A 57,671-nucleotide genomic window follows, 5' to 3' on the forward strand; every position below is an offset into this window, starting at 1 on the left:
GATCTCGTTTGTTCGTTGGCGTACAAAAAATGGCTTTTCTATGGGATTGGTCTAGCGCGGGAGGCGGGTAACAAGGAGGAAAGGTACCCGATATTCGGGGTGAATATCCGTGACAGACATCAATAATTTGCGATACTCTGCAGCAAATTGAGTAAGTTCACGGCGAAAATGAATGCGAAATCTAAATACTATCTTTGTCATCCCTAGGCTTAAATAAATCTTCCAGCGCTGAACGGCTGATAGAAGAAGCAGTGCGCGCTACACCACGCTGACCATGAAATTCTTCTTCGATATTGTCGCGATAAAAACTCCAGGCGGTACTGGAAGAAGCCGTCGACAAGCGCCGCCATACTTCTTGTCCGACGCCGGTATAGTCTATCGCTGTGCCGTCATCTAGCTCCACCCGCAGCCGACGCTCGCTGACGTCATAACCGATAGCGCGCAGTTTGCCTGCGTTGATGCGTTTCATGTCCATGCGGATCCTCCTTTAGCTATCATTGCAATGGATTTTAATTGATTGCGATGATAACTAGAAGAGGGTGTTAACAAACAGACGTAATGCGTTTCTGCATGACCACATCGCGTAAACTTGCCTGTCCCAGAACTATATCAATCAAGGCGCACGGTTCATATGACCATTTTTCATAAAAGCGCTGCGCTCGTTGATTGTGCTCCCATACCGTGAGATAAATGCCATCGTGTTTTCTGCTTGCCGCTTCCAGCACGCATCTTTCCATCAAGCTGGCACCGACCCCTAACCCTAAATAGTCTTGCTTGCAATACAGTCGTCTGAGTTTGATAGGATTATTCAGTTGCACACCGGTCGTACTTTGATGGACTTCCATTTTCGCATAACCGACCGCCAGGCCTGCGTGTTCTGCTAACAGAAAAAAAGCCTGCTCATCGGCTAATTGGGCAGCCAAGTTGGAGACTGTAAACTCTGCTTTCAAATAGCTGGCGAGATCGTCAGCGGGCATTTGCGGATACACAGAAAACGCATCGTGAAAAGTTTCTTTACCGAGCAGCGCGAGTAGCTCAGCATCATCCGCACTGGCGAAGCGTATTTGAATCCCGGCGCTCTTCTCATGCGCCATGTTGGCTAGTTTTTTTTCAAAGCAAACACTGTTTGTCACGCCTTCATATTGACCATAATTGGGGATAATGTGGTAGCCACTTCTTTGATATAGGCGTATCGCTTCTAATTGTTTGACACCAGTCTCAAGCAGGCATTTTTTGTGGCCTAATTGTGCCGCCCAATTTTCTAATTCCTTCAATATAGTCGAGGCGACGCCTTGCCCACGCGCACTTGGCGCGACATACATACGCTTTACTTCCATCACCTCGGCCGTATAATTCTTGAGCGCACCGCAGCCAATAGCTGTATCGCCATCGTAAGCCACGACTACATATTTCAAGCCATCCGATTTGTTATATTGAGCGTAAAACGCATGTTCATCACCATCCGTGATGGCCAGATAGCGATCTAGCTCTACCACCAGTTGTTGAAAGTCGGTATTGTTTGAATCGCTGCGTTTTAAAGTAATCATGTCTTTTTCTCTCATCTCAAATTGCTCAATTCAGTTCACTTAATTCAATTCACCTAACTACGTTCGTGCAACAAGCGCCAGTACCGTCATGAATAAATAAACGCCATTCAAAAACGTATTCGCAAACGCTTGTTTTTTATAGGTGTAATAAATCAGGCAGCAACACCCAACTACATTCATCAACAAAAATGGCAGAGAAGTGCTGGCTAAGAGTTGTTGCGTATTTAGGCCATAAGCAATCAAGCACACTATCCCACCGCCCCAGCCTAAGCTATTCAAGTATTTATCTTGTGTTGTCTGATGTGTTTCCATACTCATTCCTCTATTCCAGATTCGGCAGTAATTTGTGTCGCCGTCGAAGACGTAATTTACGCTTCTGTTTAATGCGTAAAAATGCTAAATTCGAGTTAATTAATGCGAAAAATGAGTTAATTAATCAAATTTGGCGGGCAGCGCAGCGATGAACCTTCAACAAATCCAATACTTTCTAGCCTTGGCCGATGAATTACATTTTTGGAAAACCTCCGAAAAAGTCTTCATCACTCAATCGGCGCTGAGCCGGCATATCAAGAGCATGGAGCAGGAGCTCGGTTTTGATTTGTTTGAACGTGATAAGCGCAATGTCAAACTCACCCCAGCCGGTGAATTTTTACGCGATCAATATGCCAAACTGCTAGCCGACTATGAGAGCGTGACACGCCGCGCCAGTCTGATCGCGTCAGGAGAAGTCGGCGCGATACGCATAGGATTTCCGGCCTCAATTACCTTTTCAGTATTACCCGATCTGCTGCTGGCCTTACATCAAAAGCATCCCCATATCGTGGCGCAAATGATAGAAGTTGATGCCAATGATGTTGATCCATTCTTGTTGGCGCATCGCATCGATATCGCTTTTAATCGTGAATCGGCAAAAGCTAAAGATTTAACATCGAGTCATCTGATGACAGAAAATTTTGCGCTGGTAGTGCCTGCTGATCACCGTTTTGCCAACAAACGCGAACTCAAACTGCAGGACCTATACAAACTCAAAGGCGAAGAATTTGTGTTACCTGCACTGGCGGGTAAAAGTGAACATGCTTCACAATTGCGTGCAATTTTTCAAGAAGCGGGCTTCGATCCTATCATTCATGTCGAATCTGATTTTGGCGTCGCCTTATTGGGTCTGGTCGCCAAAGGCTTAGGCATCTCTATCATGCCGATCTCTTACTCACACCATTTGAAGCACGAAGTCCATTTCATCAAAATTCCACCGACCTCCGATCTCTTAGCACTCTGGCGCGAGGGTGACGCAAATCCAGCTTTGCAGATTTTTTTGGAAGTGATCGCGGAGTTTGATTTTGAGCTGAAACCTTAAGCAATTGATTTAAAACGCACTGCCATCAATTAAGGGCTTGATCGCTAGAGTCACTGCATCTGTACTTAATTTTGTGTCGTTTAATTTCTGCATAGCTTGGGCAATTCTTGGCTGTTCATGAGCATCGACTAGAGCTGGCCAAGTCAAAGCCAATTGTCGCAAAATTTGTGTGGTGAGTTGATCTAATTGTGGGCGAATCACGGCATCTAAGTTTGGCACATGATCGAACTTGCCTTGGTGCTGAGATTGCCAGCGCACAAAGTGTTCGCGCTGAATTTGTTTAGCCGCTTCAATTTGGGCACGGAAGAAATGCTCCGCCCATGTCGCTGGTATGCCTAGGGATAAAGCTTGTTGCTGCAAAGACGCGATAATTTTTTGTTCTCGTGGAAGATCTTCAATCGCACTTTGTTGATTCCATTTATGTCGTGCCACATCTTCCATCATGGACAGACGTCGCGCCATCAGATCACGTAGTTCATTAACTTGTATCGCACTCGGGCTTGCTTGCGGCCATGGATGGCGCAACCATTTTTCTAGCTTGTCAGTGAGTTTGCTTTGCCCTAAGTAAGACTGCAACCAACGATCAACGTAGGCTTTCCATACCGCGTCTTGCGGTAGCAGATAGGCTTTTTCCGATACGTTAAACGGCGCCTCGGGATGCACAGCACACAAGTTAGTTTTGAGTTGCTGTTGCAAACGTGCTTCGACCGCATCGGTGATCATTAAATCCACTTTACCCTCGACGATCTGATCGAAGATGTGATTGTTATCGGGATAAACAATAATCTGCGCTCGCTGCAAATTTGCCCGCGCAAAAGTCTCATTGGTGCCACCCGGATTTACCACCACCCGCACATCTGGCTGATCGATCTGCGCCAAGCTTTGAAAACGCGCTTGATTCATGCACAAAGTTATCGGTGTCTTCCCATCTTGCAAATAGGCGACTGAGAACATCGCCAATTTCTGGCGCGCAACTGAGATCGACACCCCACTCATGGCTACATCAAAACGATCCTGCGTCAGATCACTCATCAGGGTAGGCCAGGAGGTCGGTACCAGTTCTAACTTCACTCCAAGTTCATTCGCCAAAGCCTGCGCCATTTCTATATCAAAGCCTATGTAGGGACTATTCGCATTAGTGCGGTAACTGAAAGGTTTGTAGTCGCCGGTAGTGCCAACGCGCAGAGTGTTACGGGTTTGGATTTGTTCGAGCCGGGTCGATGCGTTTCCAGTCGTTTGTGCTTTGGATATGGCTCCATACAATAGTGTGAGACTCAATACAAGTACGATGTAAACAATTCGCATGGGATTAGTTGCGTGAAGGAGTTAGTGAAATAGGCCAGGCAATTTAGAGACTTCAGCACATCCTATTGCGCGACCGAATTTTGAGTCTGCTATTTGCAAATGCGTCGCTGTGCGCTGGGTCAACAGGCCCTAGCACAGATGCGCTTTTCGGCTCAAACTTCGACCGCTCGCTACGGTTGTGTAGAGGCCTCATTGTAATCCGTTTGACATAAAAAAAGCCCAACTGAATGTCGGGCTTTTATCCGGTAAAAGTGCATTAGCGCCTACGTCTTACATCCCCAAAGATCGCAATAGTTCATCGCTATCATCATCGCCAGCAGGAGGAGCAGCTGGTGCAGGCGCGCCCTTGGCCTGATCTGCCTGTTCCATGTCCAGAAGTGCGTCGGGATCTAACACTTCGCTAGTATCGAAGTCATGCAGTTTGATGAATTCGGTGCGGTCTATGGCCAGTTCGAGGTAGAAGATGTTGTTACTTTCGGTGAAGAAGGAGACGCGGCGGATTTCTGGGCGATCCAGTGGGGTGTCCACGCTGAGCATAACTTGCTTGTTGAGCACCAGCATTTTAGGTTGATTTTGCGTGATGTTGGTTTGCAGCTCGCGGCGGATTTTGCCTGTGAAGTCGCCGACGATCTGATTCATCAGTTCACCCAAAATATTTGAGACTTCATCAGAAGTGAAGGCGGAGGCGAGCTCGGATTTTGGCATACCCATGCTGAGCATGTATTTCTCGTAGATTTCCAGCGCGGCAGAACCAGAGAAATTTAATACCACCAAGCCCGAGAAACCGCCGTCAAATAAGACGAAGCAGCCTATGTCCGGCTTCAGGCCAATTTTGGTAATGCGCTGTACCATCGCGGAATAGTGGATTTTCGTTTGCGTCGCTACGTGTAATACGCGTGTGACCGAATTGCATAAACCCGTCAACAGGTCTTCGGTTCCATATACGACACCGTTTTCGTCCTTGCCCATAACCAACTCCTAAAAAATTCTTTAAAAAATGACGCTGATCTTCGCCATAGTTGGCGTGATATTTTGTCTATTGATGATTTGTTTGGCAAGCCTTGTCGCTGAATTGAGCATTTGTTCAACAATTTGCCCAATTGCTTACTCATTAAGCAAGCTGCATACCGAATAAGAATAGACATCAGAGGGAATAGTGAAAGAATATTCCTTTGGGGCACTTGCCGTCTAGTTGTTTCATGTTTTCTGTGCGGTTTGTCGCGTGCTGGCGCAAAGTTGGCTTTGTTCTGTTGTTCAAACGATCCTAGGGCTGCTCAAGCATGAGTCAATCTTAGCTTATTGAGCTGAAGAGAAAATTGTTGAAAAACCGGTACGATGAAGAATTAATAGGACTTACGCAAAATTGCGCTGGCTAGGCGGAGAGCCGAAGACAGTACAATTGTGCGGCGAGGCGAATCCAACGACGCCAGAGTCTGTTTTGCGTAAGTCCTAATTAAGGAGGAGGGGCAGAGTAACCCCCCCAGCAAGGATAAAGAGGAGGGGGTTATTTGCTTAAATGATATTTACTTGCTTAGGCAGCTTGTTTTGCTTTTGCCATTTTGAACTCTGCCAACAACTTCGCTTCTTTTTCCTTCGCTGCTTTGAAGTGACGTTCTTTCACATGGCCATAGCCGCGGATATCTTCAGGGATGCTGGCGATAGCGACCAGCGTAGCTAAATTATCTGCGTTCAATTGCGCTAACAACTGGCTGATGGTTTGTTTGTACTCAACTGGCAAAGCGCGTTCCATGCGACGTTCTTCGGTATAACCGAAGATGTCGAAAGTACCGCCGCGCAGAGACTTGAAGCTGGCTAACAAGCCAAATGCCTTCATCATCCATGGGCCAAATTGCTGCTTGATCAAGTGACCTTTGTCATCACGCTTGGCAAATAGTGGTGGCGCTAAGTGGAAGTTGATGGCGTAGTCGCCTTCAAACATGTCGGCAATTTTCTTTTGGAATTTGCCATCGGTGTACAGGCGGGCGACTTCATACTCGTCCTTGTAGGCCATTAGCTTAAACAAATACTTAGCGACGGCTTCGGTCAGACGTAAGGCTTTACCATCGACCACTTTGTTTTCGGCTGCTTTGACCTGAGCGACAAAATCGCTATAGGTTTGTGCATAGGCAGCGTTTTGGTAGTCCGTCAAAAATGCCACGCGTTTGGCAATCGTGTCTTCCAAACTTGGTGCGCGTTTTAATTCGATGACGGTGGCCGGTGTAGTCAAGCGTTGTACGGCGGCTAAATCATTGGCTGCAACGCGCCCCCAGTTGAAGGCTTGTTTGTTGAAGTCAATTTGTACGCCATTTAATTCTATGGCGCGCATCAGCGCCGCTTCAGACAAAGGCACCCAGCCTTTTTGCCATGAATAACCGAGCATGAACATATTGGCGGCGATACTGTCGCCCATCAATGCCGTGGCGATAGTAGTTGCGTCCACCATATCAACTCGGTCGTTGCCGCAGGCTTTACGGATTTCTGCTTCGGCAGAACCCGCCGGGAATTGCCAGTTTGGATTCTTGATGAAAGTCGCGGTCGGGCTGCTGCTGGCATTGATCGCGCCTTGGGTGCGGCCTTCGCCCATACGAGACACGGCATCTTTGCCCGCGGTGACGATCAAATCGCAACCGATGACCAAATCCGCCATGCCGGTACCAACACGGGTTGATTGTATGTCTTCAGCCTTGTCCGCCAAACGCACGTGTGACATCACCGCGCCGCCTTTTTGCGCCAAACCTGTCATGTCGAGCACCGAGCAGGATTTACCTTGCAGATGCGCAGCCATAGCCATGATTTGGCCGATGGTGATGACGCCAGTACCGCCGACGCCAGTGACGATGACGCCGTACGGTGTTGTCGTACTTGGTAATACTGGCGCTGGTAAACTCGTCACGTCAAAAGCACCGCCTGCTTCGATTTTCGCTTTGGCAGGCTTCTTCAATTTGCCGCCTTCAACGGTGACAAAGCTAGGGCAGAAACCATTCACGCAGGAATAATCCTTATTGCATGAAGATTGATTAATCTGACGCTTGCGACCAAATTCGGTTTCCAAAGGCTCTACCGACAAGCAATTAGATTGCACACTGCAATCGCCACAACCTTCGCAGACCGCTTCGTTGATAACGGCGCGTTTGGCAGGATCAGGGAAACCTGGCTTGCCGTCCTTGCCGATTTTTTTCCGGCGGCGACGTTTTTCTGATGCACAGGTTTGGTCGTAGATCATGGCGGAAACGCCTTTGCATTCGCGCAATTCGCGTTGCACCGCATCGAGTTCACTGCGGTGGCGTACGGTAACGCCCTCGGCCCACGGATAGCCTGCTGGATATTTTTCGGGTTCGTCAGTGACTACGATAATCGGTGTCACACCTTCGGCTGCGATCTGGCGTGAAATCATGCCCGGATCAAGTGGGCCATCAAATTCCTGACCACCCGTCATGGCGACGGCGTCGTTAAACAGTATCTTGTACGTCATATTCACGTGGCCGGAGACCGCGGCGCGAATTGCTAACAAACCAGAGTGATAGTAAGTACCGTCACCCAGATTGGAGAACACATGCTGCTCGGTCGTGAACGGTGCAGCACCGACCCAAGTTACACCTTCACCGCCCATGTGCGTGAAGGTAGTTGATTCTCTGTCCATCCAGGTCACCATATAGTGACAGCCGATACCCGCTAAGGCGCGGCTACCTTCGGGTACTTTGGTGGACGTATTGTGCGGACAGCCTGAACAGAAATGCGGAATACGATCTTTGTTCGCGTCGGGTTTGGATACAGAATTTAATGCCGCTTCTTTCGCCTCTAAATAAGCGACACGCTCTTTAACTTGTTGCTCAACTGGATGTCCGGCGAAATAGCGACTGATACGGGATGCAATCGCGCGGGCTATTTGGGCTGGGCTCAGTTCGTAAGTCGCCGGTAATAGCCATTCGCCATGCCCGCTGCCTTTGATATTGGTCCATTCGCCGGTGTCGTCGAATTTACCGACTACGCGTGGACGGACTTTTTCTTCCCAGTGATACAGCTCTTCTTTTAAAGCGTATTCGAGAATCTGACGTTTTTCTTCAACGACTAGAATTTCCTCCAAGCCAGTCGCGAATTCACGCACACCGTCAGATTCTAAAGGCCAGGTCATACCGATTTTGTATAAACGGATGCCGATGTCTTTGGCAACTTGTTCATCAATGCCCAAATCCGCTAAGGCTTGGCGTGTATCTAGGTAGGATTTGCCAGCGGTGATAATACCGATTTTGGCAGCTGGGCTATCCCAGATGATTTGATTGAGTTTATTGGCACGCGCATAGGCTAATGCGGCATACCATTTGTAGTTATTCATGCGCGTTTCTTGCGCCAGCACGGGATCGGGTGTGCGGATATGCACGCCGTCAGCAGGCAATGTGAAGTCGGTAGGTATAACAGGCTTCACGCGATCAGGATCGATGTCCACTACGCAGCCGGATTCTACGATGTCGGTCACGCATTTCATAGAAACCCACAGGCCGGTATAGCGCGACATGGCGATACCGTGCAGGCCGTAGTCTAGGTATTCTTGTACGGTTGCTGGGTATAAGACAGGAATACCGCAGGCTTTCAAAATATGTTCACTTTGATGCGCGGCCGTAGATGATTTGGCCGCATGATCGTCACCCGCGATGACTAAGACACCTCCGTGAGGTGAGGTGCCCGCCAGATTCGCATGTTTGAATACGTCGCCGCAACGATCTACGCCTGGGCCCTTGCCGTACCAGACGCCGAAAACGCCGTCGTATTTTGCGCCCGGGAACAGATTGACTTGTTGCGTGCCCCAAACCGAGGTCGCGGCTAAGTCTTCGTTCACGCCGGGGTGAAAAGTGACGTGGTATTTCGCCAGATGTTTTTTCGCCTTGGCCGCTGTGGTATCGACAGCACCCAGTGGTGAGCCGCGATAGCCAGTCAGAAAACCAGCGGTATTTAAACCGGCTTTTTCATCTGCCTGGCGTTGCAACATGGTCAGACGTATCAAGGCCTGAGTACCGGTCATAAAGGCGCGGCCACGTTCCAATGTGTATTTATCGTCTAGGGAAATATTCGTGTTGATTGATGCGTCACCACTTGCATCAACTAATGAATTTTGCTCTGCCTTATTACTAGGTGAGTTCATGCTGCCTCCATGTTTATTTTATTGGGCTAGTGTTGCCTGAGACATTCAAAGGATGATGCGAACTTGTGATTACATCATACGCCGAATGCTTAAAAAACGAGCATAGGTTTTCTCAAGGACACCTATACTTTGCAAGGGCAGCACAGTACCACGCGTCATTATGCCTCCCCATGCACAGTCACCTTCAAAAAGACCGGTACAGTATGGCTGACAATTGCGTGAAGTGTACTGGTTTAAAAAGCAATAGACCCTAGATTGGCATAAATCAAATTTCATGCATTAAAAAATCTTAATCTTTTGAATAGCCAAGAAAAATCTGCGAGAATGAATTGCCATTTCCAATTTGGAAAACAGGGAGACCAGACGATATGAGACCTAGCTCGAATCAATTCTCACCACGCCTGATGCGGCTTGGTTTTCTGCTCATGAGCCGTCTTGGCTTGGCATCAAAATTGATGGCGATGCTGGTAGGCGTACTGATACTCCTCGTGGTGTTTGGCGGACTATTATTTAATCATTATCGCAGTCAGGCTCAAACCGCAGCTTCGGCAGTACAGACCTTAAGGACAGCGCAAGTCGATCAAATAGCTAAGCTTGAGGCCGAGGTTCAGCATAATAATCGTATGGCGACTAGCGTCGTTTTATCCACGAGTTTGGTGTTACTTCTTCATTTGTATTTGGTCTGGTGCTTCTACTTACATTTATTGCGCGCCGTTGGTGATTTGAAGGATGCGACGCAAGCGGTGGCGTCTGGTGATCTGACAAAGGAACTAAAAATTCATGGTCGCGACGATCTGGCGCAGACCATGCAGGCAATGGATAAAGCCAATTTTAATTTGTCTGCCCTGGTCGCCAATGTGCGCACCAATGCCAGTATGGTGGCCGAATTGGGTGAGGAATTGTCGGGTGGTATTCGTGATATGGCACAACGTACTGAGCAACAAGCGGCCAGTCTGTTGAATACCTCGCAACGCGTAGATAGTTTGAATCTGACTGTCCAAGACAATGCGGTGAAAGCAAAATCGGTAGACAATTTGGCGTCAAATGTACGTCTAATCGCAGAAACCGGTAATGAAACCATGCGAGCCGCTGTCGATACCATGCAAGGTATACAGAATAGTGCATTGAAAGTGCATGAAATTGTCAGCATGATCGATAAGATCGCTTTTCAAACTGATATCCTCGCTTTAAATGCGGCAGTAGAGGCGGCGCATGCGGGTGAGCAAGGCCGGGGTTTTGCGGTGGTTGCCAACGAAGTCCGTGGTCTGGCGCAGCGCACCGCCGAGTCTGCGCGACAAATCCGGTACTTGATTGATGACTCGGTGCAAAGAGTAGGAACCGGTGTTGAACAGATTCATCAGGTGAACGTCACCTTGAGTGATATCGTCGATGGCATACGCCATCTTGCGGGCGATATTAAGGCGATCGCTACCGCCTCCAGTGAGCAAAGTGAGAGTTTGTCGCAGATCACACAGGCGGTGCAAGAATTAGACGACATTACTAAGAGCAATACGGAAATGGCGGAGCAGGCAAAATCCGCTTCGACTGAGTTGGAAGCTCGTGCCGCTAAGTTGACTGCGGTCGTGTCGGCCTTTCGCTTGCGTCAAGGGACGGCGGATGAGGCGCATGTCTTGGTCAAAAAAGCGATGGCCTTATTTAAGCTACGTGGCATGAGCGTGTTGGAGCTGATTACTGTGGATGCAGGCAAAGCCTTTGCTGACCGCGACATGTATGTCTTTGCCTTCGACCGACACGGCCAATATCGCGCTTTTGCAGGTAATCGCAGCAAATTGTCGGTAAATCTATTCAATGTACCCGGTTTAGATGGCAAAAAGCTGGTCGCGGACGCCTTCGATTTGCCCGCGAAAGGTGGCTGGGTCGATTATGCGATTGAAAATCCTTTGCTAAATCGTGTCGAATGGAAAACCTCGTATCTGGAAAGAATTAGTGAGGATATCGTTTTAGGTTGTGGTGTGTATAAATCGGTTTGATTCCGTTTGATTTAGTTTGATTCTGTTTGACTCCCGTAGTGGCACCATATCCATCGTTTTCTGTTTATGGCTGTGCATCGCAATGGCAAGACCATCCACTTAATGAGAATAACTAGATTGACAGAACGATGGGGGAAAGTGATTTTTTTGATTTCCCTCTTTGTACCTTCTCGCTTTTCTTAGTGTCTCTGTGTTGAGTGGTTTTTACTTTTTTCTTCATGTGATCGTCCTAGCTGCTGAGGTTTTTACACGTCTTTCACGCCTTGATCGCGCTATAATCTGAGCATGAAACTTAAATTTACCAAGATGCATGGCGCGGGCAATGATTTTGTTGTCATAGACGCTATCAACCAACACATAGACTTTAGTCCGGCGCAATGGCGCGCCTTGGCAGACCGCCGCTTTGGCATTGGTGCCGATCAAATCTTAGTGGTCGAAGCAGCGCCTGTCGCTGATATCGATTTTCGTTATCGTATCTTCAATGCTGATGGTGGCGAAGTTGAGCAATGCGGTAATGGCTCGCGTGCTTTTGTCCGCTTTGTAATTGATAAAGGTTTAACCACTAAGTCTAAAATCCGTGTGCAGACCATGTCCGGCGTGATTGAGCCAGAAATTGGGGTAGATGGTCGGATTACAGTGAATATGGGTGTGCCGGATTTTGATCCGTCAGCATCGGCATTTCAGACGCAAGATCTAAATGCCCGACAAGAAGGGGCCGCGACCATCTGGGCTTTACCGCTGGCGGAATCTGCGGCGCAAATTAGCTGTGTTTCTATGGGCAATCCCCATGCCGTGCAAGTCGTAAGCGATGTAGAACAATATCCAGTATTAATCGAAGGTCCGCAAATTGAGTTGCATCCGCGTTTTGAAAAACGAGTCAATGCCGGATTTATGCAAATCAATGATGAGCACCATGTGCAATTGCGTGTGTACGAACGTGGTGCTGGCGAGACATTGGCCTGTGGCACCGGCGCTTGTGCGGCAGTAGTTGCGGGCATACACCGTGGCCTATTGCAGTCACCGGTCGAGGTCAAAATGCATGGGGGCGATTTGCAAATTGCCTGGGCTGGCGAGGCTCAGCCAGTATTTCTCAGCGGCCCAGCTGTGAGCGTGTTTGAGGGTGAAATTGATATTTAAAATGGTGCTCTGACAATTTGCTAAGCGTGTGGATGTTTGCTTTGCACCTGGCCTTTCAACCTATACAGAATCTAAAAATAGTAAAACAAATGAATACCAACGATATCGCAGATTATTTAGTCCAACACCCGCACTTTTTTGAAGAACATGCCGAATTGTTGGCGAAGATTAAGCTCACCAGTCCTGTTATGGGACGTTCGATTTCGCTGCAAGAACGGCAGATGGAAATCGTCCGTGAAAAGCTCAAAGTCCTGGAGTTACGTCTATCCGATTTGATGCGCGTGGCGCAGGAGAATGACGCCATCAGCGATAAGTTTCAAACCTGGACCCGTGGTTTGCTGCTAGCACGCAATGACGTTGATTTGCCCTACATACTGACTAAAAGCATGCAAGATATATTCAACTTGCCGCATGCGACTTTGCGCTTATGGGGCGTGACGGAAGACGTACAACATACCTGGTTCGCAGTGCCCGCCAGTGAAGATGTGCAGTTATTTGCCAAAGGCTTGAGCAAACCTTATTGCGGTCAAAATCATGATTTTGAAGCCGCAGCCTGGTTGGAGTCAGATGATGCAATTACGTCAGTGGCGATGCTGCCGTTGCGTTTGGCTGAAGACGATGTGACCTTTGGACTCTTGATCTTAGGTTCGCCTGACGCTAGCCGCTTCACTAAAGAGATGGCGACCGATTTTTTGACAAAAATTGCCGATACCGCGAGCGCTGCCTTAAGTTGCATGATTGATTGTTGAACCCATGAGCACGCAGGACAATGCCACCCAGATTAGTCGCTATCTGGACGTACTGCGTGTACAACGTCAATTATCTCCCCACACGCTGAGTAGCTATGCGCTGGATTTGAGCGAATTAGCCGATTTTGCCCAAGCGCGCGCCTTGTCTAGCCTGACTTATTTTGATGTCCGTAGGCTTACTTCACAACTTCATTCCAAGCAACTCAATCCGCGCAGCATTGCCCGCAAGCTATCGAGCTGGCGTGGGTTTTATAGTTGGCTGGCGGAACAAATTGACATGCCCGCCAATCCGGTAGAAGGCGTGAAAGCACCCAAAAAGGCCAAAACTTTGCCGAAAGCCTTGGGCGCAGATGATGCCGTGCATTTGGTGGCACATCATGGCAGCGACCAGCCGACCGCTTTGGCAAATCGGGCGATGTTTGAATTACTGTATTCCAGCGGCTTGCGTGTTTCAGAATTGGTCGCTCTAGATTTGCGTGATTTCAGCGATGGCAGTTACACCAGTTTGGCTTGGGTCGATAGCAGTCAAGGCGAAGTGCATGTGACCGGTAAAGGCAATAAGCAAAGAATCGTGCCTGTGGGTAAACCTGCTTTAGCCGCTTTGCAAGATTGGCTGGCGGTACGCGGTAGTCTGGTCAAACTAGAGTTGCGTGCCCTATTTTTGAATGAACGCGGTGCGCGCATGTCGGTGCGTTCTGTGCAATTAAGGTTGAAAGCGCACGCCCAGACTATGGGTATTCCCAGCGATGTGCATCCACATGTATTACGCCACTCATTTGCGACCCATGTTTTGCAATCCTCTGGCGATCTGCGTGCGGTGCAGGAAATGTTGGGACACAGCTCGATTGCCGCCACTCAGGTGTATACCGCTTTGGATTTTCAGCATCTGGCGAAGGTGTATGACGCCACGCATCCGCGCGCAAAAAAATAGCCATAGGACTTATGCAAAAAGTGAATCCCAATTTAAACTGTTTATGCAACTCAATTGCATTTTGCGGCATAATGGCGCTTTCTTTGCTTGAACTGTGTAATGAAAAATCAGTCGGATAATTTACCGTCAAACCAAGCTTTGCCACCCATTCAGCCCAAGCAAGCCAAATCAGCAGCGCCCCAAGATCGTGCCAATTTTGCTGTGGCGGAACAGAAACTACGTGCCGCGCAAGTGCGCGTCACGCAGGCTCGTCTGGAGGTTTTGAGTATATTGCTGACCCAACATCGGGCCATGTCGCATACCGAGATGCAAGACGCTTTGCCCTCGATGGACAGAGTGACGCTATATCGTGGCCTCGATTGTTTGGCGGATGCGGGCTTGGCGCATAAAATTACGGGTGACGATCGGGTATTCCGGTTCAGCACTGGCAGTGAACCTGGCGCGCCGACACAAGCTGCGCAACAAATTAACCCAGTACAGCATCAACATGGTCATTTTAAATGCACTCGCTGTAACAAGGTTTTTTGCTTGGAGCAGCCAGCGGCCAGCCATACGCTTAGCGACCAATTGCAGGCGACCTTGGATTCAACTGCCTTAAAAGGTTTTCAAAGTCACGACATCGAAGTCACCATCAAAGGTTGGTGTGATCGTTGCAATGACACTTAATTTTTTTATTTTCGATAGAACATCATGGCTTTAATCCCTACCACGATATTGACTGGCTTTCTTGGCGCTGGCAAAACGACGCTCCTCAATCGAGTTTTGCAAGAGCAGCACGGTTATAAAATTGCTGTGATCGAAAATGAATTCGGTCAGGAAAATATAGATAACGAGATCCTAGTACAAGACAGCAATGAGCAAATCATTGAGATGAACAACGGCTGTATTTGCTGTACCGTGCGTGGCGACTTAATCGTGGCACTGAATACTTTGACGCAGAGAAAAAATGCGGGTGAATTGCACTTCGATCGCATCATTATCGAAACCACAGGTTTAGCCAATCCTGGTCCGGTGGCACAGACCTTCTTTGTTGATGAGGAAGTTGGTTTGCATTACATGCTGGATGCTGTCGTGACGGTGGTCGATGCCAAACATGGCATGGCGCAGCTTGATGAGCACGAAGAAGCTCAGCGTCAGGTAGGTTTTGCTGACAAGATCTTAGTCTCAAAAGCTGATTTAGTCAGTGCGGAAGAGTTAGCCGCGTTGAAACAGCGCTTGGTAAAAATTAACCCACGTGCGCCGATTTGCCCAGTCGATTTCGGCAAGGTCGCGATTGCAGAAGTATTGGATCTCAAAGGTTTCAATTTGAATGCCAAGTTGGAGCTAGATCCAGATTTCCTGGCCGCCGAAGAACATGAGCATGTTCATCAACATGATGCGTGTGACGAAGATTGTAGTCATGAGCATCACCATCATAAACACGTAGATCACCATCATGCCCATCATAGTGACGATATTGCGGCATTTGTATATAAGACTAATCGTCCTTTCAATACAGAAAAATTAGATTATTTTCTAGGTGGATTGGTACAAGTCTATGGCCCACGCATGCTCCGCTATAAGGGAGTGTTGTATATGGAACACGCCGATCGTAAAGTCATTTTCCAAGGTGTGCACCAGATTATGGGGACGGACATAGCTGGGAAATGGTTAGAAAATGAAACGAGAGAAAGCAAAATGGTCTTTATTGGTAAAAATTTACCGAAAGAGATTTTTATTCAAGGTTTGGAGCAATGTTTGGTATAAACTAGCGCCCTATTGAATTGAAACCCATGTTATTTTTGTGTCAATTTAATAGATTTGAATGCGGAACAAGCAAATACTATACTTGTCCTTGAGGGGAAGTCGGGCTATAACACTCCAATAAGAAGAGCGTTAATCCCAACTTGCGTATATCAACCTGTTGTATCGAAAGTAAGCGAAGTGGCAACTAAATCATCTAAATCAACTGCACCTGTCAGTGCACCTGCAGCCCTGCTCACCGAAGAAGAAATTGTGAAGATGAGCGAGAAGGACTATATGAATGACGCGCAACTGGCGTTCTTCAAAGCCCGTTTGCAACAACTTGAAAAAGATTTGCTTAAAAATGCTGACGAAACGACGGAGCATTTACGTGAAACCGTACTGGTACCAGATCCGGCAGATCGCGCTACCATAGAAGAAGAGCATTCTTTAGAATTGCGTACGCGTGATCGTGAACGTAAATTGCTGCGTAAAGTACAGCAATCCATTGCTTCCATTGATGCTGGCGAATACGGTTGGTGCGAAGAGACTGGTGAGCCAATTGGCGTGCCGCGTTTGATGGCGCGACCAACCGCGACACTCTCTTTAGAAGCACAGCAACGTCGTGAATTAAAGCAAAAATTGTACGGAGATTAATTTCCGTTTGATTTGGCTGAAGTAGACCAATGCGCAGAGATTCCACTGCGCATTTTTTATGGCTGGGTCATGCAACTTTGTTGCAAAATCTTGGTCTGAATAAAGTTATCCGGAATAAGTGAAATCCTAAGCCCTATGCATGTGCAGTCCTTAAATAATAGACGCTTGAAAGGCATGGTCCTGTTATGGGCTATGTTGCTAGTGCTATTGTCCGCACAATGGTTAGGGTTTGCCCATCGTATGTCGCATATCAGCACCGTCACGGGTGAAGTATTGTCGCTGGCATCCGATGGCAGTCACTATGTCGGCATACAGAAATTATCCAATACAGCTGAAAATAGCTTGCATTCGTGTCTGCTGGTCGATGCTGCCAGCATCACCGATTGCTTACAGCACAGTTTTGCTTTAACCGTACCGAAACTTCTTGCGAGTGAGTCATCTTATCGCTCACATCAAATTATCTGGCTGGCTTCTTTGCGCCTGCCATTTCTATCACGCGCTCCCCCTGTTTTGAATATCGCTTAGTTCATTCCTTATTGTTCGCTGCATTTGAAAATGACTGATTAAACGCATTTTCTAAGTTGATCGGGCAATAAGTCACGCGAATGAAAAGTATTGATGCATTGCCATTGCGTTGCTTTGGCGAGCTTACTCAACTATTCAATTTCAGGATTTATTATGTCTTTAAAGCGCCGTATTTTGGCGTGCGCAATATGCGCCGCTTTCGCTCCAATTAGCTCTTACGCTCAAACTCAATCGACCGTCGTTACTGTCTCTGCCAATCCACTTGGTAAAGATGAGACTATGCAAATTTTGAGTCCGACCAAAGTCCTTTCTGGTTCCGAACTCAGGTCAAAAATTGGTAGCTCATTGGGTGAAACCTTAGGTAGTGAACTCGGTGTTAGTGCATCGGGGTTTGGCGCTGGCGCGTCTCGTCCGATTATTCGCGGGCTGGAAGGGCCGCGCGTTAAGATTTTACAAAATGGTATGACCGTGGCCGACGTTTCAGGCTTGTCGAATGATCATGCGGTAGCGAGTGAAACGGCTAGTTCGCAGCAAATCGAAATTCTGCGCGGTCCTGCTGCTTTATTGTATGGCAGCGGTGCGATTGGTGGTTTGGTGAATGTGGTCGATGGGCGTATTCCGACTAGCATCAGTAAGCAAGTAAATGGCGAAGCCGAAATTAAATACGCCAGTGTCAATGCCGAAAAAAGTGCCTCCTTTTTCCTCGATGGCTCCGTCGATGATATTGCTTTGCATTTTGATGGCAATCATCGGAATACCGATGACTACAAGATTCCCGGATACGCTGATGTGTATGCACGTACCGGTATTAAAGACCGCTTGCCTTCCAGTTTTACGCGTGAACGCAGTCTCGGTTTTGGTGCCTCCTTGATTCAATCTTGGGGGCATGTCGGTGCTTCTATTCAAGATATGTCAGACAGTTATGGTATTCCTACCGATGAGCGCTCATTTATTGATTTGCAACAGACCCGTTATGACATTGACGCCGCGGTGTATCGACCATTTTTGATTTTCGATGCGTTTAAATTCAAGTTGGGGGCGACTGACTACGCACATACCGAGAAAATGCCCGATGGTACACCGGTGACGAATTTTAAAAATCGTGCTTTAGAAACTCGCGCAACTTTGTCGCATGCCAATTGGCATGGTTGGGAAGGTAGCATTGGAATTCAAACGGAAAATACCAATTTCTCTGCTTTGGCTGCAAGCACTGGACGGGCTGACACGGTTCCGACTACACGTTCGACATCGAATGCGATATTCATGGTTGAACAGAAGAATTTTGGTTCCGTGATAGCGAGTGGTGGTGTTCGTTTTGAAAATGTAGAACGCCAGCCTGAAGCACAATTTCAGCTGCCGCAACGCAAATTTAATTTGCATTCCTTTTCGCTGGGCGCCATGTTGCCCTTAGGTGATGGTTATGCCTTGGTGAGTAGCTTGTCGTCCGCACAACGCGCCCCAACCACGGAAGAATTGTATTCAGATGGCCCACACGAATCGACTAAAACTTTCGATATTGGGGACCGCTATTTAAGAACCGAGAATTCTAGAAATGTAGAGTTAGCACTGCAAAAAACTAGCGGTTTATGGCACGGCAAAGTGAATCTGTTTATCAATAAAGTTGATAATTACGTCTACGGTGAAATCGATGGTTTACAGGTCAATGAAGAAGGCGAGCATGACCTTGAAGGAGAATTCACTCAGCGTTTTTGGAAGCAGGCCGCAGCGACCATTCGCGGTGGCGAAGCCGAGCTTGCTTACAATCAGTTGGGCGAAGGTTTCTCTTTCCGTACATTCGCTGATACCTCGCGCGGTAAGCTGGATCAACATGGTATTTTGCCTTTGCAGCCAGCCAATCGTATTGGTTTGGATTTCGGCTATCGTCACGATGGCTGGCGCAATACCCTCAGCATTTTGCATGCGCAACGTCAAGACCGACTCGCTGCATCTGAGCATTTTGTGACACCGTCATTTACCAAAGTTGATTTGAATGTCACTTATACCCATCCATATATGAATGCGCAATTAACCTGGTTTGCACAGGTGAAAAATTTATTGAATCAAGATATCCGTTTGGCGACCTCGGTTTTAAAAGAGACCGTCCCGCAAGCCATGCGTGGTTTCATTGTCGGTGTGCGCGCTAGTTTTTGATTTGGGATAGTTGGAAAGCGTCTCCTTGTATCGTGCATTTAATGATGGATAAGAATATTTTTTCATCATTAAATGCGAAGCAAAATAAATTATGCGTGTGAGTTCTTGGCTTAATTAATGAAGTTGTTACAAGACGTGACAATTTTTATCGATTTAATGTGCTCAGAGGCAATTCTAAACGAGCAAAAAATGTTTAAATCCGTCTATACTACAAAGCATAGTAAGCGGCACATAATTTAGTAAATTTAAGTAGTACTGTGTAACGAAATGTGATGTTAAAATAATCTTTTTGATAAGACGATAGGTAGCTGTGGGGATTTTCAAGCTTTTCGGTAAGAAGCCAGTACGAACAGAGGCGACCAACTCTGAGAAATCGGCTTCCAAGAAAACTCGTTCCAGGTCGCAAAATACCGTTATTGGACATGTCCAAGATGACGAGGCTTTGACGCATTCTTTAACCGAAAAAAAGCATATCGCGCGCGCTACTGAACGCAAAATTGACGCCATTGAATTCGAAATGTCGCGTGACATGGGGCGCCCTAAGTCGCAGCAGACTAAGATCAGCGAAGCCTTAAAGCGCACCGAACCGAATCAATTTCATACAGACTTTATTGCCACTGACTTCCAAAGTACAGTGGCATTAAGTTTACCGACGACAGAATTATTATTAGGTACAACCGAATTGCATGCGCCAGCGATGGGGCAAATTGAATCCGTACCACTGTTAGAGGAAGCGGCTATTTTATTTGCCACGGGTCAGATCAAGGTCGCTGAGCATATGTTGCGTAGTGCGATCGATCTGGATAATTTGGGGAGTGCAACGCCCTTAGCGTGGTTTATGTTATTCGATCTGTATCAAATCGAACAGAATCAATATGCCTTCGAAAGCTTGTCTTTGGATTACGCTGGTAAGTATGAAACTTCGCCGCCAGTCTGGCGTGATTCTGAAGTGAATCTGAACGTTGAAGAGACCAAAATTGAAGGGGCCATCCCCACCGTTAATTTCCCGCCGTTGTTAGACGGCGAAATTATCAAATTACTGCAAAAACTGAATACGTTCAGTGAAAAAAGCAAGGTATTAAAGTTAGATTTTGGGCGCGTCAAAACCGTAGATCCAGTTGGATGTGGTTTGCTGTTGCGTGCGATGCGCAATCTGAAAAAAACCAAACACGATTTGGTGGTGGTTGCCGCTAACAATTTGACCGAACAAATCCGTTCTATCTTGGAAGTAGGTCGTCGTGATGAGACAGAAGCTCCTTGGTTGCTCTTGATGGAGGTTCTTCAATTATTGCAAATGAAAGAAGCCTTCGAAGAAGCGAGTATCGACTATTGCGTCACTTTTGAAGTATCTCCTCCTGCATTTGAGGCGCCGACCAGTAAAGTTACGATGGCGGTTGCCGAACCAGTCGAAGACGCACATGAAGAACCTTCAGATCGTTTCATGATGCCTAAGATCATTGAGGGCAGTACGGACGCCTTAGTGAAGTTAATTGCCACACATGCAAAGTCTCATGACACTATTATTCTTGATTGCTCGCAGTTAGAGCGGGTTGAGTTTGGCGCTTCGGCTCAACTATTAAATAGTCTTGTGCCTATTTCTGGCACTAAGGGTAAATCGATACAATTTCATGAAGTGAATTACCTCGTGATGCATTTGTTTAATGCGATGGGCCTGAAAAATATCGCAGCCATAGTTCCACGCAAGCAGTCTTGAGATTTGTCTAGTCATCTGGCACTTGTAATTCTCAAAAACTCCCCCATTTTCCTATTTCTGAGCGCATAAGTCTTATAACTGGTGCCGTTTTCGCTTATGCTTTTTGAAAAAGCAGTGATATCGGTTCAAGGCTATTTAGGTACGCGAGAACAAACGAGGACTATATGGAACAATTTCACGGCACCACTATCTTGACAGTACGTCGCGGTAATGTGGTGGCATTGGGTGGTGACGGTCAAGTCACTTTAGGCAATATTGTCATGAAGGGTACAGCCCGTAAAGTACGTAAGCTGTATCACAATAAAGTGCTGGCCGGTTTTGCGGGTGGTACTGCCGATGCCTTTACCCTGATCGAACGTTTCGAATCTAAACTAGAAAAACATCAAGGTCATTTAATGCGTGCCTCGGTCGAGTTGGCGAAAGACTGGCGCACGGATCGTATGTTGCGCCGTCTGGAAGCCATGCTGCTGGTGGCAGATAAAGACTGCACCTTGGTTATCACGGGTAACGGCGATGTCTTGGAGCCAAACAATGGTATTGGGGCGATTGGCTCTGGCGGCACGTTTGCGCAATCTGCTGCCATCGCACTTTATGAAAATACTGATTTATCACCCGTAGAGATCGTCAAGAAATCCTTGACGATTGCAGGTGAGCTCTGCATTTACACTAATCTTTCGCACACTATAGAAACCTTAGAGTAAAGCATCGTAAATTGAGCGATAGTCTAGAAGTAGACATAGGCTGCAAAAAAAAAGCTGAAAAATAAGCTGAAGAAATAAGTTCACGAATTTAGTTGAAGACACACGTAAAGAATTGAGAACGCAATGATGAATATGACGCCGCAGGAAATTGTTTCGGAATTAGATAAACATGTCGTCGGTCAGGACAAGGCCAAGCGCGCTGTGGCGATTGCTTTGCGTAATCGGTGGCGTCGTCAACAAGTCGCGGAGCCTTTACGCTACGAGATTACACCCAAGAATATCTTGATGATAGGACCGACTGGTGTTGGTAAAACTGAGATTGCCCGCCGTTTGGCAAAATTGGCTGATGCGCCATTTATTAAAATTGAAGCTACTAAATTTACCGAAGTCGGCTATGTGGGACGGGATGTCGATACGATTATCCGGGATCTGATCGATATCGGTATCAAACAAACGCGCGAATCGGCTATGCGAAAAGTCAGAGCACGTGCTGAGGACGCTGCAGAAGATCGGATTTTGGACGTTCTGTTGCCGCCAGTGCGTGATTTTGGCATCGCTCAGGATGCGCAGGCCGACAGCTCGGGCAATGATAATGCCACACGTCAAACCTTTAGGAAGCGCTTGCGCGAAGGTAGTCTGAACGACAAAGAAATTGAAATGGACGTGGCTGAAGCCGTGCCTCAGATGGAAATTATGGCTCCGCCAGGCATGGAAGAAATGACTGAGCAGATCAAATCCATGTTTTCAGGTGTTGGTACCGGGCGCAAAAAGGCGCGTCGTCTGAAAATCAAAGAAGCAATGAAATTGATGATAGAGGAAGAAGCTGCCAAACTCATCAATGAAGACGAGCTAAAGCAAGAAGCGATTCGGAATGTTGAGCAAAATGGTATCGTCTTTTTGGATGAAATCGATAAGATCGCCTCGCGTTCAGAAGCGGGTGGTGCAGAAGTCTCACGTGCTGGTGTACAACGTGATTTGTTGCCTTTGGTCGAGGGTACTACGGTGAATACCAAGTTCGGTATGATTAAGACCGATCATATTTTGTTCATCGCTTCGGGAGCATTTCATTTTGCCAAGCCATCTGATTTGATACCAGAATTGCAGGGACGCTTCCCGATTCGGGTAGAACTAGAATCACTGTCTATCGCTGATTTTGAATGTATTTTGACTAGCACCGATGCATGTCTTACTCGTCAATATGAAGCGCTGTTAGCAACTGAAGGCGTGAAGATAGAGTTTTCTCCAGAAGGCGTACAAAGGTTGGCGGGTATCGCTTATTCCGTCAACGAAACTACCGAAAATATTGGTGCCCGTCGCTTATACACGGTGATGGAAAAATTGTTAGAAGAAATTTCTTTTAATGCCCATCAAAATAGTGGCAAGACTGTACTGATAGACGCCGCCTATGTCGAGCAGCGTCTGCAGGCATTATCGGTAAATGAAGACTTGTCGCGTTATGTGTTGTAACTAATGTGGTCATGATATTGGAGCGGCAGGATGGCGAATAAAAGTATGGGAACACGCCAGAAATTGGTGTTTCGACTTGATCCTGCCCAAATTAAACCACGTAATCCAATCGCGGCTTTGGCAAAGCGTGGCGGTGCGGGTAGCCATCAAAAAACTAGTGCAGCATTGCGACAAGCACACAAACAAGCGCTAAAAAAATTGCCAAGCGATGAAGAAGCGGATTAAACTTGGAAGTGTATTGCTTAAGCGCAATCAAATCTTAAAGACGGGAGTCTTTGATGTCAGGCTGCAGAAAACGTAAATATCTATTTAAGTACCGTTGTCCGCGCCGGCGGCGTGACATGGTGACGCGTATGTTAGTCGATTTGGGAATGTTTTATGCGGAGTCTTTCGGCGCAATCAAGGCTATTTCCTTCTTACGGGACAAAAATGTCCCCGAGATTGTGATTGCCCGGGTTATTCGTGATGATTATCCCTTGTACTAATTGAGAGTGATCCAAGCTGGATTTTGTATCTAGTTGGATTCAATTTTTGCATTGCGTGATAGCAGTCTTTCTATCATGTCGCGAGTCGCCACATTTTCAAATAACACGCCCGCCACTGCTTCGGTAATCGGCATTTCTATATTCAGCTCGAGCGCCAGTGCTTTGACCGCTTGCGCACAACGTACGCCTTCCGCGACGTGGCCAAGCTCCTGCACAATGGTTTCCAAAGATTTACCTTCGGCCAAAGCGAGTCCAACTTTGCGATTGCGTGATAGGTTTCCGGTACACGTGAGTATCAGATCACCGACACCGGTTAAGCCCATCAAGGTTTCTAGTCGTCCGCCGAGTGCGGTACAGAGTCGGCTGATCTCCGCTAAACCACGCGTCATTAAGGCAGCGCGCGCATTCAAACCCAGTCCTAAACCATCTGCGACGCCAGTGGCAATAGCCAAAATATTTTTGACCGCACCACCGACCTCCACACCGATGACATCGTCGCTGGAATAAACACGCAAATTGGGACTATGTGCGGCGGTGACAACTAACTGACATAGTTCCAGTGAGTGCGAGGCGATGGTTAGCGCACATGGCAGGCCTTGTGCAACCTCTTGTGCGAAGGACGGGCCAGATAGCGCGCCAGCGAGTACTTGCTCACCTAGTTCTTGTTTCACTACTTGATGTGGCAATAATCGTGTATTTTCTTCAAAACCTTTGCATAGCCAGACGACGTTGCGTAAAGGATAGGCCGCGCATTGTTTCAAAATGGGACGTAGACCAGAAACCGAACTGGCGATAATTAGCAAGCCTTCGCTATCATGAGTGTTTAATGCGTGGCGTAAGGCTGAGTCAAAATCTGCCGTAGCCTTAAGTGAGTCAGGCAAGCCGAAGCCGGGTAGATAATGCTGATTTTCGCGTAGTGCCTGGGCGCTTTCCATCGCGGCTTGATTGCGTCCCCAAAGGACAACTTGGTTTTTTGCCGCCAGTGAAATCGCCAAAGCCGTGCCCCATGCACCAGCACCCAGAACGCTAATATTCATAATTAACCTGTTTAGTTCGTTATTGCTTAATCTTGTCCGCTGCAGAGATGCCTACCATTCATCTGAAGCAATTAGCCGACATAAAAAAAGGACACTGCAATGTCCTTAATGATTCTTTCCGTGTTTTCGCGACTCTTATAAACCCCAGACGTCGGTGGTTCTGACGTAACCCGTCTGACCATCGCGGTGTTTTACTTTTACCCATAAACCGCTGGCTGGTTCTACCATTTCTAATAAGACGTTTTTGTCCGCGCTAAAAACCATACTCGCAGACTCTTCTGCTGTTGCACGTATACGGGCAGTCGCCACTTTGACGACAAGATTGCGGCGCGCAACTAAATCCTTGGCTTCGACCCAACTTAAGTCACCTTGGGCATCGCGTACCCGGCACCAAGCGCCTGAGGTCAAGATAACTTCAAGCGGCATACCCGCAGGTGCCACATAAACTTTCATGCCACGTGCAGAGGGTGCATCGTACATGATGATAGGCGCAGCACCGACAGAGCGGAATTCTAAGGCGTTAGATAGACCGGAGATTGAACTTAATCCTAACAATACCAGTGTTGAAAGGCTGGGGATGAGGCGCATTGCGTAACCTTAGGATGAAGCCTACAAAGAAAAACCCATTGCTCCTAAATAAGAGCAATGGGTCAGTACAGCATTAGTGCGTTGTCGCAGCCGCTTCTGTTGTGCCAGCATTTGCTGCTAATGCAGCTTGCTCAGCCATGTTCGCCAAACGTTGTTGGTAGAAGGCTTCGAAGTTGATTTCTGTCAAATGAATCGGAGGGAAACCAGCACGGGAAATCGCATCAGCGATATTCGAACGCAGGTATGGATAGATGATGTTTGGGCAACCGATGCCTAACAATGGATCCATTTGATCTTGAGGAATATTGCGTGCTTCGAAAATACCTGCTTGTTTTGCTTCTACCAAGAAAGCAACTTTGTCCTTGATTTTCGCTGTCACTGTAACAGTTACTGTGGACTCAACGATGCCTTCAGCCAATGGCTCAGCCGCTACATCTAAAGTAACTTCAACGCTTGGTGCTTCTTGTTCCAAGAAAATCGCTGGAGAATTTGGTTGTTCGAGCGACAAATCTTTCAGATAGACGCGTTGAATTTGGAAAATTGGCTGCAAATTTTGGTCGGACATGTGAGACTTTCTTTAAATTCTATAAATTGATTGTGAACAGCGAGCTACTTACATAGGGACAAAAAACCAATATTCAAGCCCCATTCTGTTTCATTTTGATTTTGAATCGTTTTGCCAATTTCAAAACAGGGAAACAGAATTAGCCTTGTATTGTAGCAAGCGACTACAAAAAACCGCAATCAAAGCCGCTTGTGCACTGCGTTTTATGTTGGATTTAACAGCGAATCTAACTTGCCAGCACGATCTAAGGCCGACAAATCATCAAAACCACCTACATGTGTTTCTCCAATGTAAATTTGTGGCACGGTGCGGCGTCCGGTTTTGAGCATCATTGCTTCCCGCGCAGCAGGATCGAGATCAACACGAACTTTTTCTATGTCGGCGACACCTTTGGCTTTTAACAGACGTTCCGCCATCACACAGTATGGACAAACTGCAGTGGAATACATAACAACATGGGCAACCATGACAACTCCCTTATTTAACTGTTGGCAAACCTTGCGACTGCCAAGCCGCAACGCCACCGTCTAGACTAAATGCCTGCTCAAATCCTGCCTTATTCAAGATAGCCACCGCGCTACTTGAACGCACGCCACTGGCACAGACGGCAATGACGGTATGCGCTTTGGATTTTTCAATTTCCTTGATGCGTGATTCGAGCTCATTTAAAGGGATATTCTTAGCGTTCGCTAAGTGGCCGGTGGCAAATTCTTCCGCGCTGCGCACGTCCAAAACTAAAGTCTTGCCTTGATTGATCTTTTGTGTCGCTTGCAATTGTGAGACTCGGGCACCGCGTCTTTGCAGGCTAGGGAGTAATAAAGCACCGCCAGAAATGAGGGCGATGGCAAGCAGAAATAGATTGTCGCTAATGAAATTCACAGTTTTCCCGTGTTAAGAATGGTTATAAGTGGTTAAAGACAAGCACCTCATTATAAAATAGATGGGGAATTTAGTTTTGAACTGATTGAAATTCCTACTTAATCATCTTAAACCCATCTTAAACCCAGCTAATTTAAGCAAATATTAAGCAAATATCATGTATAAAATTGTATTAATGCGTCATGGCGAATCCACGTGGAACCTCGATAATCGTTTTACTGGCTGGACCGATGTTGATCTGACAGAAAAAGGTGTGGCTGAAGCGCGTCAGGCGGGTAAGTTATTGAAAGAAGCAGGTTTTAGCTTTGATTTAGCTTATACCTCCGTCTTGAAACGTGCGATCCGTACTTTATGGGGAACCTTAGATGAGATGGATTTGATGTGGTTGCCAGTACAACATGATTGGCGTTTGAACGAACGGCACTATGGTGCCCTGCAAGGATTGAACAAGGCAGAAACCGCGGCAAAATATGGTGATGAGCAAGTCTTGGTATGGCGTCGTAGCTATGACACGCCACCAAATCCTTTGGATGAGAACGATGAACGCACTTCATTCAAAGATCCACGTTACGCCGGTTTGCAGCGCTCACAAATTCCTTTGACGGAATGCCTAAAAGACACGGTAGCGCGTGTCGTTCCGGCATGGGATGACTCCATTGCACCCGCCATCCGCGCGGGTAAACGCATTATCGTTTCTGCGCATGGCAACAGTTTGCGCGCCTTGATCAAAATGCTCGATGGCATTAGTGATGAGGCCATCGTGAATTTGAATATTCCAAATGGCCAGCCTTTGGTGTATGAATTGGATGCGGATTTGAAACCAATTAAGAGCTATTACCTCGGTGATCAGGATGCGATTGCGGCTGCATTAGCAGCGGTGGCGAGTCAAGGGAAGTCGAAGTAAACCCGATGTCGTTTTCTTCAGAGCATAAGAATCAGCAAGCTGACAAACCGAATTTACTGCGAGGAGTAAAAGCGGTTTGTCTCGCTTGTAGTTTAGTCGGTTTGATGAGTATTTGGCCTGACTTGGCGCATGCCCAAAGTAATCGTGCCAAAGAAAAGAAGCAGGCGGAAGCCACGCGTATAGAGCTGCAACAAAAACTCAAGGCACTAAAGAAAGACATCAGCAAAACCGAGTCGGCTAAAGAAAAAGTCAGTGATGCGCTGGAAGACTCCGAACAAGCCATTTCCGAAGCGAATCGATCTATACGCGAGTTGCAGCTAGAGCAGCAGCAAGCGAATGAACGTTTGAATCAATTAGTAGTCGAGCAGGCACGCTTGACAGCGCAGGTCGAAAAACAAAAAAAACAATTATCTGATTTTCTCCGACGTCAATACATGCATGGCGATAGCGACAGAATGAAATTATTGCTGTCTGGCGATAATCCGAATCGCATAAACCGCGAATTGCATTACATGAGTTATGTGTCTCAGACTCAGGCTAAGCTGATTGCAGCTTTGCGTAGTAGTTTGGAAGAAATCGAAAAAAACAAATTAGCGGCGCAAGAGACCAAAGATGAATTGGATGAAATTGCGCAAGAAGAGCGCGATCATAAAAAAGGCCTGGAAAAAGAGAAAAAAAGGCACACCGCTTTGCTGTCGGAGCTAGCAAGCAAATTGCACGCACAAAAGAAAGAAGCAGAAAATTTACAAAAAGACGAACAGCGCTTGAGCAATTTGGTGACGCGTCTGAACAAACTGATGGAAGAGCAAGCGAAAGCCGAACAAGCACGTCTAGCCTTGCAAGAAAAACAGCGTAAAGAACGAATTGCACAAGAAAAAGCACTACGCGAGAAAAACCAAATTGCGGGTCAAAATAAAAGCTCAGGTAAAGTCGTCAATGATATCGAAGACAATAAAAATCTCAGAGTTGAACAAACGCCTGCACCGAGTATGCTGGATGGACAAGAATTTAGCCGTTTGAAAGGGCAATTACGTTTGCCGGTGAAAGGTGAGTTGATCGCTAGATTTGGCAATAAACGTGGTGACGGCCCAAGTTGGAAAGGCCTTTTTATTAAGGCGAACGAAGGTGCTGAAATCAAAGCCATCGCGGCAGGTAAGGTGGTTTTTGCGGAATGGCTACGTGGCTTCGGTAACATGATTATTCTCGATCATGGTGGTCAATATCTAAGCCTTTATAGCAATACGCAAGCCGTATTAAAACACGCGGGAGATATGGTGAAAGCGGGTGACACGATAGCCAATGCAGGCAATAGCGGCGGCAATGAAGAAACCGGACTATACTTTGAGATGCGTTACAAAGGACAGGTGTTTGATCCTATGAATTGGGTGCGTAAGTAGCTGTCAATTTGCATTAATTAGCAATAATAAGCATAAGTGCAATAGACATGCATAGGCAAATTCAAGATTAGATTTTCAATTATTTTTTTGCGGTCAATACCGTTTTGGACTTATGGGCAGTAAATTAAAGAATTTTGGTTTGATTGGTTTCGGCGTGATCGCTGGTGTTGCCGCTTCCCTGCAGTATTCTGCCCTTGCGCAAAAAATGGGTGGTAGTCCTTTGCCCTTGGAAAAACTAAGTGAATTTTCAGAAGTGTTTGGCATGATCAAATCCGATTATGTGGAACCGGTAGACGATGAAAAACTTTTGACTGAAGCGATGAATGGCATGGTCAATTCGCTTGACCCTCATTCTGCTTATTTGGATAAAAAAGCATTTAAAGAATTACGCGAGGGCACCGAAGGAAAGTTCGTTGGCCTTGGTGTGGAAGTCGGAATGGAAGATGGCTATGTCAAAATCGTCTCTCCCATTGAAGACTCTCCGGCTTACCGTGCTGGCATACAACCGGGTGATCTGATTACACGCATAGACGGTCTGCCGATTAAGGGTTTGAGTATAGACGACGCCATAAAAAAAATGCGCGGCGAACCGAATTCTAAGATCACGCTAACCATAGCGCGTAAGACGGAAGATAAGCCTATCGTAGTGACATTGACGCGTGAATTGATCAAGCAGCACAGCGTCAAAGCCAAAGTGATAGAGCCTGGTTATGCCTGGCTGCGGATATCTCAGTTTCAAGAGCCCACTGTGGAAGACATGGTGAAAAAGATCAATGCCTTATATGCACAAGATCCAGCATTGAAGGGTTTGGTTTTGGATTTGCGCAATGATCCGGGCGGCGTATTGCCCGGCGCGGTTGGCGTATCCGCGGCTTTCTTGCCGAAAGATGTTGCGGTGGTATCAACGAACGGGCAAGTTGAAGATTCCAAGCGTACTTATTTTGCGAAGCGCGAATTCTATATCAATGGGACTAGCGGCGGCGATCCTTTGGCGAAATTGCCTGCTGCGATTAAAACCGTACCGATTGTGGTCTTGATTAATACCGGCACAGCGTCTGCGTCCGAAATTGTGGCCGGTGCGTTGCAGGATTATCGTCGAGCGGTCGTGTTGGGTACACAGAGTTTTGGCAAAGGTTCGGTACAAACAGTGCATCAGATTTCTGCGGATACAGGGATTAAGATTACCACTGCGCGTTACTACACACCTTTAGGTCGTGCCATTCAGGCCAAAGGCATCACGCCAGACTTACATGTAGAAGAAACGGCTGATGGTGATGGTTTCAATGCTTTGCGTTCGCGCGAATCTGATTTGGTAAAACATTTAAGTAACGACAAAGAGGCCGAGGCGGAGAAGGCTGTGGTCGATGAACTGGAAGAGGAAAAACGTCTGGTTGCATTAGCGAAGAAAAGTAAGCCGCTAGAGTATGGTAGCAAAGATGATTTCCAATTGGCACAAGCCTTAAATCATTTGAAGGGTTTGCCGGTGAAATTAGTCGCCATGAAAACCTCAGATGCGACGGCTGTGCAGCCTGTTTTAAATCCCGCAAAAAGCAAAGCCGACAAAAAAGCCGAGCCTAAGAAAAAATAAATATTCGGTAACCGCGACTTATCAAGTTTGTGATTCCCACAATGCGCTCAGTTAGCGGCTAGACAAAAATGAACGACAATCAACTGCTACGCTATTCACGTCATATCCTGTTGGATCAGATAGGGATAGAAGGTCAACAAAAAATACTCGCGGCGCATGCCTTGATCATCGGTGCGGGCGGACTGGGTTCACCAGCGGCTTTGTATCTGGCGAGCGCAGGGATTGGTCAGTTGACGATAGTCGATGATGATGAAGTCGATTTGACTAATTTGCAGAGACAGATTTTGCATACGACCGAGCGCGTCGGCCAGAATAAAGTTGATTCCGCAAAAATCAGTTTGCAAGCGATTAATCCTGATATTCACATCGTGGCCTCGAAAGAACGTTTGCAGGGCGAACGTCTATTAACTTTGGTTCGTAGTGCGACTGTGGTTTTAGATTGCAGCGATAATTTTAATACCCGTCATGCTGTAAATCGTGCTTGCGTGACGGCGCATGTGCCGCTGGTATCGGGCGCGGCGATTTCTTTTGATGGGCAGCTTAGCGTATTCGATACTCGCAACAGAGAGGCACCATGCTACGCCTGTTTATTCCCACCCGATCAAGAGTTTGAAGAAGTGCAATGTTCGACCATGGGCGTATTTGCGCCACTGGTGGGTATCATAGGCGCTATGCAAGCTGCCGAAGCTTTGAAGTTGGTGATGGGACTAGGTCAATCTGTTGCGGGACGCCTGTTATTACTCGATGCCTTGGCTATGGAATGGAACACGATAGGCGTCAGCAAAAACAGTGATTGTCCTGTTTGTGGGGTTTTACACAAGTAAATTACACCACTAAGATTGCAGTACCAAAATCGCCGGCAAAGCACCGCGCAAGGCATTGCACAGCATAATTTCATCCGCCTGCAAAACTTCTTCTATCGTCAAAGATTTTTCCTGTGCCTGCAGGTGCTGATCTTCTAACAGAAGGGCACGCATGATACCGGGCAATACGCCATCGCTGAGTGGCGGCGTGTACCAAGTCTGACCAATACGCACAAATAGATTACTACGCCCACCTTCAGTTACGCGACCCGCATGGTTGACAAATAAACTGTCAAAACCGCCTGCTTGTTCTGCTCTTTTCCAGGCGGCGTCGTAAGCATGTCTATGGCTGCTTTTGTGCATCAAGAATAAAGCTTCTGTTTGGCATATCTCATGGTTGAAGAATAATTTTACCGGCATGTCCAAACTTTGCAGCGGCGCGTATTGAATCTGTAGTTGACCATCTGATTGCAAGCCAAGACGTAAGCGATAGGCAGTATTGTTAGCGAAGTTGGCGCAGCATGCCTTTAATTCGCAGACGATCTTCGCACGATCAAAAGCAAAACCAAAAAACTCTGCCGAGTTTTCTAGTCGCAGTAAGTGACGATCAAGATGGCGACAGCCCTCCGTTTGAGTTGCATACATGGTTTCAAATAATTCAAACGCTGGCTGCAAGCCCGTCAGGAATTTTGCCTTCAATTGGCATTCGGCAAATTCTTCCTCTGCCTGACTATCGTAGACTATGCCCGCACCAACGCCCATGCAACCAGCACGTAATCCATGTTCATCGGTTGGGCTTAGTTGCAGCGTACGAATCGGTACCGACAAACAAAAATCACCTAAAATTTCTTTCGATGCTGGCGGGTCGAACCAACCTATCGCACCCGTGTAGATGCCGCGATCTTCGGATTCTAGTTCGCGTATGATTTCCATGGTTCTGAGTTTCGGTGCACCGGTGATTGAACCGCAGGGAAATAGCGCGCGCATGACTTCTGCCAAATTCAAATCAGGGCGCAGTTGCGCTTCTATACTTGAGGTCATTTGCAACACGCTGGAGAAGCGATTGACTTCAAATAGCGCCGGTACTTTAACGCTGCCGGTGCGCGCGATGCGACCTAAATCGTTACGTAACAAATCAACGATCATCAGATTTTCGGCTCGATTTTTGGGATCGCAGCGTAAGGCGTCTGCAATTTGTTGATCTTGCACGTTATCACCGCTGGCCGCGGCCGTCCCCTTCATCGGCCTTGCGAACAAATGACCCGCCGTGTGGCGAATGAAAAGCTCGGGCGATAAAGATAAAATCGCAGTACCATCAGGCAAATGAATAAATGCGCCATAAGGCACAGGCTGTCGTTGGCGCAGTGCCAGATATAGACTCAGCGCTGGACCATAGCTTTGAAAATGCAAGCGATAAGTATAGTTAACCTGATACGTGTCGCCCGCTGCGATGTAAGCTCTGATTTGTTCTATTGCTAAAGTGAACTCCTCAGCGGTGACATTGGCTCTCAATGATCGTATGCCTGCGACTTGCTGTTGGCAATGCTGTTTTAGCCATGACAACATGCTCTCTTTATCGAGTTGTTGACAGCGTCTAAAAATAAGGAATTGCGATAGGCAGCTTTGCTGATCTGTTTGTTCTCGTACCGTGACCGCTTGCAATTGCGCGCCGGTCTCATAACTTAACAAGGCTACAGCATAATTTCCAAGGTCTAAGGCTTGTTGTACTTGCAACCAGGCTAAATCCCAATCGTCAACTTGAGCACATGGTATTGATTGTACGTACTCCGAATACAGGCGCGAACAGGCGCCATCACTGCGCGCATCATCGAGCAAGACGAAACAATGACGAGTATCAAGAGTAGTGTAAGTAACTTGGGTGGAAAGAGACACAGTAGAAAGGTCGGGTTAAAATCATCGCTAGTTTACCCGCAGTTTCAAAATCACGCGCCGCTTTATTTTGTTGCAAGCTTTGTCAAATAAAGTCAAAACTGACAGAAAATCAAAAAAAGATGTAACCAAATTCATTCCTCCGCGTTAGCTATAGGAGGACGCTACAAACGCGCTATAATGCGCACGAAGCGACTCTAATTTGATTAGATCTTGCGTAGAACACTGGGTTGCGTTTTATTTATTTACATCGCTCATTTTAATTATATTGCCATGACAAAAAAATCTCCTATCGCCTTGGCGGCACTCCTGTTTGCCCTTGGAACCAGCGCAGTTACTTTGCTACCCGTCGCAGCGCATGCGCAAACTGCAGAAAAGAAAGAAGCATCGAAAGAAGTGATTCGTGCGGAATGGACTAAGCCATGGCAAGAAATTCAAAAGCTGATCACGGATAAGCAGTACCCAGAAGCTTTGGAAAAAATCAATGCCTTAAGTAAATTCGAAAATAAAACACCTTACGAGAATTTCTTCTTGAGCAGAACTAAAGCGGTAATCGCTTCCAGCACGAACAATACAGATTTGTTGGCAGTCTGCTTTGAAGAAATGATTAACAGTGAATTTTTGTCTGCAGCAGAAAAATCGAAATATATAGATGGAATGGCTGGCATTTTTTACAATGCAAAAAGATACAAAGAATCGCAAGTTTGGACTAAGCGTGCTCTTGCGATAGAGCCAAGCAACACCGTGATGCAAGATCTGGAAGTGCAAAATTATTATTTAAGTGATGATTATGCGAATGCGGCTATCGCAGTTAAAGCACAGATCGCCGCAGATGAAGCGGCGAAACGTGTACCGGGTGAGACCCGTTTGCGTTTATTGCACGGCGCGAGCATGAAGATGAAAGACACCGACGGTTCCACCAAGGCTTTAGAATTACTGGTGAAATACCATCCTACTAAAGAATACTGGGCTGACTTGTTATATCGTCTGCCAAATAAACCAGGTTTTAATGATCGTCTGCGTCTGGACTGGTATCGCCTGTTGTTAGCCACAGAAAACATGGAAGATGGCTCCCAGTTCATGGAAATGGCGGAAATCGCCTTGTTGTCTGGTCTGCCATTAGAAGCCAAGCACATCATGGAAGCTGGTTACAAAGCGAACTTGTTGGGCACAGGGAAAAACATGGCTAAACATAAGCCTTTGTTGGATAAAGCGGCCAAACAAGCAGCGGATGATGCAAAAACCTTAGATGCGGGCGAAGCATCAGCCAAAGCGGCCAAAACAGGCTTGGGTATGGTTAATATGGGCTATAACCTGGTCATCAACGGCCAGCATGAGCGCGGTATCAGTTTGATGGAACAAGGTATTGCTAAAGGCGGATTGAAGTCACCTGAGGAAGCAAAACTTCATTTGGGTATGGCTTATCTGCAAGCAGGTAATAAAGCGAAAGCGCATGAAGTGCTCAAAACCGTACAAGGTAACGATGGCTCTGTGGAATTGGCGAACTATTGGATGTTGATGAAATAAGTCGGAAGATGAAAAGCCGCGATCTGTCGTCATTGATGGCTAAGACATCGCTGCAAAAAAGTTAAAAAAGCAGTAAGGGCAACCTTACTGCTTTTTTGTTTTTTGGGTACAGGACTTGTTGTGTTATTTGATCGGTAATGCCGTGGTGTTTTTGACTTCTTCCATTACTGCATAGGTATGCGTCTCACGTACGCCACTCAATTGCAATAAGGATTTTCCAAGGAAATCGCGGTAAGCATTCATGTCCTTGACCCGCGCCTTGACCAGGTAATCGAATCCACCGGCCACCATATGACATTCCAATACCTCAGGAATCGCCTGAACGCCGCGCTTGAATGCGTCAAATACATCGGGTGTCGTACGGTCTAATACCACTTCGATAAAAACAAGTAGGGCGACATCGAGTAAATGTGGATTAAGTTGGGCGGTATAGCCTAGAATGTAGTCCGATTCTTGCAACTTGCGTACTCGCTCCAAACATGCTGCTGGAGAGAGGTTGACTCTGGTAGCAAGTTCTACATTACTGATACGGCCGTCATTTTGTAATTCGGCCAGAATTCTTTTACTGATTTTGTCTAGCATAAGAAGTTAGTTCGGTAGTTATTAATAATATTTGGTGGAATTCTCTCACAAAATACAATATTTCGATATACCTCGTTATTTCCAGAATTAATCCTCGCCAATGATCTATACAATTAAATCATATTTGCTTTTATAAATAAATGATGAATCCACCCATGAATCCTCAATCTCCTTATCTCCCATTTCAAACGCTGCAGCAAGAATTGTTAGCGAATCCTTCGTCGCTCAGAGTCAAAATCACCGAAGCTTATCGTCGCGATGAGGCGGAAGCAGTGGATTGGTTACTTGCAAATATGCAAGAAATTCCGAGTGCAAAAAACAACACTTATGAGCTCGCGAAGAAATTGGTCAGTTCGGTGCGTCAGCAACGTACCCGTGCTTCTGGCGTGGATGCTTTGATGCACGAATTTTCTTTGTCGTCTGAGGAAGGGGTGGCTTTGATGTGTCTGGCGGAAGCCTTGTTGCGAATTCCCGACGCAGCAACCAAGGACAGATTGATTGCCGACAAAATTAGTAAAGGTGATTGGCGCAAACATTTGGGTGAATCGCCATCCCTATTCGTAAATGCCGCGACCTGGGGTTTGTTAGTCACAGGCAAATTGGTTAGTACCAATAGCGATCAAGGCTTGGGTTCAGCATTGACGCGATTGATCGCTAAGGGCGGTGAGCCTTTGATTCGTAAAGGCGTGGATTTGGCGATGCGCATGTTGGGTAACCAGTTCGTGACGGGTCAGACAATCGATGAGGCACTGAAAAACAGTCAAGACAATGAAGCGCGCGGCTATCGCTATTCTTACGATATGCTGGGCGAAGCAGCTTTGACCATGCACGATGCCGCGTTTTACTACAAAGCTTACGAAACTGCGATTCATGCAATTGGTAAAGCATCTAATGGTCGTGGTATCAAAGATGGCCCGGGTATCTCGGTCAAACTCTCGGCTTTGCATCCACGTTACTCGCGCGCGCAACGTGCACGCACGATGGAAGAATTACTGCCATTGTTAAAGAAACTTCTAGTCTTGGCGAAGCAGTACAACATCGGCCTGAACATCGATGCGGAAGAAACTGATCGCTTGGAATTATCTTTGGACTTGATGGAAGCGTTGGCTTTCGATAAAGATCTGGAAGGTTTCGAGGGCATAGGTTTTGTGGTGCAGGCTTATCAAAAACGCTGTCCATTTGTGATTGATTATCTGATTGATCTTGCGCGGCGCAGCGGTCGTAAATTCATGGTGCGTTTGGTCAAAGGTGCGTATTGGGATTCTGAAATCAAACGTGCGCAAGTCGATGGTATGCCAGGCTTCCCCGTCTACACACGCAAGGTTTACACCGATGTGTCCTATCTGATGTGCGCGCAAAAATTGTTGGCAGTCACTGATGTGATCTACCCACAATTTGCAACGCACAATGCATTAACCTTGTCGACGATTTACAGTTGGGCGCAAGAAGCGAAAGTCACCGACTATGAATTCCAATGCCTGCACGGCATGGGTGAAACTTTGTACGATCAAGTGGTTGGTGCAGATAAGCTGAACAAGCCTTGCCGTATTTATGCACCGGTAGGATCACATCAAACCTTGTTGGCCTACCTGGTACGCCGCTTGTTAGAAAACGGTGCTAACTCTTCTTTCGTGAATCAAATCGTTGATGAGAAAATTTCTATTGATTCATTGATCGAAGATCCAATTCAGATCGCAAAAAATCTCGCGGGTCAAATGCATAGCGGCATTCATTTACCAAGTAATTTGTTTGGTAAAGAACGCAAAAATTCCGCTGGTATGGATTTCAGCAACGAATTGCAATTGCAAAAAATTAGTGCGCATTTCAGTGCATTCAGCCAGCAAACTTTGACCGCAACACCACTTTTGGCGGGGACTGTATCGGCGAGCGCAGCACGTCCCGTATTGAATCCCGCTAATCATAGTGATGTAGTTGGGCAAGTGGTAGAAGCCGATGCCAGCGACGTGCAAACTGCTTTGGCTGCTGCGCAAGCTTATGCAACTGAATGGCAAAATCAAACGCCCGCAGCGCGTGCCGCTTGTTTGAGCAAAGCCGGTGATTTGCTCGAAGCACAGACTTTGGATTTCATGGCTTTGGCAATACGCGAAGCAGGCAAGTCTTTGCCGAATGCTTTGGCTGAAGTGCGTGAAGCGGTTGATTTCTTGCGTTACTATGCAGCGCAAGTTGAAACGCAACCACAGACAGAAGCTTTGGGTCCAGTGGTATGTATCAGCCCTTGGAATTTTCCACTCGCCATTTTCATCGGTGAAGTCAGCGCCGCTTTAGCCGCAGGTAATGTGGTGTTGGCCAAGCCAGCCGAGCAAACACCTTTGATTGCTCACCGTGCGATTCAATTAATGCACGAAGCTGGCGTACCTGTCGAGGCTTTGCAATTCTTGCCAGGGACTGGCGAAGTGGTAGGTGCACAATTGGTGGCCGATAGCCGTGTTAAGGGCGTGATCTTTACTGGCTCTACCGAAGTGGCGCAAATCATTAATCGTATTTTGGCGAAACGTTCAGTCGCAGAGAATATTGACATCCCACTCATCGCTGAAACCGGCGGTCAAAATGCGATGATTGTTGACAGTAGTGCCTTGCCAGAACAAGTCGTGAATGATGTCGTCTCTTCTGCTTTTGATAGTGCAGGACAACGTTGCTCGGCTCTGCGTATTTTGTGCTTGCAAGACGACATCGCCGATAAAACTTTAGAAATGTTGCATGGTGCGATGCAAGAATTGCGGGTCGGGATTCCAGATCGTTTGGCAACTGACATCGGTCCGGTAATCGACGCTGAAGCGCAAAAGAATCTGCAAGCCCATATTGATGCGATGCGCTCTAAAGCCAAGTCTTTTTACACTTTAGATTTACCAGCGAGCTGCAAGAACGGTACTTTTGTAGCGCCGACTGTGTTGGAAATTAATTCTCTGTCTGAATTGACTAAGGAAGTATTCGGTCCGGTCTTGCATGTGTTACGTTACCAACGTGATGATTTGCCCGCGCTGATCGATGCCATTAACGCTACCGGATTTGGTTTGACACTCGGCGTGCATTCTCGTATCGATGAAACGATAGAATTCATCACGCAACGTGCGCATGTCGGTAACATTTATGTCAATCGCAATATTGTGGGTGCGGTGGTGGGCGTACAACCATTTGGTGGTGAAGGTAAATCAGGCACTGGTCCAAAAGCGGGTGGCCCCTTGTATTTAAAACGCTTGCAAAAAAATCCAAGCATGAATTTCAGCGGTAACACCGTGTATGAAAAACAAGCACCAATTGCTTTGGATGCCCTAACCGTATGGGCGAAAACGCATGGACACCTTGATGTCGCTGCATTGGCAGAACAGTACGCACGTCAAAATCCATACAAGATGACGATGTTGTTACCTGGGCCTACAGGCGAAACCAATACGTTGGCATTCTCTTCTCGCGGTCGGGTATTCTGTGCCGCGAAAGATGTAGCGACTTTGCTCAACCAAATTGCTGCCGTGGTTGCAACGGGTAATACGGTTGTAGTAGAAGCGCACACTAAACAATTGTTGCCAGCTGATTTGCCAAAATTGGTAGCTGATGCAATTCTTATCGCTAATTCTGATCAGTCTCATGCGCAGTTCGCTTTAATTGCACGTGAGCTTGCAGCAAGTTATCGCAATGTATTTGCACAACAAGATGGCGCGATCGTTTGTATCGTGGAGGCAGACGCTAAGACTGAAATACCATTGTGGCGACTGGTTGCGGAGCGTGCCTTGTGCGTCAACACGACTGCGGCGGGTGGTAATGCTAGCTTGATGACTTTGCAAAGCTAAGCCAGTCAATTCGTCGATTTCTACGAATTGACTGAAAATTAAAAAACCGTATAAGACTGATATTGGTCTTATACGGTTTTTTTGACTGCAGTTTTAAGCCCGGTAAATTTTAGTACTTGTAGCCAAAACCAAAGGTGATCAAGCTATTGGTGTTCTTAAAGTTGTTGCTCGGTTTGCTGGTGTAACTGAAGGCGGCACCCGCATTTAGAGTCCAACCATTTGCGACCACAGTCGCGAGGTTGATATCGAGGGTGCTGCGAGTACCAATATCGCCGGTACCTGGATAAATAGCCCAACGTTGTTTGATACTGGAGGTTGCACTGATTTTGTGAGTGGATTCTTCACCGAGTAAAAATTCGAAACCGCGCTTGCTGGTCGGTGATGGTGGAATAGTAGTCCCAAATTGCGTTTCTGAAAAACCGATACCGGTAAATACATCAAAGTTGGTCACGTCCGTTTTGATCACTTTAAAACCGGCACCGGCATTGATGGAATAACGTGAATCAATGTTTTGAATCTTATTCGTTTCTAGTTCACTACCACCAAAAAAGAAACTATGTTCGGATAAATTGTAATCATAACGGCCACCCAGACGCAGCAATTGTGCTGTATTGGTCTTAATATTATTGATCTTATTACTGCCGTAATTGATCAAACTGTAGAAACCCAGCTTGTCCTCTTTGCTCGCTTTAGTTGCATTTGCCACCACATTGAATGTTTGTGAAGACGTATTACTTGAAGCCAGTGAGCCTCCAATGGAGATGCCACCATGCCATGTGTTGTCTTGTAAAGTTTGCGCCTGAACGCTATCAAACTGTGTGGCTGCTAAACCTAAGAGGACAAGAGTTTTGCAGCTCAGCGAAAAAAAACGGGGGTAGTGCATGAAATTTCCTTGTTGATTTGAGTCTGTACTTGGCGCTTGCCTGCATCAATACTTTGCGCGCCAAAATTATAACTTTGATTATGGGCTGTCCAATGCGAATTCACTGAACTTAGTCAAGCTATACATAACGATACTTTGCTGTCGTGGTTGACTACGCAAAAATGATTGTTGTATAAAATCAAAAGAAAATTGCAGAAGTCGCTAATTGAGCGTCTTTTCTGTTCTACACTTAGCCTTATTTTGATTGAATTGGTGATGTGATGCGTACTGTCTTGATTTCTTCAATGTTGCTTAGTTTGTGCTTAGTCAGTGCTTGCGAGCGCCTCGGTGTTCCTGACCCTGCGAAAGATGCTGCAATTCGTGAAGCGGATGCGCGTGCAACCGGCAGCGCTTGTCGTCATGCCGGGCGTGGTATAGAAGATTGCTATGCCATGAATCCCGATGCATCACGAGCCGCCGTATATGCCGGTTGGAAGGAAATGAACGACTACATGCGTGAAAATAATATTGTTGAAATTAAACCGACAGCGGCTGCCACTGCGGCAGCTTCTGAATCCGCCTCAGCTTCCGCTTCCAGCTCTGCGTCGGCATCTGCCAGTTCACATTAAAAATCTATGCACGCTAACGCCCAATTAATCCAAGAATTTTATCAAGCCTTTCAGCGTCGCGATGCGATCGCGATGGCGAGTTGCTACGCTGACGATATCGAATTTTCTGATCCGGTTTTTCCGAGACTGCGCGGCAAGCAAGTTGGTGCGATGTGGCAGATGTTGACCAGTCGGGCCGAAGATTTTTCTTTAAGCTTTGACGGCATTGAAGCCGATGCGACGAAAGGTCGTGCGTCTTGGGTCGCGACTTATCGCTTTAGCCAAACTGGTCGCATGGTGGTGAACCGGATTGAGGCTCAATTTGAGTTTCGTGACGGTAAGATCTGTCGTCATCAAGATCACTTCGATTTGTGGAAGTGGTGTCGTCAAGCCTTGGGTCTTACCGGTTGGCTATTTGGCGCTTTTCCTATGGTACAAAATAAGATCAGAGGACAGGCCGCTGCTGGTTTGGCGAAATTTATCGCGATCGCTGATAAGGCTTAGCAGGTATTTGGACTAAGGTATTTAGAAATGCAGAAAACTCGCCAGCAAGTTGTCGGAATGGTTTTTCTAATCAGTATGATGTCGGCTTGTTCATCGGAACTGAGCGTCGTTCAAGACCCCGCCTCAAGGCAAATCTCAAGCGCTGTATTGAAAATTGATAATGGCGTGTTTGCCGATATTTTCCCAACGGATGGCTTAAGCAATGACACTTGTGGCTTGCCCGATTTCACTGAGCCGGTGATCCGTAAAATTAATGAAATCAGGGCTCAGGCTAGGTATTGTGGTGGTGAGTATTTCCAAGCTGCCGCACCGCTGGCCTGGCAAAACAGCATACGAAACGCGGCCTATCAACATGCCGTACAAATGGCGCAGGCGAATGTCGTGTCACACACCAGCTTTGATTCACGCGAATTAAGTCAAAGAATTTTAGCTACGGGTTATCCCTATATGAAAGCTGGCGAAAACATCGCTGCAGGTCAACGTACTTTAGACGATGTCATGCGCGGCTGGCTCGAGAGTCCTAGTCATTGTAACAAAATGATGGACCCCGATTACACCGAAGTGGTCGTGGTTTGTGTCGCTAAGAAAAATTCGTTTTATAAAACGTATTGGACGATGAATTTGGTGCAGCCTTTTCCTAGCGAAACGGCGTCAAAAAAGAAGCCTCCCAAAGAGCCTTCCGTCATAGAGAAATTTTTTTCCAGCCGTAACTTGTAAGCTTAAAGCCTAGGGCCGGCATTTTTAATCAGTAGCTCTGCATTGTGCACGACAGGCAAAGTAAACCAGAACAAACTGCCTTTATTGACTTCACTTTGAAAATTAATTTCGCCGCCCATTTTTTCCACAAATGATTTTGCGATATTAAGACCGAGTCCAGTGCCGCCTCGTTGTCGTGTGTTGGAGCCATCTGCTTGTGCGAATTTAGAAAAAATGCGGTCCCGAAATTCAAGTGGGATACCAATTCCACGATCTTCCACCTCGACACGGATAAAAGCATCATGTTTGAGTAGACTTACCACGACAACCTCGCCCTTGGGTGAAAACTTGGCAGCGTTGGACAGTAAGTTAGCAAATACCTGCATCACGCGTTCGCTATCGCCGAGCGCAAAAAGTGGTTCGCTGTCACCTGAAAATCTGTATTGAACACCGAGTGCTGCGGCATACGCAGCGTTGGCTTCTATCGCCTGTAAGGCAAGTTGTGTCAGGTTGAAACTTTCGGACTTAAATTCCATTTTGCCCGATACTAATTTTTCCATATCGAGCAAGTCATTGACTAAGTTTCCGAGGCGTTGGCTATTCCTATGGGCGATGCGTATCAAGTGCATTACTTTGGGTGTCAGTTCTCCAGCCGCACCGTTCTCTAATAAACCCAGTGCGCCACGAATCGAGGTCAGTGGTGTTCTCAACTCGTGGCTGACCACAGAAATGAATTCTGACTTTGCACGATCAGCTTTCTTCTGTTCGGTCAGATCTAAGACAAAGCCGACCCACTCAAATCGCGATCCCTCTAATTGTGCGAGTCCCACCATGACGGGTACCTTGCTCCCATCTTTGCGCGTCAATTCAGCTTCGAATGGCGCAGCTTGACCATATTCGCGAATTTCTGCCAATGCAGCCTGGTGTGCCTCATGATATTCGGGAGAAGTCAGTTTTAGCCATTCAACTTGATTGTCGAGAATATTCGAGTGTTGCACGCCCAATAGCTCAAGCAAGACGTCATTCGCTAGTGTTAAGTGACCACTCATATCTCCTTGAAAGATGCCAATCAGGCTGGAGTTGACCAGACGGCGCAGGCGCGATTCACTGATCTTCAATGCATCGACCATATGTGACTTGTCTTGCACTGCGAGTTCAGCCAAATTGAGCGCATCGACCAGATCATTTTCTACTTTTTTCATCGCACTGATATCGCGCATACTAAATACCCGGCCAACCAAGCGGTCGCGTAGATACTCCGGTTTCGAAACGCAAATGATATGCCGTCCATCACGCGTCCCTAAAGTATTTTCGGTGTCGGCTTCAGGATTATTTTTTATCCCTTGCAACGTCGCTTCAAATGGTTCCGGATGACGTAAGCATGATAGGACATAATCCATCATAAATGCTTCGTCACGAGCGACGATTAATTCATCGGACAGGTCCCACATCGCGGCGAAGCGGCGGTTCAAATTGATTACCCGACCTTGTAAGTCGACCGATAAAATACCTTCGGCGGTCGCTTCTAATGAACTCTGTAATTGTGAGGCTAAAAGGATTTGTTCTTGCGCCATGCGACGCTTTTCGGTGAGTACCTCGACTTGAATAATCCAAAAACATTGACCTTGATCACTAAAACTGGTCACGCGTTTCTCGATAGGAATCACTTCGCCTTGATTACTCAACCATTCGCTTTCAATTACCCTGGTGCCGCAAAATTCTGGATTGAGCTTAAGCTCTTCCCAAAAAAAGACATCCTGCAAGGCACATTCTATGTTTGAGAGAGCTTGCCCTAATAGAGACTCGCGCGTCTGACCTAAGATGTCGCAGGTGCGTTGGTTTGCTTCTAGCAAAATCAGATCAATTGCCGACACGACCATCAGTGGTTCGGTCGCATGCTGCAAAATATGATGCAACAGTTTGGCATCTAAGACGGTGTTGGCGTCATTCATCTTATTTAAGCTTGGGTGCTCGCGATGTTGCCAGGCGATTTTTTTGATTTGGAATCGAAATAATAGTTTACACGTTTGCGTGGATTTAAATATTCAAAGATCGCCTTCGGCAATAACCCGGGACGGATGCTGGCGATAATTGACAGATCTGCACCTTCCTCTGCCAAATCAAGAATAATTGCATCCTCTTTGCGGATTTCAGCGTCGTATACCAAGACACGCGGACGCAAAGGCTTACCGACGTTCACGTTCATGACCAATCCAATTGCTTCATTTGACAAGCGCACAATAGTGCCCGGCGGGTACACGCCCAAGCTTTTGATCATGGTCGCCATCACCGCCGCGTCAAATTGGGCACGACGATGTGCATACATCGTTGATAAGGCTTCATGCGGCGTCATGGACTGACTGGGGTCGACGTGATTACACAAGTTGTCATACACATTCGCTATCGTAACGATACGCGTGGGCAAGCGAATTGCTTCGCCTTTCAGTTTTTGTGGATAACCGCTGCCGTCCATATGTTCATGATGCTGCGCGATCACCTCTAGCATGATTGGCGAAAGTCCTGCGGTACGTCCAACTTCGACTCCGTACTGCGTGTGCATTTCGAAAAAATTCTGTTCGGGCTTGGTAAGCGCTTCGGTTTTATTAAGAATTTTTTCTGGGATATTGACTTTGCCTATGTCATGGAACAAGGCAGCCATACCAATCGTTTTGATTTGGTTCTCATTGCATTTCATTTCACTTGCCAACATCATTGCCAGTACCGATACGTTGAGTGTATGAAAATACAGCTCTTCATTTGCGCCAGTTTGTTGGATCAAATGCATGACCGTGTCATTTGAATCAAGAAAAATGTCGGCAATACTGTCGATTAACAGACCCGCTTCTCTGATGGTTTGTTCAGGTTGTGAAAAGATAGTTTTGCCTATAGAGCGCACCACCGTCGCCGCATGGACAAACTTTTCTTCACAGCGCGCCAGCTCGGTACGCTGACGTGTCAGTTTCTCAAAGCGAGCTCGTTTTGCTTCAATAATGCTCTCAAATACCTGTGCGGAAGCTGGAATACTCGGTGCTTTGACCGAAGCGGCGGGCTTATTTCCAGAGGTCTGCACTAGATCAGACTTGGATGGTATGTAACGTATATGTTTTAGTTTTAATGCGAGCAATTCATCGAGTTGTTCTTGATTGGTGATTTTGAACGAATTCATGGAAAACGAATGCTCAAACCAACTCAAATCGAGCTTGATAAACATGCCGATCTTAACTTGCTCAATGGCGATGAGTTGAGCATCGTCAGACATCATGCATCTCCAAGATGGGTGTCATTTGAAGATAGCACAGCCATGTTTGATTTGCAAAAAATCTCGGCGTAAAACACATATTCAAGCATAGAGCAGGCCCGGTTTGAGGATAAAAAACCTCTGAATGTAAATTACTGTAAAAAATGCGCTGAGTCGGCAAGGCGCTGAAAGAAAAAATCCTATTAACTAACAGCGCCTTGTGGCTTGCCAGATGTTGCTGTGTCAGATCACTGGGTAATTGATGTTGTCTTGGATTTCTTCACCATGGCTTTGACATCCGCTAGCAATTGTTTTGCGTCGTAAACGATGCCATCTTTGACGGTATATTTAACGCCGCCTACCTGTTGTACTTCGCCATTTTGCTTGAGTCGGGTGTGTCCGGTACCGTATAAAACTTTAAAATTCGCTAGCGGGTTTTCATCCAAAATCGCTAAATCCGCTAGTTTCCCTGCTTCGATACTGCCCGTGATTTGATTGATACCTAAAGCCTCGGCACCAGATAGTGTTGCCGCTTTCATGACTTCTAAAGGATGGAAACCCGCTTCGCGTAATAATTCCAATTCTTCTATGGTACCGAAACCGTACAGCTTGTAGATGAAACCAGAATCGGAGCCGACGGTGACCCGCCCGCCACGATTCTTGTATTCGTTTACAAACTGCATCCACATACGATAATTTTCTTTCCACGCGACTTCATCTTCGGTACCCCAGTCAAAGAAAAAGGAGCCGTGTGAATCAGGATTAGGTGAATAAAATTTCCATAGTGAAGGCAAAGTATATTCGTCGTGCCAAACCGCACGTTGAGCGCGCATCAAGTCGCGGGCGGCCTGATAGATAGTGAAAGTCGGGTCGATGGTGAAATCAAGTTTTAACAATTCTTCCATCACCGCATTCCATTTGGCACTGCCTGGTTTGGCAGCTTGCGCCCATAAGCGACCTGCTTGAGCAAAACGTTGTTGCTCGTTTTGGTAGTTATAGTCGGCCGGGTAGTTCTGTACGGTCTGACCATCAAATAAGGCTTCTGGCAATCCATACCAGTGCTCCATCGACGTTAGACCCCAACGCGCGGTATTGAGCACATTGACGCGTGCGACATCGATTTGCGCATGGTGGCAAGCGGAACGCATGCCTTGCTTTTTGGTTTCTTCTAAAGCGGCTTGTAGAATATCAGGGCGGTAGCCGAAACACTTCAAGCCATCCGCGCCTTTTGTTTTCATATCGCGCACCCAGACTCGTGCCTGTTCAGGCGTAGTGAAAGGCGTATTTTGGCCTTGTCCAAAATAGGGATAAGCGAGAATACGCGGCGCTGTAATTTTGTTTTCCGCACTGCGTTTTTTTTCACTTAAACAAAATTCCAAACCATTACCGCAAGACGGATCACGTATGGTGGTGATGCCATGCCCCATCCATAATTTGTACACATACTCGGCAGGCGTGCCTTGCTCTGCACCACCTATATGACCATGCATATCGATGATGCCCGGCATCACATAATGTCCTGCCAGTTGCATCTCTTTTCCTCCCGCTTTAAGTTGCGGACGATTGCTTCGCACATTCGAAGTCGGTGTGCCGACGATGACCACTTGAGTAATTTTGTTTCCTTCAATGACGATATCGGCGGGGCCAAATGCTGGTGCGCCAGTACCGTTAATGACAGTGACTTCGCGCAGGATCAGTTGAGAGTATGGGCCTTGTCCTTCGTGCCGATCAGGTGCCGGGCTGACTTTGAACTTGTGTTCATCGGTGTAAGCGTGGACAAGCTTGAAGTTGAGGCTTAGTAATGCTGCAGCGCTAAGAGCTGCCAGACGAATAATGCTGACCAGTTTCATAACATCTCCTCCTCGGACTATGCGCAGCACAGTCAATTTTTTTTGGGTCGACAATACAGATATCAACGGTCAGTCTGGGCTGAGTTTGGTATCCGTTCGTCGGCGTTTATATTTGCGGTCTTTTTTGCGGTTTTGTTTTTTTGTTTCTCGTCTATCCTAATATTAGGTATCAACGAGTTCTTAGAGTTCGCTTTGTAAATTTAGTTCCGTGCAGCAACTTGAATAGCATTTGTAGATATAGTGTGATTTTGAAATGAGTGTTTTTGCAATAAAATGCCGGGTAAATGACTCACTTGCAGAACAAATTCGCGTAATATTTGTTTCCAGTTTAAACCGTGCTTTACTAGTTTTCCGGTCGCAGTTTGGATATTTTTCCCAAATTTGAAAAAGTTTTTTTGTTCATTTGAGTGCAGATATGGCTGATATTACCCAATTATTGAATTCTGGACCTAGCGCAAAGCGGGTCGATATAGTGATCGTTGCCGAAGGTTATACGCAGGCCGAACGGACCAAATTCTTAGCGGATGCCAATACATTTATCAATATGATTTTGGGTAGTGACAACGCTCGCCTGAATGCGCCATTTTCAACCTATAAGAGTTTTTTTAACGCCTCAGCTTTGTTCGTTGCCTCGGCGCAGTCTGGCACTGATCAACCTAACAATGGAATTCAAGTCAATACTTACTTTAATTCCACACAGCATGGCAGTGATGGCCGACTTTTGTATGGCGATTCTGGCTTGGTGGAACAAGTTGTCGCTCAAGCGCTGTCAGCGGATGCACATGAATTAACCATCGTCTTGGTCAATACACCACTGTATGGTGGCGCTGGCGGATCTATAGCCTGGGCTTCTGCCGGAAATAGTGCTGCGTCTGAATTGGCATTACATGAAATTGGTCACAGCTATGCGGGTCTGCAAGATGAATACGTCGATGCTACCGTGGCCAAGGATTTTCCTCTTTCTAGTTCAGCCTTTCGTAATAGTGCGCATGTAACTGACTCTCTCAGTCGCATTCCATGGAGCGATTGGATGGGCTATGTCGATGGGGAGCTCGGTGTAATCGCTACTTATGAAGGTGGATATTACCGCTCAGCGGGCGTTTGGCGGGCTACGCAAAATTCTAAGATGCTCTATTTAGGTGCGCCTTTTAGTGCCCCTGAAAAAGAGGCATTTGCACTTAAGTATTATCAGTCTATTGGTGATTATTTGAGTGTGACTTCCACTATTCCCGGTCTTTATGAACCCGCGACTTTAAACAATGACTTGTTTTCTTATACTTGGAAATTCAATGGGACGAGCTTGACCTACCATCAGGCTTCTTTATTTGATGCTTATGCGCATGGTGCTTTTAATGGTAGTTCGGGCTTGAGTTTGGTGTCGATTGATCACACCGGGACAATACGTAAAAATTTATTGAGTACGCAGCAAACCGAGACTATCAATGTCACGAACCTTGTAAAGCAAGTTCAGACTGCCAATTATGCTGCTGTCGCTGACGATACAAATCGGATTTTGCAATTTTCTATGGAAAATAATTCGATTAGTTTGAACGATATGCTCAGTGCACAAAAAATCTATTTGGATGGCGGTAGCGGCGTAGACGTCTTGCGCTTACCGATAAATTTGACTGGAAGCACCGATATTAGCTTGAATCGACTTGATACCGGTACCGTTTTAATCAGTAATAAGGGCTTGGCAAATTGGGCTTTGCACAATATTGAAACGATACAATTCCAAGATTTTTCTATAAATTTAGATATCCATTCCAACGCACTTGGCATTAGTCAGCGTGAATTAAGTGACTTAGAGGATTTGTATGTAGCGTTCTTCAACCGCATTCCTGAAGCGGATGGGTTGAATTATTGGATCACACAGTACAAAGCGGGACAATCCTTACAAATGATAGGAAATTCATTTTATAACGCAGCCATTTTTTACTCTGAACTTACTGGCTACAGCGATAAGATGAGCGCAGAGAGTTTTGTCAATATGGTCTATAAGAATGCATTGGGACGGGTTGATGGCGCCGATGCCGAAGGACTAGATTATTGGTCTGGACAACTTAAATCTGGAAATGAAACGCCTGGAACATTAGTCCATACCATTTTAGATTCGGCACACAAATTCAAAGGAGATGCTACATGGGGTTGGGTTGCAGATCTTTTGGACAATAAAGCACTTGTTGCAAATAAATTTGCAGTCGAATGGGGGCTTAATTATTCTAGTCCAGAAGCGTCAATTGTGAATGGAATGAAATTGGCGCAATTGATTACTGCAAGCGATATTAGTGCTGCTTTGACATTAATTGGTATTAATGATGCTCAAATATCGTTTGCCTAGCTAACACTTCATGCATTAAGGACAAGTCGATTTTAAGCCTAACGTTAAACACTAGAACTTCTCACATTCATAAAAGTGCCTGCAAGAAACTTTAAATCGTTTCTTGCAGGCATTTTCTTTGTTGGAAAAAATAGGCAAATAGAGATCTTGATTAAATACTAAAACACATTTCTTTGCTCTAAATGCAACATGATTTCTGACGATTTTACCCAGCGAATAGTTGCAAATCTGCATGTTTTTTAGATTAATATATTAAAAAAGCAGATTTTGATTTTTTTCTTTCACTCATTTTTTATTTTGCAAATTCGAGAAATGCCAAATAAGGCATTTTCAAATCCTCAAATATTGAAATTTTCCACTGAAATAATGACTTAAGTAAATTTAGTTAAGTAATTGAAAAATTAATTTAACAAATTTTTCTGTTGTTTTTTGGAGTGGAATTCTTCGGAAAAATTGACACGCTGAATCGGGAAATGATCTCATTCAACCTGCATGGTTTTTTTGGGACGTTTCAATAGATATTATGATAATAGAAACGTAACAAAAGGCAAAAACTTGAATTGATAGAACAGTGCTGACCGGTGCAAACCGTTCGAAGAATAAACTGATTTGAATTGCAAATAGGTCATTTTCAAGTTTTGTGCAGCGGTGAGGAAGTGGTGATGACAAGGTGTTTTTTTACTTATAGGGTATTTCAATGGCAAATAATAAATTTAATATGAAGCAAATCCAGCGCTCTGCAATCGCAGTGGCGGTTGGTATGTGCTTCGCATCCATGGCCTACGCACAAAATGCTGACGGTACTATTTTTGGACGTGCAAAAGCTAAAGAGCAAATTCAAGTAGTTAGTATTGAAAATGGCTCTTCTCGTACTATTGAAGCAGACAAAGATGGTGGCTTTACGTTCTCTAAATTGCCAGTTGGCCGTTATAAAGTCACTGCTGGTGGCAAAACACGTGAAGTGTCGGTCGCGATTGGTTCTGGTACTGAAGTCAAATTCGATGATGTTGCAACGGTAACTGTTACTGGTTCACGTACACGCAATCCAATCGACGTTTCCAGCACAGAATCGAATACCGTATTCTCCTTGGCTGAAATTCAAGCATTGCCAGTTGGCCGCAATGCAACAGCAGTTTCCTTGCTGGCTCCAGGTACAGTCGCAGGTGATGCAGCTTTCGGTAACTTAGCTTCTTTCAGTGGTGCTTCAGTTGCAGAAAACGGCTATTACATCAATGGTTTTGACGTTACTAACATGCGTAACTTCACAAACTATGCGTCTTTGCCATTTGATGCAATCAGCCAACAACAGGTAAAAACCGGTGGTTACGGCGCCGAATTTGGTCGTTCACTTGGTGGTGTAGTCAGTTTGTCATCTAAGCGTGGTACAAACCAATGGAAAGGTGGCGTTTCTGCTTACTGGACACCTGGTTGGGCAAACGCTAAAGGTCAGACTGTTCAAAACCGTGATAAAGATGCGTGGATTGATGCAAACACACCTTCTTACACCATATTTAGCCCAGCAGAAAATAACTTTAATAATCTGTCCTACAACCTTTATGGTGGTGGCCCAATTATCAAAGATAAATTATTCGTATTCGGTATCTTAGAAGGCCGTAAAAATACCACGGATACTTATGGTGGCTCTACAAGTCAAAAGACCATCGCGCAAACGCCAAATGGCATGATCAAACTTGACTGGCAGATCAGTGACGATCACCGTTTAGAATTCACCGGCATCAGCAATAAGCGTAAAACGAGCTACACAATTTACGATAACTTAACCAACGCAGACAAATACGCGTTGCGCCATGTAGGCACACCACGTTTGAGCTCTATCGAAAGTGGTGGCGACGTTGAAATCCTGAAATACACAGGCTACATCACTGAAAACCTGACGGTATCGGCGCAGTATGGTCGCGTATACAGCTTGTTAGGAAAAGTTAATGATCCATCTAATTTTGGTGCAGAATGCCCTGGTATTTATGGCGCCAATGGTCAGCCAGCCTATGGTTGCTGGAATCCAGCGCATTTGACGATTCGCGATTTGAATGCACCGGATGATTCCGATACACGTAAAGGCAAACGTTTAGACTTCGAATATTTGGCAGGTAGCCATACAATTCGTGCAGGCTGGGATGGTCAAGATTTCATTTCTACTCAAGCCGGCTCTACATATAGTGGTGGCGTTTACTATCGTTACTACACAATGCCAGCGAGTCGTACTATCAACGGTGTAGTGGGTGCTGGTACGCCTGGTAATACTGAATATGTGCGCGTTCGTAAGTATCAAACAACATCAGGTTCTTTCTTGGTGAAGAATGATGCAATGTACCTCGAAGATAGCTGGAAAGTGACTAAGAATGTTTTGGTTTACGGTGGTGTGCGCTCTGAGTCTTTCGACAATAAGAATGGCGACGGCGTAAGCTTCGTTGACCGTAAGAACTTGTTAGCTCCACGTTTGGGCGCTGCTTGGGACGTGAATGGCGATGCAAGCATGAAGGTTTATGGTAACTTTGGTCGTTACTATATCCCTGTTGCGTCCAATACTAATATTCGTGGTAGTTCTGCTGAATATTTGGAAGGCCGTTACTACAACTTCACAGGCAAAGATCCTAAAACCTTGGCTGCTTTAGGTTTAGGTCCAGAAATCGGCCAAGCAATTATCAGTGGTTCTCTGAAGGCGCCAAATCCAGGCACAATCGCAGATACTAAATTGCGTCCTATGTCACAAGATGAATTTATTTTGGGCTTCCAAAAATCTTTGGCTAAAAACTGGTCTATGGGTGTCAAAGCCGTTTATCGTAAAGTTAACGACGGTATGGATGACTACTGCGCACACACTGGCGTAGCAAAATGGGCGGATGATAATGGCTACAAAGATTTCGATCCTGATACTATGGCGGGTTGTGTCTTGATGAACCCAGGTCGTCCTTTGAACATCCAGATCGATGCTAAAAATGATGGTAAATTAGTATCGGTTACTGTACCAAACAGCTATTTGGGCCTGGCTAAGTATGAACGTACTTACAAGGCAATTGAATTGTCTATGGAACGCCCATTTGATGGTAAATGGGGTCTGTCCGGTTCTTACGTTTATGCTGTAGGTAAGGGTACTGCCGAAGGTTATGTACAGTCTGACTTGGGTCAAGAAGATGCTGGTATTACACAGGATTTCGACTTCGGTTCATTCACTGATGGTGCCTATGGTACTTTGCCAAACAATCGTACACATGCTTTGAAACTGTATGGTAACTACGCAATCAACGATAATATTCGTTTAGGCGCCAACTTCACATTGGCATCTGGTCGCTCTACTAGCTGTATCGGTTATGTACCTGTTACAGTGCCTGATTATAACGGTCCAAGTGGAACAACTAACGGTGGTTCCGGTGCGTACGGTAGTGCATCTAGTTACTACTGCTTAGATGCCAATGGTAAGTCTGTGTTAGGTCACCGTGGTAATGGACCAACTATGCCTTGGACTAAGTCATTGGATTTGAATGCTGCATACATCATGAAGTTGGAAAGTGGCCGTACTTTGACTTTCCAAGCTAACATCTTCAATGTATTCAACACTCAAACTATGACTATGGTTAATCAAATCCGTGATTACAGTCGCGATACAACAAAATTGCCAACAGGCAATAAGTTGAATCCTAACTACGGTGCTCCAGCTGCATTTATGGGGGCTCGTACTGCAAGTGTTTCAGCTCGTTATGAGTTCTAATATTTGATTGTTGTCAGATGGTAAAAAGGGGCCGTTCGCGGTCCCTTTTTTTTGCGCCCAGCTGAGGGCATTCTCTAAGAAGTGCGAGATTCTAAGTCAACCGATTCGGGGGGGGGCAGCTAGTCGAACCGCAATAGTGTCGTGGTTAGCAGCGAGTTAGAGGGAATAGAAAGTAAGTAGAGCAGTAAATAATGAAGCTTACGGATGCCAATTTTCGGATGATGCAGTCGAAGTTTCGTCACCCATTCGATGACTTGTTCATGCTCATTTCGACCCACTTGGTGGCATTCAATTTGTTGATAATATGCCAGACCTGTCCAAGAAAAATAGTGGCAAGCTTTGCTAATACTTATTTGAGGCGTTTTTTGTGCTCAAGGACTTGCCTAGGTGTTTTCTGGAATGGCGATCCCAAAGTCATCTCGAATGACATTCACGATGGATTCAAATAGCTGCGCCTTCTCGTTGGCGCTCTTGAGTTGTTTCTCAAGTTCTTTGATCCGTTGTTTGGCGTCAGTGCTAATGGTTCTTGGGACTTGGCTAAATTGAGAGTTTTGCTTAGTTCCCTATTTGCGCGACCACACTAAAACTGTCGATCGACCCTGTCTCTCATAGTGCGTTTGGGCTTGTTTGTAGCTCATGTCGCCTTTTGCGCCTGATCAACCAGTGATAATTTAAAGGCTAAGGTGTAGTCTTCTTGACTCCTGCGTTCTGTTGATTTCATTGACGCTCTTTTCAATCTCGAAGAAAACAGTCAACCTATTTCAGGCTGTGTTAGGACCCAAAAAAAAAGCCCCGACGGATCGGGGCTTTCCTATTACAACTGGAATGACATCATAAATTCATATTAGAACTTATGGTTGTATTCAGCTGTGAAGCGCACAGAACGTGGGTTCGTGTAGCTGATTGGGCGCTCAAAGTTCGCGCTCATACGAGTACCACTGTTGTAAGCCTCTACTACGTTTTGCAATGTTTGAGTATTTGTAACGTTAAATACATCCATCTTAAATGCAAATCCACCCAAGAATGCTGGTTTGTAAGTAATGTTCAAATCCAAACGTTTGTCGAATGGCAGGTTACCGAGCTTGCCACGTGGAACCAAAACATTTTCCGTTCTAGTTTCACCGAAACAGAAGAATGCCTGGTTATTGTAGTTTGGAGAATCGCCAGGTTTTGGATCACCACCCAAGCATGAGCGTGGACGACCAGATGCCAACAACAAGTTACCGCCAACTGACCATTCGCTGTTCAATTGATAGAAACCAAATGCTTTGATCTGATGAGTACGATCATTTGGCAACAACCCTTCTGCACCACGTTGAACTTCTGGGTAATCCCAAGCCGCAGTTACTGCAACGTCAGCTTGGCCGTTATCAGAACGTACCTGGCCTTCTGTATTACCATAGCTGCGTGACCATGTGTAGTTCACTTTGCCATACCAGCCATTGCGGAATGGATGTTCTAAGAACAGATCCAACGCAGTGTAAGTACGGATAGCTTTTGTGAAACCCAGATCTGCTGCGCTCAAAGCGACTTCTTTATATGTACCCTTACCGTCGATATCCATCACGAAAGTATTGGCTTGACCTGGGTTGAACAGGTAGCAATCAGCACCAAAGTTTACATTTGTGATCGTTGTTTTTGTACGAGCAGCCCAAGCATCAAATGGACGGTGATCGCACAAATCATCGATCGTGGTCTTCAATGTACGGTAAGTCATACGAGCACCAGAATTCCACTCAGGAGCCAATTGTTTTTCAAAGCCGAAAGTGATTTCGTCTTGGAAAGTTGGCTTCATATCTTTTGCGGCAAATGATTTGGCGTCTTTTGGCTGACCATATTCATTATTTGCAGAGATCGGTGCGGTCAATTCTTTCAGACCTTGTGGTTGACCATTCGCATCTGTACCGGTGTAAGTGTAGTATTGTGTTGCATTGTAAGTTGCACCAGCTGCACGCAAACCAATATTAGTTGGAATAGGTACTGAGTAACGACCTGCGGAACCGAATACTTTCAAGGAGGCGTCGCCATTCACGTCCCAAGATACTGCTACACGTGGATTGATTTCACCAGGTTGATCCAAGAACTTTTGACCTAATTTGTTCTTGTTCAAGAATGCTTCGTAACGAATACCGCCTTGTATCATCAAATTCTTAGTGACTTGATATTTGTCTTCGATGTAAAACGCAGATTGTTCACCATGTGACTCAGTAACGTCTGAGTAGTAGCCTTTTGCAACATAGTAACCTTGTGTACCATAACCACCACCAGAAGCTGTTGGTGGCACTGTGCCACCTGTTACATCGATTGGGAGATTTGGTTTGTCGGTCTTAAAGTAGGTCCAAGTACCGCCACCTGGTGTAGTCGAACCACCTAAGGAGTCAGTTTTGGATTTATCGAAACCAGCACGAATTGTGTGTTCGTTCAACTTGTATTCCAAATCGAAACGTGCAGATTTCACCAAATCATTACTACCAACGCCCGGTACATTGGCTGTGAACGACTGTGGGTTATTGTAGCTTAAACCTGGAACGCGATTGGCCACATCCGCAGTAACACCCATCGCTGTTGGATTGTAGCCAACTAAAGTGGTTTCATGCTTGGATTTAGCTTGGCCGTACATCGCTGTCAAAGTCAAATTCTGAGTGATTTCACCAACATATTTCAATGCATTCAACTGATTGCCGTTGTCGTTGATATTGCGGTTAGTTTGTTCAGAAGTGACGGTGCCAACGCGCGCACCAGTTGCATAGTCGTAACCAGAACGTTTGATGTTCAATACTGGTGAGTCGCCGATAGACATAAATTCCAAGCGGTGTTCATCGGCGATATTCCAGTCAAATTTAGCCAAGTAACGATTTACGGTTGCTTTGGTATCATTCCAGCCATCAACTGCATTAGATGTTGATGTACGAGTGCCGTTGACGAAACCTTGATCAGTCCTGGTTTGCTCAGCGGAAACTATCATGAACAATTTGTCTTGAATGATAGGACCGCTTACATAGCCACCATACAATTTGGAGTCAGCTGTATTTTGATTGCGACGCAAGTACAAAGTGCCATCAGTCGCAGAATTGTAGGTACGGCCTGTTTTTGGGTAGTAGATATCTCTTGGGTCAGAACGCAATGAATCTGGAGACCAACTGACGGTAGCGCCTGCTTCCCAACGATTCTTACCAGATTTAGTGATCACGTTGACCACGCCACCGATAGAACGACCGAATTCCGCACCGAAACCACCAGTCAGAACCTGTGCTTCAGCAATCGCGCCGTACGGCAATTGAGATGCACCGAAACCTGTCAATGGGTTAGTCACTGGGAAACCGTTGATGTAGTAGGAGTTTTCAGTAACCGCACCACCGCCGAAGGACGCGCCGTTACCAGCAAAACGTGTATCGCCGCGGGTTGTGTTTGGCGCTAATTGAACGATCGCTTCAACGCTCTTCGCTACTGGCAGATTTTCCAATTGACGTGCTGTGAAAGAAGCACCGTTATTTGTGGAAGAAATATCAATCGCCTTACGGGCACCGGAAATTTGAACCACTTGAACTGAGCCAGCAGCTGCAGCGAAAGTCGCTTCAGTACCTTGACCCAGCACAACATCAACTGTAGTGCTTTGATCAACTTTGCCGCCGTTCATCAAATCAACTTTGTATGTGCCGATAGGCAATGCAGTGATTTGGAAGCGACCTGTTGCATCGGCTGTCGCTGTACGACGAATACCGTTATCAGAGTTCAAAACTTGCACAGTTGTGCCTGGTTTCGCTTTACCGAAAATAGAACCACCTGCGTTGGATTGCGCTAACACTTCCGTTGGGATGCTAACAGCGACAACGCCGAAACCAAACGCAACAGTCAATGCATGTGCAACCAAAGTTTTCTTGAATACAGAATTTTTCTTGGACATGTAATTTCCTAGGTTAAAAAATAAAACAAAAGATTGTTAATTTCTTGAATAACAACCTTAAGACGAACCCTTCTAGCGGGTAACCAGTAGGGATTTCCCCTCCTACTACGGATACGATCGCGGTAAATTCATTGCCAGCGTACTATTTGCGTGCGATTACTATTCAATTTCCACCTAAATTTCAAGCAGATTAATTTCATAAATTACCATGGAAAAGTACCTGCCCTGCATGGAAGCATTTCTTGCTCTTCACTGTCAACCTCTACAGTCGAAATGAGTAGAAAATACAACGTTTTGAGAGACGTAAGGCAAGCTTTTATGTCATCTTGATCGGTGCTTTTGAGCATCTACTTTGACCTAAATTTTGCATGCCAAAATGCGGCAGAAAATATGGCGAATTTATTGTGATTGATCTATCTCGGCTGTTTCGTTTTGATCTTGATTAAACACTTTTATATTCGTTTCACCTAAAACCCGGCTGGTCAAGGTGCCTGCAGCAATGGATCCGCTGACGTTTAATGCTGTTCTGCCCATATCAATCAATGGCTCAATTGAGATCAATAGTCCTGCCAGCGCCACAGGCAAATCTAAGGAAGATAAGACGATCAACGCTGCAAAGGTGGCGCCACCCCCAACTCCCGCGACACCGACTGAGCTGATAGCAATAATGCCAAGTAGCGAGGCAATAAACGAGAACGACAAAGGATCGATGCCTACAGTTGGTGCAATCATAAATGCCAACATTGCAGGATAGATCCCAGCGCAGCCATTTTGTCCCATGGTCGATCCAAAAGAGGCAGCA

The 57,671-nt window shown here is 46.2% G+C and carries 45 protein-coding genes (1 of these 45 cut by a window edge); 26 read left to right on the forward strand and 19 right to left on the reverse strand.

Translation table 11 applies throughout. The annotated features are described in order from the left end of the window. Nucleotides 1-181: 181 nt before the first annotated feature. From AC1RR2_RS13925 to AC1RR2_RS13935, 3 genes are all read right to left on the reverse strand, one after another. Complete coding sequence (locus AC1RR2_RS13925; protein WP_493222864.1) at nt 182-475, reverse strand: KTSC domain-containing protein; 294 nt, start codon at nt 473-475, stop codon at nt 182-184. A 67-nt stretch (nt 476-542) separates the two neighbouring features. Continuing rightward, nucleotides 543-1,547, reverse strand: a complete 1,005-nt coding sequence (locus AC1RR2_RS13930; protein WP_493222865.1) for a GNAT family N-acetyltransferase — start codon at nt 1,545-1,547, stop codon at nt 543-545. Nucleotides 1,548-1,604: 57 nt separating this feature from the next. Beyond that, nucleotides 1,605-1,859, reverse strand: coding sequence for a CBU_0592 family membrane protein (locus tag AC1RR2_RS13935; protein ID WP_493222866.1), 255 nt, complete (start codon nt 1,857-1,859; stop codon nt 1,605-1,607). 148 nt (nt 1,860-2,007) lie between these two features. Between AC1RR2_RS13935 and AC1RR2_RS13940 the strand changes: the two genes are divergently transcribed. Next, nucleotides 2,008-2,901 (forward strand): LysR family transcriptional regulator, encoded by an 894-nt coding sequence (locus tag AC1RR2_RS13940; RefSeq protein WP_493222867.1) that lies wholly within the window; start codon nt 2,008-2,010, stop codon nt 2,899-2,901. Nucleotides 2,902-2,910: 9 nt separating this feature from the next. On the opposite strand, the gene aroQ is transcribed toward AC1RR2_RS13940, so the two are convergent. The 3 genes from aroQ to AC1RR2_RS13955 form a co-directional block, all read right to left on the reverse strand. Beyond that, nucleotides 2,911-4,179, reverse strand: coding sequence for a gamma subclass chorismate mutase AroQ (aroQ, locus tag AC1RR2_RS13945; protein WP_493222868.1), 1,269 nt, complete (start codon nt 4,177-4,179; stop codon nt 2,911-2,913). Nucleotides 4,180-4,476: 297 nt separating this feature from the next. Further along, nucleotides 4,477-5,175, reverse strand: a complete 699-nt coding sequence (locus AC1RR2_RS13950; RefSeq protein ID WP_493222869.1) for a DUF3334 family protein — start codon at nt 5,173-5,175, stop codon at nt 4,477-4,479. A gap of 562 nt (nt 5,176-5,737) precedes the next feature. After that, nucleotides 5,738-9,343, reverse strand: coding sequence for an indolepyruvate ferredoxin oxidoreductase family protein (locus AC1RR2_RS13955; protein WP_493222870.1), 3,606 nt, complete (start codon nt 9,341-9,343; stop codon nt 5,738-5,740). A gap of 368 nt (nt 9,344-9,711) precedes the next feature. Between AC1RR2_RS13955 and AC1RR2_RS13960 the strand changes: the two genes are divergently transcribed. From AC1RR2_RS13960 to AC1RR2_RS14025, 14 genes are all read left to right on the forward strand, one after another. Further along, nucleotides 9,712-11,334 carry a methyl-accepting chemotaxis protein gene (locus AC1RR2_RS13960; RefSeq protein WP_493222871.1) on the forward strand — a complete coding sequence of 541 codons (1,623 nt, stop codon included), beginning with the start codon at nt 9,712-9,714 and terminating at the stop codon, nt 11,332-11,334. Nucleotides 11,335-11,619: 285 nt separating this feature from the next. Then, the gene (gene dapF / locus AC1RR2_RS13965; protein WP_493222872.1) at nt 11,620-12,471 is read left to right on the forward strand and encodes a diaminopimelate epimerase; all 852 of its coding nucleotides are present in this window, start codon (nt 11,620-11,622) and stop codon (nt 12,469-12,471) included. A 77-nt stretch (nt 12,472-12,548) separates the two neighbouring features. Continuing rightward, the gene (locus AC1RR2_RS13970; protein WP_493222937.1) at nt 12,549-13,220 is read left to right on the forward strand and encodes a DUF484 family protein; all 672 of its coding nucleotides are present in this window, start codon (nt 12,549-12,551) and stop codon (nt 13,218-13,220) included. A 4-nt stretch (nt 13,221-13,224) separates the two neighbouring features. Then, nucleotides 13,225-14,151 (forward strand): tyrosine recombinase XerC, encoded by a 927-nt coding sequence (xerC, locus tag AC1RR2_RS13975; RefSeq protein WP_493222873.1) that lies wholly within the window; start codon nt 13,225-13,227, stop codon nt 14,149-14,151. A 99-nt stretch (nt 14,152-14,250) separates the two neighbouring features. After that, nucleotides 14,251-14,817 carry a Fur family transcriptional regulator gene (locus tag AC1RR2_RS13980; protein ID WP_493222874.1) on the forward strand — a complete coding sequence of 189 codons (567 nt, stop codon included), beginning with the start codon at nt 14,251-14,253 and terminating at the stop codon, nt 14,815-14,817. Between the two features lie 24 nt (nt 14,818-14,841). Then, on the forward strand, nt 14,842-15,897 hold the full coding sequence (locus tag AC1RR2_RS13985) for a CobW family GTP-binding protein (protein WP_493222875.1): 1,056 nt from the start codon (nt 14,842-14,844) through the stop codon (nt 15,895-15,897). Nucleotides 15,898-16,125: 228 nt separating this feature from the next. Further along, nucleotides 16,126-16,530 (forward strand): RNA polymerase-binding protein DksA, encoded by a 405-nt coding sequence (gene dksA, locus AC1RR2_RS13990; protein ID WP_493222938.1) that lies wholly within the window; start codon nt 16,126-16,128, stop codon nt 16,528-16,530. Between the two features lie 135 nt (nt 16,531-16,665). Further along, the gene (locus AC1RR2_RS13995) at nt 16,666-17,055 is read left to right on the forward strand and encodes a hypothetical protein (RefSeq protein ID WP_493222876.1); all 390 of its coding nucleotides are present in this window, start codon (nt 16,666-16,668) and stop codon (nt 17,053-17,055) included. 153 nt (nt 17,056-17,208) lie between these two features. After that, complete coding sequence (locus AC1RR2_RS14000; protein WP_493222877.1) at nt 17,209-19,206, forward strand: TonB-dependent receptor; 1,998 nt, start codon at nt 17,209-17,211, stop codon at nt 19,204-19,206. 442 nt (nt 19,207-19,648) lie between these two features. After that, nucleotides 19,649-20,920, forward strand: coding sequence for a hypothetical protein (locus AC1RR2_RS14005; protein ID WP_493222878.1), 1,272 nt, complete (start codon nt 19,649-19,651; stop codon nt 20,918-20,920). Between the two features lie 164 nt (nt 20,921-21,084). Continuing rightward, nucleotides 21,085-21,621 (forward strand): ATP-dependent protease subunit HslV, encoded by a 537-nt coding sequence (gene hslV / locus AC1RR2_RS14010; RefSeq protein ID WP_314858643.1) that lies wholly within the window; start codon nt 21,085-21,087, stop codon nt 21,619-21,621. Between the two features lie 126 nt (nt 21,622-21,747). Beyond that, entirely contained in the window at nt 21,748-23,088 is a 1,341-nt protein-coding gene (hslU, locus tag AC1RR2_RS14015) for an ATP-dependent protease ATPase subunit HslU (protein ID WP_493222939.1), read from the forward strand. A gap of 30 nt (nt 23,089-23,118) precedes the next feature. After that, a complete protein-coding gene (locus AC1RR2_RS14020) occupies nt 23,119-23,313 on the forward strand; it encodes a hypothetical protein (protein WP_493222879.1) in 195 nt (64 codons plus the stop codon). A gap of 53 nt (nt 23,314-23,366) precedes the next feature. Beyond that, nucleotides 23,367-23,573 carry a hypothetical protein gene (locus AC1RR2_RS14025; RefSeq protein WP_493222880.1) on the forward strand — a complete coding sequence of 69 codons (207 nt, stop codon included), beginning with the start codon at nt 23,367-23,369 and terminating at the stop codon, nt 23,571-23,573. A gap of 29 nt (nt 23,574-23,602) precedes the next feature. On the opposite strand, the gene AC1RR2_RS14030 is transcribed toward AC1RR2_RS14025, so the two are convergent. The 5 genes from AC1RR2_RS14030 to AC1RR2_RS14050 all read right to left on the reverse strand — a co-directional run bounded on the left by AC1RR2_RS14030 (nt 23,603) and on the right by AC1RR2_RS14050 (nt 26,642). Beyond that, on the reverse strand, nt 23,603-24,610 hold the full coding sequence (locus AC1RR2_RS14030; RefSeq protein WP_493222881.1) for an NAD(P)H-dependent glycerol-3-phosphate dehydrogenase: 1,008 nt from the start codon (nt 24,608-24,610) through the stop codon (nt 23,603-23,605). Nucleotides 24,611-24,745: 135 nt separating this feature from the next. After that, a complete protein-coding gene (locus AC1RR2_RS14035) occupies nt 24,746-25,198 on the reverse strand; it encodes an SH3 domain-containing protein (RefSeq protein ID WP_493222882.1) in 453 nt (150 codons plus the stop codon). Between the two features lie 73 nt (nt 25,199-25,271). Continuing rightward, nucleotides 25,272-25,763, reverse strand: coding sequence for a protein-export chaperone SecB (gene secB / locus AC1RR2_RS14040; RefSeq protein WP_493222883.1), 492 nt, complete (start codon nt 25,761-25,763; stop codon nt 25,272-25,274). A 203-nt stretch (nt 25,764-25,966) separates the two neighbouring features. After that, nucleotides 25,967-26,230 (reverse strand): glutaredoxin 3, encoded by a 264-nt coding sequence (gene grxC / locus AC1RR2_RS14045; RefSeq protein WP_493222884.1) that lies wholly within the window; start codon nt 26,228-26,230, stop codon nt 25,967-25,969. Nucleotides 26,231-26,240: 10 nt separating this feature from the next. Then, nucleotides 26,241-26,642 (reverse strand): rhodanese-like domain-containing protein, encoded by a 402-nt coding sequence (locus tag AC1RR2_RS14050; RefSeq protein WP_493222885.1) that lies wholly within the window; start codon nt 26,640-26,642, stop codon nt 26,241-26,243. A gap of 157 nt (nt 26,643-26,799) precedes the next feature. On the opposite strand from AC1RR2_RS14050, the gene gpmA reads away from it, so the two are divergent. The 4 genes from gpmA to AC1RR2_RS14070 all read left to right on the forward strand — a co-directional run bounded on the left by gpmA (nt 26,800) and on the right by AC1RR2_RS14070 (nt 31,355). Then, entirely contained in the window at nt 26,800-27,546 is a 747-nt protein-coding gene (gene gpmA, locus AC1RR2_RS14055; protein WP_493222886.1) for a 2,3-diphosphoglycerate-dependent phosphoglycerate mutase, read from the forward strand. Nucleotides 27,547-27,551: 5 nt separating this feature from the next. Beyond that, nucleotides 27,552-28,943 carry a murein hydrolase activator EnvC family protein gene (locus AC1RR2_RS14060; protein ID WP_493222887.1) on the forward strand — a complete coding sequence of 464 codons (1,392 nt, stop codon included), beginning with the start codon at nt 27,552-27,554 and terminating at the stop codon, nt 28,941-28,943. A gap of 112 nt (nt 28,944-29,055) precedes the next feature. Further along, nucleotides 29,056-30,531: a S41 family peptidase gene (locus AC1RR2_RS14065; protein WP_493222888.1), complete on the forward strand. Its 1,476-nt coding sequence runs from the start codon at nt 29,056-29,058 to the stop codon at nt 30,529-30,531. Nucleotides 30,532-30,599: 68 nt separating this feature from the next. Continuing rightward, the gene (locus AC1RR2_RS14070; RefSeq protein WP_493222889.1) at nt 30,600-31,355 is read left to right on the forward strand and encodes a HesA/MoeB/ThiF family protein; all 756 of its coding nucleotides are present in this window, start codon (nt 30,600-30,602) and stop codon (nt 31,353-31,355) included. Nucleotides 31,356-31,364: 9 nt separating this feature from the next. On the opposite strand, the gene pabB is transcribed toward AC1RR2_RS14070, so the two are convergent. Continuing rightward, the gene (gene pabB, locus AC1RR2_RS14075) at nt 31,365-33,227 is read right to left on the reverse strand and encodes an aminodeoxychorismate synthase component I (RefSeq protein ID WP_493222890.1); all 1,863 of its coding nucleotides are present in this window, start codon (nt 33,225-33,227) and stop codon (nt 31,365-31,367) included. 270 nt (nt 33,228-33,497) lie between these two features. On the opposite strand from pabB, the gene AC1RR2_RS14080 reads away from it, so the two are divergent. Next, a complete protein-coding gene (locus AC1RR2_RS14080) occupies nt 33,498-34,751 on the forward strand; it encodes a hypothetical protein (RefSeq protein WP_493222891.1) in 1,254 nt (417 codons plus the stop codon). Between the two features lie 123 nt (nt 34,752-34,874). Here the strand turns inward: AC1RR2_RS14080 and AC1RR2_RS14085 are convergent, their stop codons facing one another. Continuing rightward, nucleotides 34,875-35,333 carry an Lrp/AsnC ligand binding domain-containing protein gene (locus AC1RR2_RS14085; RefSeq protein WP_186916519.1) on the reverse strand — a complete coding sequence of 153 codons (459 nt, stop codon included), beginning with the start codon at nt 35,331-35,333 and terminating at the stop codon, nt 34,875-34,877. A gap of 155 nt (nt 35,334-35,488) precedes the next feature. Between AC1RR2_RS14085 and putA the strand changes: the two genes are divergently transcribed. Next, on the forward strand, nt 35,489-39,139 hold the full coding sequence (gene putA / locus AC1RR2_RS14090; protein ID WP_493222892.1) for a trifunctional transcriptional regulator/proline dehydrogenase/L-glutamate gamma-semialdehyde dehydrogenase: 3,651 nt from the start codon (nt 35,489-35,491) through the stop codon (nt 39,137-39,139). A gap of 109 nt (nt 39,140-39,248) precedes the next feature. On the opposite strand, the gene AC1RR2_RS14095 is transcribed toward putA, so the two are convergent. Beyond that, nucleotides 39,249-40,022 carry a DUF481 domain-containing protein gene (locus tag AC1RR2_RS14095; RefSeq protein WP_493222893.1) on the reverse strand — a complete coding sequence of 258 codons (774 nt, stop codon included), beginning with the start codon at nt 40,020-40,022 and terminating at the stop codon, nt 39,249-39,251. Between the two features lie 260 nt (nt 40,023-40,282). Between AC1RR2_RS14095 and AC1RR2_RS14100 the strand changes: the two genes are divergently transcribed. From AC1RR2_RS14100 to AC1RR2_RS14110, 3 genes are read left to right on the forward strand one after another with little or no spacing between them, the layout of a single operon-like run. Next, nucleotides 40,283-40,630, forward strand: coding sequence for a hypothetical protein (locus tag AC1RR2_RS14100; RefSeq protein ID WP_493222894.1), 348 nt, complete (start codon nt 40,283-40,285; stop codon nt 40,628-40,630). A 6-nt stretch (nt 40,631-40,636) separates the two neighbouring features. After that, on the forward strand, nt 40,637-41,113 hold the full coding sequence (locus AC1RR2_RS14105) for a nuclear transport factor 2 family protein (protein WP_493222895.1): 477 nt from the start codon (nt 40,637-40,639) through the stop codon (nt 41,111-41,113). A gap of 27 nt (nt 41,114-41,140) precedes the next feature. Then, nucleotides 41,141-41,830: a CAP domain-containing protein gene (locus AC1RR2_RS14110; RefSeq protein ID WP_493222896.1), complete on the forward strand. Its 690-nt coding sequence runs from the start codon at nt 41,141-41,143 to the stop codon at nt 41,828-41,830. A gap of 2 nt (nt 41,831-41,832) precedes the next feature. Here AC1RR2_RS14110 and AC1RR2_RS14115 read toward each other — a convergent pair whose 3' ends face one another. The 3 genes from AC1RR2_RS14115 to AC1RR2_RS14125 form a co-directional block, all read right to left on the reverse strand. After that, a complete protein-coding gene (locus tag AC1RR2_RS14115; RefSeq protein WP_493222897.1) occupies nt 41,833-43,761 on the reverse strand; it encodes an ATP-binding protein in 1,929 nt (642 codons plus the stop codon). A gap of 5 nt (nt 43,762-43,766) precedes the next feature. After that, nucleotides 43,767-45,068 (reverse strand): HD-GYP domain-containing protein, encoded by a 1,302-nt coding sequence (locus AC1RR2_RS14120; RefSeq protein WP_493222898.1) that lies wholly within the window; start codon nt 45,066-45,068, stop codon nt 43,767-43,769. Between the two features lie 227 nt (nt 45,069-45,295). Next, the gene (locus AC1RR2_RS14125; RefSeq protein ID WP_493222899.1) at nt 45,296-46,897 is read right to left on the reverse strand and encodes an amidohydrolase family protein; all 1,602 of its coding nucleotides are present in this window, start codon (nt 46,895-46,897) and stop codon (nt 45,296-45,298) included. A gap of 415 nt (nt 46,898-47,312) precedes the next feature. Between AC1RR2_RS14125 and AC1RR2_RS14130 the strand changes: the two genes are divergently transcribed. Then, nucleotides 47,313-49,238 (forward strand): M64 family metallopeptidase, encoded by a 1,926-nt coding sequence (locus tag AC1RR2_RS14130; RefSeq protein WP_493222900.1) that lies wholly within the window; start codon nt 47,313-47,315, stop codon nt 49,236-49,238. A gap of 697 nt (nt 49,239-49,935) precedes the next feature. Continuing rightward, nucleotides 49,936-52,965 carry a TonB-dependent receptor gene (locus AC1RR2_RS14135; RefSeq protein ID WP_493222901.1) on the forward strand — a complete coding sequence of 1,010 codons (3,030 nt, stop codon included), beginning with the start codon at nt 49,936-49,938 and terminating at the stop codon, nt 52,963-52,965. 844 nt (nt 52,966-53,809) lie between these two features. On the opposite strand, the gene AC1RR2_RS14140 is transcribed toward AC1RR2_RS14135, so the two are convergent. After that, nucleotides 53,810-56,869, reverse strand: coding sequence for a TonB-dependent receptor (locus tag AC1RR2_RS14140; RefSeq protein WP_493222902.1), 3,060 nt, complete (start codon nt 56,867-56,869; stop codon nt 53,810-53,812). A gap of 399 nt (nt 56,870-57,268) precedes the next feature. Continuing rightward, nucleotides 57,269-57,671: the 3' portion of an L-cystine transporter gene (locus tag AC1RR2_RS14145; protein WP_493222903.1), read on the reverse strand. It continues 1,004 nt past the right edge of the window; only the last 403 of its 1,407 coding nucleotides appear in the window; its start codon lies off the right edge, out of view; the stop codon is at nt 57,269-57,271.

The organism is Undibacterium sp. GW821-FHT11H02 (genome assembly GCF_058808015.1).

What these genes read in the sequence shown, in the direction of transcription:
- AC1RR2_RS13925 (WP_493222864.1), bottom strand. Translation starts at nt 475, where the DNA reads ATGGACATGAAACGCATCAACGCAGGCAAACTGCGCGCTATCGGTTAT.
- AC1RR2_RS13930 (WP_493222865.1), bottom strand. Translation starts at nt 1,547, where the DNA reads ATGATTACTTTAAAACGCAGCGATTCAAACAATACCGACTTTCAACAA.
- AC1RR2_RS13935 (WP_493222866.1), bottom strand. Translation starts at nt 1,859, where the DNA reads ATGGAAACACATCAGACAACACAAGATAAATACTTGAATAGCTTAGGC.
- AC1RR2_RS13940 (WP_493222867.1), top strand. Translation starts at nt 2,008, where the DNA reads ATGAACCTTCAACAAATCCAATACTTTCTAGCCTTGGCCGATGAATTA.
- AC1RR2_RS13950 (WP_493222869.1), bottom strand. Translation starts at nt 5,175, where the DNA reads ATGGGCAAGGACGAAAACGGTGTCGTATATGGAACCGAAGACCTGTTG.
- AC1RR2_RS13955 (WP_493222870.1), bottom strand. Translation starts at nt 9,343, where the DNA reads ATGAACTCACCTAGTAATAAGGCAGAGCAAAATTCATTAGTTGATGCA.
- AC1RR2_RS13960 (WP_493222871.1), top strand. Translation starts at nt 9,712, where the DNA reads ATGAGACCTAGCTCGAATCAATTCTCACCACGCCTGATGCGGCTTGGT.
- dapF (WP_493222872.1), top strand. Translation starts at nt 11,620, where the DNA reads ATGAAACTTAAATTTACCAAGATGCATGGCGCGGGCAATGATTTTGTT.
- xerC (WP_493222873.1), top strand. Translation starts at nt 13,225, where the DNA reads ATGAGCACGCAGGACAATGCCACCCAGATTAGTCGCTATCTGGACGTA.
- AC1RR2_RS13980 (WP_493222874.1), top strand. Translation starts at nt 14,251, where the DNA reads ATGAAAAATCAGTCGGATAATTTACCGTCAAACCAAGCTTTGCCACCC.
- AC1RR2_RS13985 (WP_493222875.1), top strand. Translation starts at nt 14,842, where the DNA reads ATGGCTTTAATCCCTACCACGATATTGACTGGCTTTCTTGGCGCTGGC.
- AC1RR2_RS13995 (WP_493222876.1), top strand. Translation starts at nt 16,666, where the DNA reads ATGCATGTGCAGTCCTTAAATAATAGACGCTTGAAAGGCATGGTCCTG.
- AC1RR2_RS14000 (WP_493222877.1), top strand. Translation starts at nt 17,209, where the DNA reads ATGTCTTTAAAGCGCCGTATTTTGGCGTGCGCAATATGCGCCGCTTTC.
- hslV (WP_314858643.1), top strand. Translation starts at nt 21,085, where the DNA reads ATGGAACAATTTCACGGCACCACTATCTTGACAGTACGTCGCGGTAAT.
- hslU (WP_493222939.1), top strand. Translation starts at nt 21,748, where the DNA reads ATGAATATGACGCCGCAGGAAATTGTTTCGGAATTAGATAAACATGTC.
- AC1RR2_RS14020 (WP_493222879.1), top strand. Translation starts at nt 23,119, where the DNA reads ATGGCGAATAAAAGTATGGGAACACGCCAGAAATTGGTGTTTCGACTT.
- AC1RR2_RS14025 (WP_493222880.1), top strand. Translation starts at nt 23,367, where the DNA reads ATGTCAGGCTGCAGAAAACGTAAATATCTATTTAAGTACCGTTGTCCG.
- AC1RR2_RS14030 (WP_493222881.1), bottom strand. Translation starts at nt 24,610, where the DNA reads ATGAATATTAGCGTTCTGGGTGCTGGTGCATGGGGCACGGCTTTGGCG.
- AC1RR2_RS14035 (WP_493222882.1), bottom strand. Translation starts at nt 25,198, where the DNA reads ATGCGCCTCATCCCCAGCCTTTCAACACTGGTATTGTTAGGATTAAGT.
- secB (WP_493222883.1), bottom strand. Translation starts at nt 25,763, where the DNA reads ATGTCCGACCAAAATTTGCAGCCAATTTTCCAAATTCAACGCGTCTAT.
- grxC (WP_493222884.1), bottom strand. Translation starts at nt 26,230, where the DNA reads ATGGTTGCCCATGTTGTTATGTATTCCACTGCAGTTTGTCCATACTGT.
- gpmA (WP_493222886.1), top strand. Translation starts at nt 26,800, where the DNA reads ATGTATAAAATTGTATTAATGCGTCATGGCGAATCCACGTGGAACCTC.
- AC1RR2_RS14060 (WP_493222887.1), top strand. Translation starts at nt 27,552, where the DNA reads ATGTCGTTTTCTTCAGAGCATAAGAATCAGCAAGCTGACAAACCGAAT.
- AC1RR2_RS14065 (WP_493222888.1), top strand. Translation starts at nt 29,056, where the DNA reads ATGGGCAGTAAATTAAAGAATTTTGGTTTGATTGGTTTCGGCGTGATC.
- AC1RR2_RS14070 (WP_493222889.1), top strand. Translation starts at nt 30,600, where the DNA reads ATGAACGACAATCAACTGCTACGCTATTCACGTCATATCCTGTTGGAT.
- AC1RR2_RS14080 (WP_493222891.1), top strand. Translation starts at nt 33,498, where the DNA reads ATGACAAAAAAATCTCCTATCGCCTTGGCGGCACTCCTGTTTGCCCTT.
- AC1RR2_RS14085 (WP_186916519.1), bottom strand. Translation starts at nt 35,333, where the DNA reads ATGCTAGACAAAATCAGTAAAAGAATTCTGGCCGAATTACAAAATGAC.
- putA (WP_493222892.1), top strand. Translation starts at nt 35,489, where the DNA reads ATGAATCCTCAATCTCCTTATCTCCCATTTCAAACGCTGCAGCAAGAA.
- AC1RR2_RS14095 (WP_493222893.1), bottom strand. Translation starts at nt 40,022, where the DNA reads ATGCACTACCCCCGTTTTTTTTCGCTGAGCTGCAAAACTCTTGTCCTC.
- AC1RR2_RS14100 (WP_493222894.1), top strand. Translation starts at nt 40,283, where the DNA reads ATGCGTACTGTCTTGATTTCTTCAATGTTGCTTAGTTTGTGCTTAGTC.
- AC1RR2_RS14105 (WP_493222895.1), top strand. Translation starts at nt 40,637, where the DNA reads ATGCACGCTAACGCCCAATTAATCCAAGAATTTTATCAAGCCTTTCAG.
- AC1RR2_RS14110 (WP_493222896.1), top strand. Translation starts at nt 41,141, where the DNA reads ATGCAGAAAACTCGCCAGCAAGTTGTCGGAATGGTTTTTCTAATCAGT.
- AC1RR2_RS14115 (WP_493222897.1), bottom strand. Translation starts at nt 43,761, where the DNA reads ATGAATGACGCCAACACCGTCTTAGATGCCAAACTGTTGCATCATATT.
- AC1RR2_RS14120 (WP_493222898.1), bottom strand. Translation starts at nt 45,068, where the DNA reads ATGTCTGACGATGCTCAACTCATCGCCATTGAGCAAGTTAAGATCGGC.
- AC1RR2_RS14125 (WP_493222899.1), bottom strand. Translation starts at nt 46,897, where the DNA reads ATGAAACTGGTCAGCATTATTCGTCTGGCAGCTCTTAGCGCTGCAGCA.
- AC1RR2_RS14130 (WP_493222900.1), top strand. Translation starts at nt 47,313, where the DNA reads ATGGCTGATATTACCCAATTATTGAATTCTGGACCTAGCGCAAAGCGG.
- AC1RR2_RS14135 (WP_493222901.1), top strand. Translation starts at nt 49,936, where the DNA reads ATGGCAAATAATAAATTTAATATGAAGCAAATCCAGCGCTCTGCAATC.
- AC1RR2_RS14140 (WP_493222902.1), bottom strand. Translation starts at nt 56,869, where the DNA reads ATGTCCAAGAAAAATTCTGTATTCAAGAAAACTTTGGTTGCACATGCA.